Annotated in this window: 57 protein-coding genes and 1 tRNA gene (2 of these 58 running past the window's edge); 24 read left to right on the top strand and 34 right to left on the bottom strand. The window is 41.9% G+C overall.

The annotated features are described in order from the left end of the window. The 13 genes from VS868_RS06185 to VS868_RS06125 all read right to left on the bottom strand — a co-directional run. On the bottom strand, positions 1 to 62 hold the beginning of the coding sequence (locus VS868_RS06185) for a S8 family peptidase (protein ID WP_345599557.1). 2,551 nt of this gene lie to the left of the window's left edge; only the first 62 of its 2,613 coding nucleotides appear in the window; its start codon is at positions 60 to 62; the stop codon falls past the left edge of the window. Beyond that, complete coding sequence (locus VS868_RS06180) at positions 55 to 1,035, bottom strand: ATP-binding protein (protein WP_345599556.1); 981 nt, start codon at positions 1,033 to 1,035, stop codon at positions 55 to 57. Before VS868_RS06180 ends, VS868_RS06185 begins: the two co-directional genes overlap by 8 nt. Before the next feature lie 38 nt (positions 1,036 to 1,073). Continuing rightward, positions 1,074 to 2,654, bottom strand: coding sequence for a type IV secretion system DNA-binding domain-containing protein (locus VS868_RS06175; protein ID WP_345599555.1), 1,581 nt, complete (start codon positions 2,652 to 2,654; stop codon positions 1,074 to 1,076). 13 nt (positions 2,655 to 2,667) lie between these two features. Next, complete coding sequence (mobB, locus tag VS868_RS06170) at positions 2,668 to 3,699, bottom strand: MobB family relaxase (protein ID WP_345599554.1); 1,032 nt, start codon at positions 3,697 to 3,699, stop codon at positions 2,668 to 2,670. Between the two features lie 11 nt (positions 3,700 to 3,710). Continuing rightward, complete coding sequence (locus tag VS868_RS06165) at positions 3,711 to 4,091, bottom strand: BfmA/BtgA family mobilization protein (RefSeq protein ID WP_345599552.1); 381 nt, start codon at positions 4,089 to 4,091, stop codon at positions 3,711 to 3,713. Positions 4,092 to 4,665: 574 nt separating this feature from the next. Beyond that, positions 4,666 to 4,863, bottom strand: a complete 198-nt coding sequence (locus VS868_RS06160) for a hypothetical protein (protein WP_345599551.1) — start codon at positions 4,861 to 4,863, stop codon at positions 4,666 to 4,668. A 10-nt stretch (positions 4,864 to 4,873) separates the two neighbouring features. Then, positions 4,874 to 5,323, bottom strand: a complete 450-nt coding sequence (locus VS868_RS06155) for a JAB domain-containing protein (RefSeq protein ID WP_345599550.1) — start codon at positions 5,321 to 5,323, stop codon at positions 4,874 to 4,876. A 72-nt stretch (positions 5,324 to 5,395) separates the two neighbouring features. After that, positions 5,396 to 5,752, bottom strand: a complete 357-nt coding sequence (gene ssb / locus VS868_RS06150) for a single-stranded DNA-binding protein (protein ID WP_345599549.1) — start codon at positions 5,750 to 5,752, stop codon at positions 5,396 to 5,398. A 10-nt stretch (positions 5,753 to 5,762) separates the two neighbouring features. Beyond that, positions 5,763 to 5,975: a hypothetical protein gene (locus tag VS868_RS06145; RefSeq protein ID WP_345599548.1), complete on the bottom strand. Its 213-nt coding sequence runs from the start codon at positions 5,973 to 5,975 to the stop codon at positions 5,763 to 5,765. 615 nt (positions 5,976 to 6,590) lie between these two features. Further along, positions 6,591 to 7,751, bottom strand: coding sequence for a hypothetical protein (locus VS868_RS06140; protein WP_345599547.1), 1,161 nt, complete (start codon positions 7,749 to 7,751; stop codon positions 6,591 to 6,593). A gap of 60 nt (positions 7,752 to 7,811) precedes the next feature. After that, a complete protein-coding gene (locus VS868_RS06135) occupies positions 7,812 to 9,563 on the bottom strand; it encodes a hypothetical protein (RefSeq protein ID WP_345599546.1) in 1,752 nt (583 codons plus the stop codon). Beyond that, positions 9,560 to 11,452, bottom strand: coding sequence for a hypothetical protein (locus VS868_RS06130; RefSeq protein WP_168025950.1), 1,893 nt, complete (start codon positions 11,450 to 11,452; stop codon positions 9,560 to 9,562). Before VS868_RS06130 ends, VS868_RS06135 begins: the two co-directional genes overlap by 4 nt. Before the next feature lie 195 nt (positions 11,453 to 11,647). Further along, positions 11,648 to 11,730, bottom strand: a tRNA-Leu gene (locus VS868_RS06125). Positions 11,731 to 12,072: 342 nt separating this feature from the next. Between VS868_RS06125 and VS868_RS06120 the strand changes: the two genes are divergently transcribed. The 8 genes from VS868_RS06120 (at position 12,073) to VS868_RS06085 (ending at position 19,273) form a co-directional block, all read left to right on the top strand. Continuing rightward, a complete protein-coding gene (locus VS868_RS06120; protein WP_266070089.1) occupies positions 12,073 to 12,531 on the top strand; it encodes a hypothetical protein in 459 nt (152 codons plus the stop codon). Positions 12,532 to 12,564: 33 nt separating this feature from the next. Continuing rightward, positions 12,565 to 13,107 carry an RNA polymerase sigma factor gene (locus tag VS868_RS06115; RefSeq protein ID WP_345599545.1) on the top strand — a complete coding sequence of 181 codons (543 nt, stop codon included), beginning with the start codon at positions 12,565 to 12,567 and terminating at the stop codon, positions 13,105 to 13,107. Positions 13,108 to 13,109: 2 nt separating this feature from the next. Beyond that, a complete protein-coding gene (locus tag VS868_RS06110; RefSeq protein WP_345599544.1) occupies positions 13,110 to 14,366 on the top strand; it encodes a hypothetical protein in 1,257 nt (418 codons plus the stop codon). Between the two features lie 176 nt (positions 14,367 to 14,542). Continuing rightward, the gene (locus tag VS868_RS06105) at positions 14,543 to 15,484 is read left to right on the top strand and encodes a ribose-phosphate pyrophosphokinase (RefSeq protein ID WP_266070086.1); all 942 of its coding nucleotides are present in this window, start codon (positions 14,543 to 14,545) and stop codon (positions 15,482 to 15,484) included. A gap of 201 nt (positions 15,485 to 15,685) precedes the next feature. Then, positions 15,686 to 16,312 carry a 50S ribosomal protein L25/general stress protein Ctc gene (locus VS868_RS06100; protein ID WP_345599543.1) on the top strand — a complete coding sequence of 209 codons (627 nt, stop codon included), beginning with the start codon at positions 15,686 to 15,688 and terminating at the stop codon, positions 16,310 to 16,312. A gap of 75 nt (positions 16,313 to 16,387) precedes the next feature. Then, on the top strand, positions 16,388 to 17,011 hold the full coding sequence (gene pth / locus VS868_RS06095) for an aminoacyl-tRNA hydrolase (RefSeq protein WP_345599542.1): 624 nt from the start codon (positions 16,388 to 16,390) through the stop codon (positions 17,009 to 17,011). An 8-nt stretch (positions 17,012 to 17,019) separates the two neighbouring features. Next, on the top strand, positions 17,020 to 17,958 hold the full coding sequence (locus tag VS868_RS06090; protein WP_345599541.1) for a bifunctional riboflavin kinase/FAD synthetase: 939 nt from the start codon (positions 17,020 to 17,022) through the stop codon (positions 17,956 to 17,958). Next, positions 17,948 to 19,273, top strand: coding sequence for an HTTM domain-containing protein (locus VS868_RS06085; RefSeq protein WP_345599540.1), 1,326 nt, complete (start codon positions 17,948 to 17,950; stop codon positions 19,271 to 19,273). Before VS868_RS06090 ends, VS868_RS06085 begins: the two co-directional genes overlap by 11 nt. A 114-nt stretch (positions 19,274 to 19,387) precedes the next feature. On the opposite strand, the gene VS868_RS06080 is transcribed toward VS868_RS06085, so the two are convergent. After that, positions 19,388 to 19,960 (bottom strand): thioredoxin family protein, encoded by a 573-nt coding sequence (locus VS868_RS06080; protein ID WP_266070079.1) that lies wholly within the window; start codon positions 19,958 to 19,960, stop codon positions 19,388 to 19,390. 280 nt (positions 19,961 to 20,240) lie between these two features. On the opposite strand from VS868_RS06080, the gene serS reads away from it, so the two are divergent. The 8 genes from serS (at position 20,241) to VS868_RS06040 (ending at position 28,808) form a co-directional block, all read left to right on the top strand. After that, a complete protein-coding gene (gene serS / locus VS868_RS06075; protein ID WP_345599538.1) occupies positions 20,241 to 21,512 on the top strand; it encodes a serine--tRNA ligase in 1,272 nt (423 codons plus the stop codon). Between the two features lie 133 nt (positions 21,513 to 21,645). Further along, positions 21,646 to 23,430, top strand: coding sequence for a tetratricopeptide repeat protein (locus VS868_RS06070; RefSeq protein ID WP_345599537.1), 1,785 nt, complete (start codon positions 21,646 to 21,648; stop codon positions 23,428 to 23,430). A gap of 51 nt (positions 23,431 to 23,481) precedes the next feature. Continuing rightward, positions 23,482 to 23,790 (top strand): DUF4286 family protein, encoded by a 309-nt coding sequence (locus tag VS868_RS06065; protein WP_266070075.1) that lies wholly within the window; start codon positions 23,482 to 23,484, stop codon positions 23,788 to 23,790. Positions 23,791 to 23,804: 14 nt separating this feature from the next. After that, positions 23,805 to 24,647 (top strand): 16S rRNA (adenine(1518)-N(6)/adenine(1519)-N(6))-dimethyltransferase RsmA, encoded by an 843-nt coding sequence (rsmA, locus tag VS868_RS06060; protein WP_266070074.1) that lies wholly within the window; start codon positions 23,805 to 23,807, stop codon positions 24,645 to 24,647. Beyond that, positions 24,637 to 25,989, top strand: a complete 1,353-nt coding sequence (mgtE, locus tag VS868_RS06055) for a magnesium transporter (protein ID WP_345599536.1) — start codon at positions 24,637 to 24,639, stop codon at positions 25,987 to 25,989. Before rsmA ends, mgtE begins: the two co-directional genes overlap by 11 nt. 258 nt (positions 25,990 to 26,247) lie before the next feature. Continuing rightward, positions 26,248 to 26,613 carry a cupin domain-containing protein gene (locus VS868_RS06050; RefSeq protein ID WP_345599820.1) on the top strand — a complete coding sequence of 122 codons (366 nt, stop codon included), beginning with the start codon at positions 26,248 to 26,250 and terminating at the stop codon, positions 26,611 to 26,613. Between the two features lie 6 nt (positions 26,614 to 26,619). Beyond that, complete coding sequence (locus VS868_RS06045; RefSeq protein WP_345599535.1) at positions 26,620 to 27,576, top strand: 2-hydroxyacid dehydrogenase; 957 nt, start codon at positions 26,620 to 26,622, stop codon at positions 27,574 to 27,576. A 32-nt stretch (positions 27,577 to 27,608) separates the two neighbouring features. Further along, positions 27,609 to 28,808: an MFS transporter gene (locus tag VS868_RS06040; RefSeq protein ID WP_345599534.1), complete on the top strand. Its 1,200-nt coding sequence runs from the start codon at positions 27,609 to 27,611 to the stop codon at positions 28,806 to 28,808. Between the two features lie 552 nt (positions 28,809 to 29,360). On the opposite strand, the gene VS868_RS06035 is transcribed toward VS868_RS06040, so the two are convergent. The 7 genes from VS868_RS06035 to VS868_RS06005 all read right to left on the bottom strand — a co-directional run bounded on the left by VS868_RS06035 (position 29,361) and on the right by VS868_RS06005 (position 35,324). Beyond that, the gene (locus VS868_RS06035; RefSeq protein ID WP_345599533.1) at positions 29,361 to 29,561 is read right to left on the bottom strand and encodes a YwbE family protein; all 201 of its coding nucleotides are present in this window, start codon (positions 29,559 to 29,561) and stop codon (positions 29,361 to 29,363) included. A gap of 100 nt (positions 29,562 to 29,661) precedes the next feature. Next, positions 29,662 to 30,492, bottom strand: a complete 831-nt coding sequence (locus VS868_RS06030) for an IS3 family transposase (protein ID WP_345599532.1) — start codon at positions 30,490 to 30,492, stop codon at positions 29,662 to 29,664. Further along, complete coding sequence (locus VS868_RS06025) at positions 30,476 to 30,700, bottom strand: hypothetical protein (RefSeq protein WP_345599531.1); 225 nt, start codon at positions 30,698 to 30,700, stop codon at positions 30,476 to 30,478. Before VS868_RS06025 ends, VS868_RS06030 begins: the two co-directional genes overlap by 17 nt. 309 nt (positions 30,701 to 31,009) lie before the next feature. After that, positions 31,010 to 31,663 carry an SDR family oxidoreductase gene (locus tag VS868_RS06020; RefSeq protein ID WP_345599530.1) on the bottom strand — a complete coding sequence of 218 codons (654 nt, stop codon included), beginning with the start codon at positions 31,661 to 31,663 and terminating at the stop codon, positions 31,010 to 31,012. 76 nt (positions 31,664 to 31,739) lie between these two features. Next, positions 31,740 to 33,569, bottom strand: coding sequence for a lysophospholipid acyltransferase family protein (locus tag VS868_RS06015; RefSeq protein ID WP_345599529.1), 1,830 nt, complete (start codon positions 33,567 to 33,569; stop codon positions 31,740 to 31,742). Between the two features lie 25 nt (positions 33,570 to 33,594). Further along, positions 33,595 to 34,845 carry an aspartate kinase gene (locus VS868_RS06010; protein WP_266070066.1) on the bottom strand — a complete coding sequence of 417 codons (1,251 nt, stop codon included), beginning with the start codon at positions 34,843 to 34,845 and terminating at the stop codon, positions 33,595 to 33,597. After that, positions 34,842 to 35,324 carry a GNAT family N-acetyltransferase gene (locus tag VS868_RS06005; RefSeq protein ID WP_266070065.1) on the bottom strand — a complete coding sequence of 161 codons (483 nt, stop codon included), beginning with the start codon at positions 35,322 to 35,324 and terminating at the stop codon, positions 34,842 to 34,844. The genes VS868_RS06010 and VS868_RS06005 overlap by 4 nt, the downstream gene beginning before the upstream one ends. A 117-nt stretch (positions 35,325 to 35,441) precedes the next feature. Between VS868_RS06005 and fbp the strand changes: the two genes are divergently transcribed. Continuing rightward, the gene (fbp, locus tag VS868_RS06000) at positions 35,442 to 36,452 is read left to right on the top strand and encodes a class 1 fructose-bisphosphatase (protein ID WP_345599528.1); all 1,011 of its coding nucleotides are present in this window, start codon (positions 35,442 to 35,444) and stop codon (positions 36,450 to 36,452) included. 63 nt (positions 36,453 to 36,515) lie between these two features. Here the strand turns inward: fbp and VS868_RS05995 are convergent, their stop codons facing one another. Further along, complete coding sequence (locus tag VS868_RS05995; RefSeq protein ID WP_345599526.1) at positions 36,516 to 36,941, bottom strand: TerB family tellurite resistance protein; 426 nt, start codon at positions 36,939 to 36,941, stop codon at positions 36,516 to 36,518. Between the two features lie 239 nt (positions 36,942 to 37,180). On the opposite strand from VS868_RS05995, the gene VS868_RS05990 reads away from it, so the two are divergent. The 7 genes from VS868_RS05990 to mfd all read left to right on the top strand — a co-directional run bounded on the left by VS868_RS05990 (position 37,181) and on the right by mfd (position 48,123). Beyond that, a complete protein-coding gene (locus tag VS868_RS05990) occupies positions 37,181 to 38,221 on the top strand; it encodes a ligase-associated DNA damage response exonuclease (protein ID WP_345599525.1) in 1,041 nt (346 codons plus the stop codon). A 150-nt stretch (positions 38,222 to 38,371) separates the two neighbouring features. After that, complete coding sequence (locus VS868_RS05985) at positions 38,372 to 39,961, top strand: ATP-dependent DNA ligase (protein ID WP_345599524.1); 1,590 nt, start codon at positions 38,372 to 38,374, stop codon at positions 39,959 to 39,961. Between the two features lie 224 nt (positions 39,962 to 40,185). Then, entirely contained in the window at positions 40,186 to 40,590 is a 405-nt protein-coding gene (locus VS868_RS05980) for an endonuclease domain-containing protein (RefSeq protein ID WP_345599523.1), read from the top strand. Between the two features lie 175 nt (positions 40,591 to 40,765). Continuing rightward, positions 40,766 to 43,294: a ligase-associated DNA damage response DEXH box helicase gene (locus VS868_RS05975; RefSeq protein ID WP_345599522.1), complete on the top strand. Its 2,529-nt coding sequence runs from the start codon at positions 40,766 to 40,768 to the stop codon at positions 43,292 to 43,294. Beyond that, a complete protein-coding gene (gene pdeM / locus VS868_RS05970) occupies positions 43,279 to 43,941 on the top strand; it encodes a ligase-associated DNA damage response endonuclease PdeM (RefSeq protein WP_345599521.1) in 663 nt (220 codons plus the stop codon). The genes VS868_RS05975 and pdeM overlap by 16 nt, the downstream gene beginning before the upstream one ends. Before the next feature lie 289 nt (positions 43,942 to 44,230). Next, positions 44,231 to 44,449, top strand: coding sequence for a hypothetical protein (locus VS868_RS05965; protein ID WP_345599520.1), 219 nt, complete (start codon positions 44,231 to 44,233; stop codon positions 44,447 to 44,449). Between the two features lie 311 nt (positions 44,450 to 44,760). After that, positions 44,761 to 48,123: a transcription-repair coupling factor gene (gene mfd, locus VS868_RS05960; RefSeq protein WP_345599519.1), complete on the top strand. Its 3,363-nt coding sequence runs from the start codon at positions 44,761 to 44,763 to the stop codon at positions 48,121 to 48,123. A gap of 79 nt (positions 48,124 to 48,202) precedes the next feature. On the opposite strand, the gene VS868_RS05955 is transcribed toward mfd, so the two are convergent. The 12 genes from VS868_RS05955 to VS868_RS05900 all read right to left on the bottom strand — a co-directional run. Beyond that, the gene (locus VS868_RS05955; protein ID WP_345599518.1) at positions 48,203 to 48,949 is read right to left on the bottom strand and encodes a hypothetical protein; all 747 of its coding nucleotides are present in this window, start codon (positions 48,947 to 48,949) and stop codon (positions 48,203 to 48,205) included. A gap of 217 nt (positions 48,950 to 49,166) precedes the next feature. Further along, positions 49,167 to 49,895: a hypothetical protein gene (locus VS868_RS05950; RefSeq protein ID WP_345599517.1), complete on the bottom strand. Its 729-nt coding sequence runs from the start codon at positions 49,893 to 49,895 to the stop codon at positions 49,167 to 49,169. 43 nt (positions 49,896 to 49,938) lie between these two features. Continuing rightward, on the bottom strand, positions 49,939 to 51,162 hold the full coding sequence (hflX, locus tag VS868_RS05945; protein WP_266070053.1) for a GTPase HflX: 1,224 nt from the start codon (positions 51,160 to 51,162) through the stop codon (positions 49,939 to 49,941). Between the two features lie 123 nt (positions 51,163 to 51,285). Next, positions 51,286 to 52,188, bottom strand: a complete 903-nt coding sequence (locus tag VS868_RS05940; protein ID WP_345599516.1) for a DUF3078 domain-containing protein — start codon at positions 52,186 to 52,188, stop codon at positions 51,286 to 51,288. Positions 52,189 to 52,191: 3 nt separating this feature from the next. Beyond that, complete coding sequence (locus tag VS868_RS05935) at positions 52,192 to 52,695, bottom strand: DUF2480 family protein (protein ID WP_345599515.1); 504 nt, start codon at positions 52,693 to 52,695, stop codon at positions 52,192 to 52,194. Between the two features lie 23 nt (positions 52,696 to 52,718). Beyond that, positions 52,719 to 53,042, bottom strand: a complete 324-nt coding sequence (locus VS868_RS05930; RefSeq protein WP_266070050.1) for an SUF system Fe-S cluster assembly protein — start codon at positions 53,040 to 53,042, stop codon at positions 52,719 to 52,721. 1 nt (position 53,043) lies between these two features. After that, positions 53,044 to 53,469 carry a SufE family protein gene (locus VS868_RS05925; RefSeq protein ID WP_345599514.1) on the bottom strand — a complete coding sequence of 142 codons (426 nt, stop codon included), beginning with the start codon at positions 53,467 to 53,469 and terminating at the stop codon, positions 53,044 to 53,046. After that, positions 53,469 to 53,876 (bottom strand): META domain-containing protein, encoded by a 408-nt coding sequence (locus tag VS868_RS05920; RefSeq protein ID WP_266070049.1) that lies wholly within the window; start codon positions 53,874 to 53,876, stop codon positions 53,469 to 53,471. Before VS868_RS05920 ends, VS868_RS05925 begins: the two co-directional genes overlap by 1 nt. 10 nt (positions 53,877 to 53,886) lie before the next feature. Further along, positions 53,887 to 55,125 (bottom strand): cysteine desulfurase, encoded by a 1,239-nt coding sequence (locus VS868_RS05915; protein ID WP_266070048.1) that lies wholly within the window; start codon positions 55,123 to 55,125, stop codon positions 53,887 to 53,889. A gap of 21 nt (positions 55,126 to 55,146) precedes the next feature. Beyond that, on the bottom strand, positions 55,147 to 56,460 hold the full coding sequence (sufD, locus tag VS868_RS05910; protein ID WP_266070047.1) for a Fe-S cluster assembly protein SufD: 1,314 nt from the start codon (positions 56,458 to 56,460) through the stop codon (positions 55,147 to 55,149). Positions 56,461 to 56,514: 54 nt separating this feature from the next. After that, positions 56,515 to 57,267 carry a Fe-S cluster assembly ATPase SufC gene (gene sufC, locus VS868_RS05905; protein WP_266070046.1) on the bottom strand — a complete coding sequence of 251 codons (753 nt, stop codon included), beginning with the start codon at positions 57,265 to 57,267 and terminating at the stop codon, positions 56,515 to 56,517. A 22-nt stretch (positions 57,268 to 57,289) separates the two neighbouring features. Next, positions 57,290 to 57,671, bottom strand: partial view of a hypothetical protein gene (locus VS868_RS05900; RefSeq protein ID WP_266070045.1) — the 3' portion only. The gene runs 29 nt beyond the window's last position; only the last 382 of its 411 coding nucleotides appear in the window; its start codon lies beyond the right edge, outside the window — the gene reads right to left on this strand; the stop codon is at positions 57,290 to 57,292.

The raw sequence follows: 57,671 nt of genomic DNA, 5'->3' as shown, positions 1-57,671 counted from the left end.
TGTTTTTTAGATTTTTCCGCACTTATAGGGAATGGGAACAAAAGAAGTGGTTTTTTAACCATTCCCTAAAGAATATTTATGCTCCAATTGAATAAGGCATTTATCCACTAACCTTTTTACGTTTACGTCAGGGAGCGACAATATATATTTACGTTCAACATCGAGGATGAATTCTTCAATCTCAGCAAAATTAAGACCTTCGAGCTTATTTGCTATTTTATCAATAGGATATTGCAAATCGTATTTAACACGCTGTTCAAAGTTTTTCAGCCAAATCTTTATCATTGACTTATCCGGAGCTTTTAATTCCAATCTTACTTGAAATCTTCTCCATACAGCCCTATCCAGAAGTTCGGCGTGATTAGTTGCTGCGACAACTACGACATAGCTCGGCAAACGATCAATCTGAAGAAGTAAAGAACTTACAACTCTTTTAATCTCACCCGTTTCGTGAATGTCCCCACGTTCTTTTCCTATAGTGTCAAATTCATCAAAAAATAAAACACATTCTTGCGTTCTAATAAAATCAAAAGTTGTTTTAAGCCGAGTAGCGGTTTCTCCTAGGTAACTACCAATAATACCATCATATCTCACAACGTAAAATGGAATCATTAAAGATTGAGCTATGACTTCTGCGAGAGAAGTCTTTCCATTTCCAGGAGGACCTGCCAATAGAATACGATTTCTAGGTTCTAAATTATAGGATCTCAATAAGTCACTGCGATGGTGTTCCTGGATAAGGTCTTGAATGACGGCTTGATTTTCGTAATTTAAAATCACATCATCCAAAGTCTTTTGAGGGTAAATGCGATATAAAAAACTGTCTAATCCATCTTCCAGTAAACGATTATGTATAGGTTGGTTGGATTGAGGCTTAGAGGCTTTGGAAAGTGCATCTAATAGTTGTTGAGCTACAATATGATGTTGTTTACTCTTTTCTTCGGCAATAATAGATTCAACAACCTTTCTAAAAAGGGTATTGTCTCCGTTAGTTCCGGCTTTAACTAATTTTAATAATAAATCTGCTCTTGCCATTTGTACAAATATAATATTCTGATTTGTTAAACTATAATTTAATTAAAAATTGATCTCACTTCCTGATAAACTCTTTCAAAATTAGCTTCTAAGTCAGCCTTGGAAAATTGCTTTTCCTCCTGAGGAACCTGTCTTTGAATTTTCTGCAATTTGAACTGCACCTTTTTGTCCTCCCCATCAGCATAAGTAATAAACTCTCCCTGTTTCAAGCGGAAAAATACATCTGCTCGTATTTTTGGAATTTCCCGTTCCCCGGTAGTAATACGTGTATCAAAATCAAGGCTGTAGCCACGATTGATGCTGGTAGTTTCCTTTTTTACGATTTCAAAGAAGCGTTCATAATATTTGGCGGTGTCGGGATCATTGACTTTCCCAAAAAATTGATAGGAAAGGTTGCTCAAAATGGCTTTACTGGCTTTATCTCCATACATCATATCATTCTGGATCTTATCCTGCATTACGTAAACTGTAGCAATGTCATAACTTCTTAAAGTAGCCGGAATGCGGTGCATATTTAATAACCGAATCGTTGGTGCTTCTTCCATTAACAAGAAAGATGGCTTAGAGTTGCGCACACTCATTTGCTTTGTAATTGTATGTATTATGGTGGCAATTACGGGCGAATAAGAGGTCTCAAATTTAGGATTGTTCACTATGGCAACCACGGCAGGATTTTCCGAGCTATTAATATTTAATGGTACTTCATCTGCGGAAAGTGCCATAAAAATATTTTGTGTACTTATGCGTTTCAAAGCATTGGCCAGGGTACTCTTTACCCCTGCTGTCTGCCTTTCGGAATCTTTGCCGCTGATAAAGGCATCTGCCATTGCCCTGGAAGTCGTATTGGTCTCTAAGAATTTTATTAGACTATCAGTGTCCAAATGTTGATAAATGGCGATTAGATGGGGTAAGGTGCAAAAATTAGGATAGGATGTTTTCAGTTTCCAGATCAATCCACCAATCAATCCCTCAGCTGCATCGTTAAAAAATTTAGAGGTTCCTGTAGTTCCCGATTCCCGCTGTTCCAGAAGATTTTCAATAAGTACCCGGGAAATCTCATTCACACTTTCTTCATTTTCGAGATATCGGGGTGCAATAGGGTTTACCCTATGTATGATTTTATCAAAAGAGATAATACGAAAAGGAATATCCGGATTTTTAAAAAGCGGGTATGCCATTTCGGTAAGTTCAAAATCCTTATAGTCGTGAATAACCCCACAGAAATTATGTTCCTGGAAATGTTTTAAAAATCCGTAAACCACGCTTTCAGTTTTTCCACTTCCGGCAGACCCAATAATGGATACACCGCGCTTGATGTTTTCAATTTTAAAATTTTTCTTATCTGTTTTAAAAGTTACCTGATATTTTTCAGAGGTATTTTGCTTTAAATCCGTTTTATGCAAAAAAACATAAAGTACCGTATTGACCAACAATAAAGGACAACCTAAATAAAGTAGTGCTTTTATCATATTATGCGGATAATACAGATAGGCTATCAATCCTAAAAGCAGCACAGTATTTAAGAAAAAGGCATATTTTGAAATCCGATAGAGTCCATAAAATACTGAAGCTGTCAAAACGATAATTAGGAGTATATGTAGTGGATTGGCTAATTGCATATTTGTTTTTCCTTTAGATACCTATTGAACTTGATTTTATAGCGATATCCACACCACGGCGCAGGCGATTGAATACTTTCATTGCCAGTTGTGCTTGTGTAACTGGGATACTTGGTAGCATTGGAATATCACTTTCCTTCATCATTTTAAAGGCGATTGCCCTTTCATTGATGGGCAATTTCATCATCGATGCAAAATAGATTTTAGGGTTTTTGATAAAATCCTTCCGGGCCTTGTAGGTCTCGGCAAAGTTTCTTTGATAGACAAAAGTCCTGTCAAAGGTCTTTTCTGCACGGTCAAAAAACTGATCACGGTCAAAGCCTCGTTTTACATTCTTACCGTGCATCTCGACTTCCGAGGCCTTATGCTTGCTCCCTGGTGAAAGGCTGAAGGTATTTGATGCATCCTTTCTGCTTACGATGATATGGATATGGCTTTGGTTTCCTGCCTTAGGCATATCCTGGACAATTCGCTTCCCGTCTTGTTGGTGCGGAGCCTCCTTTTCCAATCGATCAATTTTTTTCTGCAATAATTTGATATTGCCTTCAGCTCGCCCCTCTTTAATGTTTCTGATTTCTGTTTTGAGCTGAAGGATTTTCGTTGCATAAGGCTGGTTTTCTTTTATCTGCCAATCCGTTCCCTTAAAAGTTCGTTGCTGTTCTATTTTTGCGTAATATTTTATATCATTGATGCTAATCGGTCTGCCGTTGATTTCACGATTGAAGGATGCCACATAGTCCTTCATCAATTCACGGGTGTATCTTTTTAGATCCTCGCTATTGTTCTGTAACCGGTTCAGTTCGTATTTGGAAGGGCTGACCGTAATCGAATAGAATTTCGGCTCGGTCTTTTTGAGTTTGGCACCGTTTCCATCAATTTCCTTTACAACTTCATCCGCTGATATTTCATCATCATATTGATTGAAAAAATGTTCCATAGCTCCCTGTTCCAAACCCTGGTTTTCTTTCTCCAGATAGCCCACAAAATCCGCTGAGCTTTGTGAGTAATTATTCCCTAATTTTTGGGGTGTGATGGTAATGTACATAGCTCAAAAAATTACAGTTCGCTGTTCCCATTTAACTTTTCACGAAAACGTACTTCATTCTTTTCTTCAATGATTTTCTTTTCCAAAATCAACGGTTTCTTTTTGGGCTCTTCGGTTTGAAAAAGGGATTCCAACATTGCCACGGTGGGTTTGGTCTGGCTCTTTTCCATATCCCTCATAATGGCAATAACCGCATTGATACGTTTCTTTAGGCAAGCTTCGATTGTCCTTCCGGTAGGTCCTAGTTTTTCCTTTGGGGAAATCTCGTTGTATAAGAAAAAATCGAGCATTGCTGCCATTGCTTCGGTGTGCGATTTGAAGTGTGTCCTTGAAAATTCCTGAAAACGTTTTGCCGTTTTCTTTTTGAACCTGATGCCGATAAATGAGTCCATAATTCGCCGATTTGTCGCAAATCCTTCCCTAAAAATGGGCGTTCACAGGGCATTTGTCGCAAATGGTAGAAGGTCGGGAATTTTATATTTTTTCAAATTACTGATTATCAGCATTTTGAAAACGAAAAGGAGTGCTTAACATCGCATCGCGTGTTATCCTCTTGCTACTCCTTTTCGTCCCGCCCAGCGGGACAAAAATTCCGTACAATTTGGTCAAAAGCCAATTGCCAGTTCCAGGGAAATAATTTCCTGTTATGTGATTTTTCGATGGGTACAGTTATCGGCGAAAGTCAGAAAATGGGATAACCATACGTAAAATTGAATGCTGAATTTCAGCGAAATGAAGATACAATTTTTTTTATTCAGAAGTCGATTTAGAATTTAATTTGCCCAAAATATTTTGGATAATTATAAAATTTTTTAACTTTAATGCATAGATTCTTTTTATATGATCTGTAGTGAAGGGAAGGTTCAGGTAACAGCGAATTTTCCCTTTTTTATAGCTAATAATTTGATACAAAGTATAAACACCCCCGAAATTTCGGAAGTGCTTATCAACTTAATTTGAGCAAGTTTAGATATTAAATACATAGTTATACCTGTACAAATTCCTTAGTGCTTCCTTTTCAATCATAACATCAAAATTGGTGCAATGTTCTTTGGCATACTTTCGAATATCATCACCAAATTTTTGCTCAACGTCTTTTTTGGAACTTTCCAAAAGGCGTTCCTGGGCTCCCCCGTTCAAGTCTGGAAAATTGAGATAGATCATAACAGGTAATTTAAAGGATTCCCTCATCTGCAAAGCTGTAATAATCACCATCAGGAATAAGTATGAGATGATCTAAAATTTTAATATCCAATAACTCTCCTGCCCTTTTTATCTTCTGGGTCAGTCGTTTATCGGCTTCACTGGGTTGTAAGGTTCCGCTCGGATGGTTGTGAAGTAAAATTACCGCTGTTGTTAAGCTCTTTAACAATACGGCAAATAAGATGCGGACATCCACTAAAGTCCCTGTTATACCTCCGTTGGACACCTCATAAATCCCTTTTACTTTATTGGCATTGTTGAGTAGGATTATTTTAAAGGTTTCGTGCAGTTCAATATTGCTTTTATTCCATTGGCTGTAGGCTATATCTGCCGCGCTTTGGGAGCAGGTTATTTTGGGAAGCGAATATGCTTTTAAACTTCCGCTGTAACTTATCGTTATTTCATTAACTTTGGTTTTCATATTAACTTAATTTAAAGGGTTAATAATTAGAAGAGGGCGCATCTTTCGACGGTTACGCCCTCTTTAATTAAATTAATCGGCTGAATTATTGCCGTTGTTCGTTCCCAACAAAAGGATTTCATTGGCTTCCACTTCAGTAACATAGCGTTTCACACCCTCGTTGTCCTCATAGTTTCGGGATTTCAATTTCCCTGTTACCCCGATTTCCTTGCCCTTTCCGGCATATTTTTCGATGATTTCTGCGGTTTTTCCCCAGGCTACAATCGTGTGCCATTCGGTATTTTCGACTTTTTCGCCTTTACTGTTCTTGTAATACTCATTTGTGGCGAGTGAAAAACGGGCTACTTTTTTACCGCTTTCAAGGTTCGTGATTTGTGGCTCTCCGCCAATGTTTCCGATTAGCTGTACGTGATTTTTGATAGTACTCATAATAAAAGAATTAAAGATTAATTAAAATGCTATCCGAACCCTTCGGATAGTTTGGGTTTATATTTTTTTGAAATGATTTACTTATTATATCCAGAGCGTTTTCCTTTTTTTGTTTTTTTAGTCCCGCTTCCTTTTTGATGTTTTTGTAAGATTTCACAATATTCGATTTAGATTTACTTCCCATAGAGCCGTCCGCTGTTACCTTTTTTTGTTGCTGATACATTTTCAATATTTTGGAATTAATAAGAACTTATAAAAGGGAGGCACGACCGGTTATGCAGTCCGTTTAACTTCCAAATGTTGGTATTTTGCTTACAAAAAAACGGTTGGGACAGCGGCGGTTCGGGAGTAGGTCTAAATGCCTTTTGTGAAGTTCAAAAACATAGGAAGCGGGACTAAATGATAAAATGGAATTCCTATCAGGCGGACTTAGCTTTAAAGATGTAGATTGGGAATGAAGTGTTCCTGCCGTTTTTCAGGCAGGGTTAACGTAATGGAAATCGGAATCTTTAGAGTTGTGTCCAAGACCTTTGCAGGAAAGCTCTTTGTCCGGAATGCAGCTTTTCGCGAAATGGAGCGGCAATGTGCTGACCGGATTATAAAAACGGGTTATCCTCTTGAAGTAGGATTTAAGGCGGACTTGACTTCAAAGCTGTAGATGGGAATGGAGGGTTCCTGCATATTTCAGCAGGATTAGCGCAATGGAGATCGGAAGCTTTGGAGTTGTGTCCAAGACTTTTGTAATGAAGCGCTTTTCCCCAAATGGAGCTTTTTCTGCGTAATGCAGGGGAATGGGCTGAGTGGCTTTGAAAAATGAATTTATCAGGCTAAAAATATGTTAATCGTCCAATGATTCAAGATAATCCTCAATTATTACACGATCTTTCTCATCCAGTAGCAGAGGAGAATCATCATCAACCCGCATTCTCTTTATGGTGAAATCTGGTTCAATGTGCAAAGTTAAAGTACCACTCTCTTTGTAATTTCTTGACACTAACTTCCAATTTAGTTTCAGAGTAATATTTGCTGATATGGGTTTTAGAAATAGTGGGTCAGAAGTAAAACTATCATAACCGACCAGTATTTTTTTTCTAGGTTCTATCTCAACAAAATGTTTTTTCATATCGATATACGAGTCATATTGAATGTTATTAGGCATTGGAATTATAGAATATCCTTTTTTTCGATAATTTTTGCGGTTGACTTCTATAATTTGCTCTGGCAAACTCAGAATAAGTTTCCAATGTTCCAAAGGTTCGGAGCCATTATTGGTCACGAGAATAGTGCCATCGATTAAACTCCTATTGAATTCGGTCTGTTTTACAGGAGTAGAAATATTTGTGTCAAAAATTTCGGGAGTTATCCAATGCTTATTTACCATTTTATCAATCCAATCTGGAATCAAATCTTTGGCTTGCTTTTCTAATTCATCATACTTCGATTGAGCAATCCTTATTTTCTTTATAAATTTTGGTTGAACTCTCATTTCAGTTTTACCACTCTCAAAAGTTACTTCTACCGACTGATTTTTTTTAAAAGTATGGCTGTTTAAATAATAATCATAGGTTGACCTATTCTCAAAGATGAGATCAACAATATCCTCCCAAGAATAAAGATGTGTTTCAAAAAGACCTTGATCAATATGTTCAATATTCTTTTTACGGATTACGGCTTCAATTTCGGCATTCTTAACGGCCGTTGTAGCGAAATACATTTTTTTTAAATTTGGCTCAAAATATTTAGCTCTTTCGATTTCATCAAGAACTTCCTTTTCCCCAAGTTGCTTGTTGGTATATTCGTCCTTGCCCTTACATTGAATTCCATAATATGAATTTTCGTTTTGAGGTATTCCGTAAATGTCGATTCCGTGTTGTTTCTGTCCAGAACGCCCATTCTTTTTAATTTCTGGACAGTTCCATATTTCACCCCAAAGCTTTTTACAAAGACTTTCAAAATCCTGCCAATTTTCAGGTCGTGGTAATGATTGAGCTGCTTTCATAACGAAATATAAATAAATCACTAAAAATAATAATCTGAAATGAAAATGTCTTCTGAAAATTTATCCTTGGGATTTTAACAAACCATCTGTCTTAACATTTCTCCATTTGTCAGGAAAATAAGGTGTATGAAAATAGAAATGTGCCAAATCTTTCAGAAAAGCATATCCTGCTTTATCAGTACGATATTCATAGATAAATTCATCTTTTCTTTTCTTTATCTTTTCCTTAAACTCTTCAAAAGGCAATTCGTCTATTAAATTTTTTGTAAGTCGTGTATCCACTTGATATCCATCTCGCAGAGGTTTCGAAAATAACTGTTCTTCGAGGTCGTTTTCTTTATCCTCAATGAGGTTTTCCGACACTGAATTTTTGCTGTGATGAGGAATAAAAAGTCCCAAAGTGATATCGTGTTTTTTGACGAAAATTCCCAATTGGTTATATTCTTCCTCCAAACCAAAAAGAGCAATATACTCTAATAAAACTGCCAACAAAGGCGAGGTGGAATCCGAATAATAAACTGGCTTAGTTCCTGTAACCGTATATTTAATAACATTTTGAATACTATTGTTGGCATCCGGTAGCATTCCAGATTTTTCCTTTCTATATTGTATTGTAGCAAGTATACTTTTAAGATATGCTTTCGCTGCATCAAAATCATCTGTCTCTATAAAGAGTTCTATGGTATTGACGATGACCAATGAGTGAATATCCAACAAAGGTCGCTTAGAAACCGAGTTGTGCTGAACGACATAGTAAACTCCAGTTCTCGCATCTAGTAAATCGTAGTCTGGGAAACAAGCTTTCTCCATATTTATTAGAATCAACATATAAGCCAAGTAGTCGAAAGTTCTTTGGGTATAAACAATTTGTTCATACATACCACCATTTTCTGTGTAAAGTCCATCTTTTGTTTGTACTACGGAAAGAGTCCTATCAAAATACTGTTGCAATACTTCATAGAAAAACAGCATTACCTGATTAAAGTGCTTGAGCACATTTTTATCATTGTCCAAGTTATTTTTCAATACCCAGTACCAATATCGTATTACCAAATGAGTAAGGTAGCGTTTGGCAATGTCAAGGTTGTTATATTCCTTAGACTCTGTGTAAATTATGAATGAAATCAGTTTTAAGGATTCAAAAAGCAATTGCCATTTTCTAGGAATTTTGTTTTTATAGCCTTTCCATTCCATCTTTTCAAATAATGAATCGATGAGTTTTATAAAGTCTCGTGAAACCCCATCGGATGTATCCAAATTAATTAAAACTCTATTGAAAAGTTTTGTGGTGGAAGAATCAGTAAGCAGGTATGCCCCGAAAAGATTTTCAGAGAACATAGCGGTCAAACGTGCAATATCCCAACGTTCAAAAACCGTGCTATCTACAGATTTACTTATTTGGACCAAAAAGTTTTCGAAGGTTTTTTGCAGGCCGCCTTCAATAACCCCGTTGTGCACAATTACAACTTTTAAGGGTAGGTCTTCGAATTTTGGGTACGCCGATACAAATGGCGTATAAGTTGCTTCGGTAATTGATTCCTGTATTCCATCTTTACCGTAAAAGTTTCTCGTAGTGATATTTCTGTCCGCTCCACCCTTTAGTTCAAAATAGAATCGCTTTTTAACTTTATCTTCGTCAATCCCAACAGCCACAATGTCTTTGCCATATTCTTGCAAACCCAAATATTCAGTCGGTTTAGACAAAATCTCAAATCCCATACTTTCCAATAAAAGAGGGAAAATACGATTTAGCTCGTCTTTCTCTGTTAAAGATTCCAGATAGTCCTTAACCACTAGTTGCTTAATATTCATCTCTTATCGTAGGTATTTAAAATATACTCTTGCAGGTCGGGATTTTTGAACAATCTGGCGTCAAGTATAAAACTGGATTCTACTTTCCCTAATGGCATCACTTTATCTTCAAGTTCTTGCTTCCAACTGTTGCCCCTAACTATTATTGTACTCCTCCCCACAGCCGCAAGAATACCATTGGGATTCTCATTAATATCTTGCATCATTTTGGCTCTATTCTCGTGTTCTAGACTATAATACAAATCCATTAAATCCCGTTCATTTTCATAGGGGTTTAGGTCATTTATAGATTTCTTTTTTGATACAATAGATTCATAATTTTTATAGGCTTCCCTTAACGGTCGTACAAATGCTTTATCTTCTTTAGATTCATCTAATAGGTTTTCTATGTCGTCCAGTAAAGACCTATGGTAGGCATCATATATCAGTTCAGAGAGTTTTATCTGAAGAAACTTTACAACTTCCGGATAAGGCGAACGTCTTAATGGAAGAACTATTGGAAGTAATTTGTCAAAAGTATGTGGAAACAAGGTAATAGCTTCAATCGCCTTTGCCTGCTCCTGTTTTGTGTCCAATTTCAGCAAATCTATTGGAAGTGCCCCAAAACTTCCAGTCATTATAATTTCTACCGGAAGCAAACCAAACTTGTCCTCAGGCTTAAAAAGTTCAAGGATATGTTTTTCTGTTTCTTGTATATTATTACTCCAAAAATGGAAAATGGAACTTTCAAATCGGTTGATGGAACCTCTTTGCCATCCAGCTAGGTAAAACATTTTCATTAGGTGAAATAAATGCTCGGGATGCTCATAGTTATAGAAAAAGCTTTCTATAACGGAAATATCCTGCGTATTTTCAAAATAAATGTGGAGCAATTTGTATTTCTCAGCCTCAAAAGACTTAAGATTATAGATTATTCTGTGAAAGGCAATTTTAACAAGTTCCTTATTTTCTTTTTGAAGATAGGTGGTAATTAAATTAAAACAACCCTTCCGCAGTTCTTCACTTACTTTTGGATTGTCGATTAAACCGCAAATAACTTGAGTTTTACTACCAATAGATTCTGGTAAATAATCATTATGGACTAATTCGAATATCGAATTATTTTGCTCGTCTGAAAGGTTTTGTAACGAATTTAAAACGTGATAGCCCTGTTGCGGATGCTTGTTTTGTAGCTCAAATGCCTTTTCAAATACCCCTTCAAATCCATTATTGTGAAGTCCTATTAAAAGGCTAGCTATGAAAAATGTATCATTGGGTTGTTCTGACCTGATGGCAATAGAATAAATATTTTTTGCTAAATCAAAATTGTTGAACGGTAGCTTACGGGCAAATTCATCCACGTAATATCGGTCGTCAAAAGCAAGTGTTCGCTGACATATCTCCCAAATATCTTTTGCTGAATATTTTGAATATGGAAGGAATCTATAAAGGTGCTGTTCAAATAAGAAGAGTTCCTTCTCTCTTTCTCCTTTAGGCTTCAATTTGTCTAAAAAATATCCTTTGACATCAAATCCATCTGAATGCAGTCTATGTAAAATATAACCTTGTAATCCCTTAATCAAACTGCCGTAACCATTGATTACATTTTTGGCAATTCCATTTTCCTCTTTTAATTTTTCCTGAAAATCTTCTACAAAACCAAAAGCTCCCACAATATTCTTAGGCATTTCTCTTTCAAGTTTAACTTCAGCTTCTTTAAGTAGGGCTTCGTTAAATTCAATAGAATTTGGGTTGAGCTTAATAAATTCAGGATTTGATTCCATTTGTAGGACGATTTCTTTTTTCAACAGTAGGCCACAATTAGCTGTTTCCACTTTAGGAAATTCTATTTTTTTTGTGTTTATACACTTTTGGATTAAAGTGTTAATCTGTCTATCAATCTTGACCATCGGATTAAATGTTTACTTAAAAAAGTTCAATCATCTCAAACTCTGAATATAAGCCCGTAAAAGTTGATTTTCATTTTAGCTTAATGATACCAAATGAAATCATTTTTAATGAGTTCATTAAATATACTTAAATGTTGTACCTATGTTGTACCTGAGCATAAAAAAAGCCGAGATTTTCATCTCAGCTCTTTTTCGTACCGAAGGCGGGAATCGAACCCGCACGCCTTATCAGCAATGGATTTTGAATCCATCGTGTCTACCAATTCCACCACTTCGGCCTAACATTTTACGCTCTTTTAAGTTTGGATTTTGAATCCAGCGCGTCTACCAATTCCGCCACCAAGGCAAACGGGAGGCAAAAGTAATAATTTTTGGTTTAAGCAAATAGATTTCTGGTGAAAAAGTTGCAGGCAAAAAAACTATATCGTTCAAAATTGAACAGTCAGGTACTCTAAAATGCCATTTTGGGAGCAGGTTTTTTGGTTTTTCAGAAAGAATGCGAGGGAACAACCGCGAAAACATGCTCTTAAAATTGTGACCAGGATTTTTTTTTGAAAATAATACGCAACCTTTTAGAAAATGAAGGTCATAAGGGTAAATAACAATTAAAAACACAAAACATGAAAAAATTTCTTTTCTTATTCATTGCAGCTTTATCGTTAACCGCTTGTGAAATTGATGACGACGGTCCCGGAACTGTACAGGTTATTGCTGAAGTAGTTGACACCACGCTTCCCGAGTCTTTTGAAGAAGGCAAACTCTATGATTTCAAGATAACCTATCTACTTCCGGATGCCTGCCATACAGGAATTGGTGTTCAGGCAATGAGAGAAGGGAGCGGAGAAGTTGAAAGAAGAAAAATTTACGTGGCAGGTGTGGCCTCGCGCCCTGCAAATCAAACTACCTGTAACCTCGAAGATGATGATCTTGAAGTAGAAGGTTCCTTTTCTATGAGAATCGAAGGTGATGAACCTTATACTTTTTATCTTTGGACAGGGGTTGATGTAGACGGTAAAAGCGTATATAATGAGGTAGTTGTGCCTGTTGGCGAAGAAGAGCCTACCACTCCCGAGGAATAAATTTGAGCATTAAAGAACCAACATAAATCTCCTGTGGGTCTAAAGGAACTAGTTCGGCTTTGTAAACAACAGGATAGAAAGGCGCAGGAGGAGCTTTACCGTACATACTCGGAACAGCTCTTCGTGCTTTGCCTTAAATATTCCGGGAATTACGAGCAGGCAAAAGACCTGCTGCAGGATTGCTTTGTGAAAATTTTTCAGAAAATTGAACAGTTTAGCGGAAGAGGCAGTTTTGAAGGCTGGATGACGCGGCTGGTCATTAACACCGCCATCAAAAAGAGCAAAAAGAACGGGTTTCACCTTAGTATTACAGGCGAAATTTTTGAAGAAGTTGAAGAAGATCTTGATGACCAAAACCTGTCATTGGATTTCCTGATCAAAATAATCCAGGAACTGCCCGAAGCATACCGGCTCGTCTTTAACCTTTATGTCATGGAAGAACATTCTCACAAGGAGATCGCTAAAATGTTGGGGATTTCTGAAGGGACTTCAAAATCCAACCTCGCGCGTGCCCGCTACAAATTGAGAGAGCGTATTAAGCGCCACAACCGGATGAATTTCCTTAAATCAATATGAAAATGGAAAAGGACATCGACAAAATTTACCGGCGTCGCTTTGAGGGGGCAAAAATGCCTCCGCCCCAAGATTCCTGGGAAAATATTCTATCACAGCTCCCGCCAAAAAAGGCAAAAAGAAGGCTGCTTCCTATTTGGGTGCGGCTTGGCGGAGTGGCAGCCGCGGTAGCACTCCTTCTTACGCTTTATTCGAAAAGTTCCTTTTTTACTGAAAAAGCAAAAGGCGTGCAGGTTGTTTTTGAGTCCGGGGAATTCAATTTTAAGCCTGAAAATGCTTCAGTAAAATTTCAGGAGGTGATGAAGGAATCTCAAATCCTTTTACAGGCCTTGATCTTACAGCATGAGCTTCAGCAGAAACAACAAATTGCTGTTGAAGTAAAACCTGAAGTTAAAGCTGAATCGCACAAAAATACTTCAGGGAACCACGCAATTGTCAGTAGAGGGTTGCAGGTTACAGAAGAGGCCGGTGTAGCTGAAGTTTTAGAAAATAAAGAAGTTCTTGAGGAGAAAACTTCCGAAGAAATCCCGGGTTCGGGCGCTACAAAAGAACTTGCTGCGGCGTTGAGCCTGTCTAAAGAGGAAGAGCCTGAAATACCTTCCCAAAATGGCAATTTTCAGCAGAAATTTAAACTGAGTACAAGGGTGGCGCCTGTGTATTTTAATAACTTCGGAAACGGGAACGTTGTGAACAAAGGCTTTTCAGAAAAAGAAGCTGCGGGGGAAGTGACCTTTTCTTACGGGGTAAGTGTGGCTTATGCGGTTTCTGAAAATATCAACATTAGGGGCGGCATTAACAAGGTGAGCCTTGAATACAATACCCGGCAGGTTTCTTTCAATGAGGTCGCCAAAATTTCATCTTATGGCTTGAAAATGATGAATGCAACTACGCTTGCTTCACCTTCATACGGTACGCTGCATCAAAAAATGGGCTTTTTGGAGGTTCCTCTTGAGCTTGAGTATTTAGTGCTTGATGACCAGTTTTCACTGGGAATTATAGGCGGCGCAAGTGTGCTTTTTCTTGAAGAAAATGACCTTTTACTGGCACTTCCGGGCGAAGAGGCCGATCTTGGAGGGGCAAACCGAATGAATAAACTTAGCTATACCACAAATTTAGGCCTGGGATTGGGGTATAACCTGTCTAAGCAGCTGCAACTTAGCGTAGAGCCTGTAGTTAAATTTCAAATGAACACATTTAAAGATAGTGGCGGGCAAAAACCTTACTTTTTAGGATTGTATTCCGGTTTCAATTATAGATTCTAATCGGTTTAATAGGTGTCTGCTCAAAAACTTCCCTTCAAAAATGCCATTTTTGAAGGGAAGTTTTTTCAACCTTTCCCTGGCTAAAGCCTTCTTCAATATTTCTCAAAAAGTAAATTTGCTGGTTCTCACCCACGAATTAATTTCTAAATTTGCAAGGCAACAACAAACAACACAACATGCCTGAAGTTTCTACCGCAGTAAAAATCTTTTCCTGTAATCAAAGCCGTGATTTGGCTGAAAAAATAGCCGAATCCTATGGCTCTAAATTGGGAAATGTTATCACTTCAACTTACAGTGATGGCGAATTTCAACCTTCTTTTGAAGAATCTGTAAGAGGATCGAGAGTTTTTATTATCGGGTCTACCCACCCGGGGTCTGATCACCTTATGGAGCTGTTACTTATGCTAGATGCTGCCAAAAGAGCATCTGCAAGGCATATTACAGCAGTTATCCCTTATTACGGCTGGGCCAGGCAGGATAGAAAAGACAAGCCGCGGGTGCCTATTGCGGCAAAACTTATTGCCAAAATGCTCGAAACTGCCGGAGCTACCAGAATTATTACCATGGATCTTCATGCCGATCAAATTCAGGGATTCTTTGAAAAACCTGTAGATCATCTGTTTGCATCTACCGTGTTTTTGCCTTACCTGCGTAGCCTTAACCTTGACAACCTTACCATTGCCTCACCAGATATGGGAGGCTCCAAGAGGGCTTATGCCTATTCCAAGACCATGGAGAGCGATGTAGTGATTTGTTACAAACAAAGGGTAAAGGCCAATGTTATTTCCCACATGGAATTGATTGGGAATGTTGAAGGCCGTAATGTGGTACTCGTAGATGATATGGTAGATACCGCAGGCACATTGAGCAAAGCGGCCGATTTAATGATGGAAAGAGGGGCGCTGAGTGTAAGAGCTATTTGTACACATCCTGTACTTTCTGGAGAAGCCTATGAACGCATTGAGAATTCGAAACTGATGGAACTCATTGTTACTGACTCAATCCCGCTAAAGAAAAAAAGCGATAAGATAAGGGTAGTTACCTGTGCCGATTTGTTTGCAGATGTAATGAATCGTGTACACAACAATAGGTCTATTAGTTCAAAATTCATTATGTAAACGGGAGTTAGATTTTAGAAGGTAGAAGTACGAACGCGTTTTCTGAGGTTCAAAAGTCTTGACTCTTAGCTCCCGACTCCCGACTCCTGTCTATTGACATCCAGCTTTTGCTGCCAGGAATCTTTCGCTATAAATAATTAGGGCCTAAGCTTTTATTAGCTGAAAAAAAAGATTTACTTTTGCAGCCTAAAATTTTTAACAATGAAATCAATTACGATCAACGGATCTAAAAGAGAAAGCGTAGGCAAGAAAGCTACAAAAGCCTTACGTAATGCTGGACAGGTTCCTTGCGTATTATACGGGGGAGACGAGCCATTACATTTTTCAGCAGAAGAGATTGCCTTTAAAGACCTGGTTTATACCCCAGATGTTCACACTGTAGAGATTAAGCTACAGGGAGGTGAGGTATTTAATGCTGTATTGCAGGATATCCAGTTTCACCCTGTAACCGATGCAATTTTGCATATCGATTTCTATCAGATCTTTGAAGACAAAGAAATTACTATGGAAATTCCTGTACATACTACAGGTGTTGCCCGTGGTGTGAAAAATGGTGGGGTATTGAGATTTAACCTTCGCCGCATGAGAGTAAAAGGTCTTCCAGGAAATCTTCCAGATTTTATCGAAGCCGATATTACTTCCCTTAAAATTGGTAACAAATTGTATGTTACTGCTTTACAAAGTGATGAGTTCAAAATCATGCACCCAGATAACACAGTGGTTTGCCAGGTTAGAACTTCTCGTAATGTCATCGCAGATACCGATGATGAAGAAGAAGAAACTGCAGCAGATGAAGTGCCTGCAACCGAAGTTAACGAAACTGAATAAGCTTCAGGTTTTCTTATCAAAATATAAAGCATCCCAGTTCGGGATGCTTTTTTTATTTTTACCAAAAAGTCACGCATGCTATCTTTTTTTGGAAGATTGTTAGCTAAAACACCTAAAGAAGAAATTTCTCCTATGAAAAAATTTCTCATTGTGGGTCTGGGAAATATTGGCCCCAAGTACCACAATACCCGCCATAACATTGGGTTTAAAATACTCGATTTTTTGGCCGAAAAAGAAGGACTTACTTTTGAATCCCAGAAACTGGGGGATGTGGCTACCTATAAATTTAAGGGCCGCACCTTTATACTGCTTAAGCCTTCAACCTTTATGAACCTTAGCGGGAAAGCTGTAAATTACTGGTTACAGAAAGAAAAGGTGCCCTTAGAGCACTTAATGGTAATTACAGATGATCTCAACCTTGCTTTTGGCACTATAAGGGTAAAGACCAAGGGCAGCGATGGCGGCCACAATGGTTTGAAAGATATCCAGGCCCAATTGGGAACAACAAATTACAATCGCTTTCGCTTCGGAATAAGCGATGCATTTTCTCATGGCAGGCAGGTAGATTACGTGCTGGGGGAATGGGATGAAGAAGAGAATAAAAAGTTGCCCGAGAGACTTGAAAAATCGGCTGAAGTGATAAGATCCTTCGGTACGGCGGGCATAAATAATACAATGAATACCTTTAACGGGAAATAGCAGTAGTCTTGAAAGAACACAAAGGAGCACATGCTTTCAACAGCAACCATCATACGGTAGTCACTATAGGTACTTTTGACGGGGTGCATATTGGGCATCAAAAAATTATTCAAAGGCTGGTAAATACAGCAAAGGCCGGCAATCTTGAATCGGCTATCCTCACTTTTTTTCCGCATCCCAGGATGGTACTTCAAAAAGATGCCGATATAAAGCTTATCAATACTATTGAAGAGCGTAAGAATATCCTGGAGCAAAGCGGGATCGACCATCTTATTGTCCATCCGTTCACGCAGCAGTTTTCCAGACTTTCGGCCCGGGAATTTGTGAGAGACGTGCTCGTAAATAAACTCAAAGCCAAAAAGGTGATTATTGGGTATGACCACAGGTTTGGACGCAACAGGACAGCAGATATTAATGACCTGAGAGCCTTTGGGGAAGAATATGACTTTGAGGTAGAAGAAATATCAAAGCAGGATGTTGAAGATGTAGCTGTAAGTTCTACTAAAATAAGGAATGCATTACGGGAAGGTAGGGTAGAGAAGGCCAATCGTTACCTAAGTTATCCATTTTCCCTGGCAGGAACTGTGGTGAGAGGGAAAGGCCTTGGAAAAGAATTTTCTTTTCCTACTGCCAATCTTGAAGTTAAAGAAGACTACAAGCTTATCCCTAAAAATGGGGTTTATGTAGTAAGATCTGTGATTGATGGAGAAATGGTGTACGGGATGATGAGCATTGGCACCAATCCTACTGTAGGCGGTACCGAAAAAACCATTGAAACTAACTTTTTCAACTTTGATAAAGACCTGTATGGGCAACAGCTTTCTATAGAAATGCTTATGCGCATTAGGGATGAAAAGAAATTTGAGTCGGTAGAGGCATTAAAACTGGCCATGAAACAGGACGAAGCTATAAGCTATCAATTTATACGTGATAATTATGCTCAGTAAATGGCTTTTTACCCGCATAGATAATTCTGCACTTATTGTTTTTAGGATACTCTTTGGGGTATTGCTTACTATAGAGGCTTTTGGTGCAATCTTTACTGGTTGGGTAAAAAGGGTGTTTATTGAACCCGCTTTCACTTTTAATTTTATAGGTTTCGAATTTCTGCAGCCTTTGCCGGGTAATGGCATGCTCTGGTACTACGCTGTTATGGGCTTGTTTGGCATCTTCGTGATGCTGGGTTTTAAATATCGGTTTAGCATTTTTATGTACACGATAATGTGGGCCGCTGTTTACCTGATGCAGAAATCTTCCTATAACAATCACTACTACCTTTTAATGTTGCTGTGCTTTCTCATGATCCTTCTCCCGGCGCACAGGTACGCCTCGGTTGATGCCTGGAAGAACCCGGGGTTAAAGAAGCTGAGTATGCCACGCTGGGTCTGGGTCTTGCTTGTGGTGCAAATGTTTATCGTTTATACCTATGCCGCCGTGGCCAAAATATACCCCGACTGGTTTGATGCCACGCTTCCGGGAATATTAATGGATGCCCGAAAAGACTACTGGTTGGTAGGAGATTTTCTTCAGCAGCCCTGGGTACACCATACCATCGCCTGGTTCGGATTCTTTTTTGACCTGTTGATCATTCCTTTACTGCTCTGGAAACGCACCCGGATTTTCGCATTTTTGGCTGCCGTATTTTTCCATCTCTTCAACAGCTTTATTTTCCACATTGGGATTTTTCCTTATCTGGCTCTTGCTTTCACGATCTTCTTTTTTTCTACGGAAAATATCAACAGGTATTTTTTGTGGAAAAAGCCACATTATTCCGCAGCTGAAGTAGAAGTTCCCAAAAACCGGAATTTGATCGTAGGTTTTATGGCGATTTGGCTGCTGGTGCAGGCAGTGTTGCCAGTAAGGCACTGGTTCTTCAAAGATGATGTGCTATGGACCGAAGAAGGCCATCGTCTTAGCTGGCGTATGATGTTGAGGTCAAAATCTGGTCAGATCCGTTATAAGGTGGTAGATAAATCAAAGCCTCAGGATACCATCTATATTAAAACTGAAGATTATCTTTCAGCAAAACAACAGCGTGCATTAGGCTCAAAACCCGATATGATTTGGCAATTTGCCCAACGCCTCGAAAAAGAATATGAACTAGAAGGAAAAGAGGTGGAGGTGTATGTAGACAGCAGGGTAAGTGTAAACAGGAGGCGTTACAAGCCCTTTATAGATCCTAAAGTTGATCTCGCAGCCGAAGAATGGAAGCACTTTGAGCATCATGTTTGGATATTGCCATTTGTTGATGATAAAGAATAAGGTGCTTTTCTGCGGTGTTGATCAAAACAAAATTTGATCTGCCATTAAAATAACCGGAGCTCACAAAGCGAATGTAGTGGCCCCGGTAATATTTCAGCTTTAATTCTTTTTGTATTAAGCAGATACAGCCTCTCTGATCAAGGCAGCTAGTTCTTTCTGAATTTCCAGGCCTTTGTTCGAGTTGTACCATTGCTGAATTTCCTCCTTTATTTTATCTGCTTCGGCGTTCTCAGCTTTTAATCTTTCAAACAATTTTACGCATTCCAGGGGCCGTGGGCCCCAAACGTTAAGATCTTCGTCATGCTCATCTTTAATGATAAGCTTTGGGATAGAGAGCGTGCCGTTGGTGCGGTAATTTTCAATCCTGTGAGGCGCGCTGTCCCTTAATTCGTACGAGACGCTTACAAGAGGATTTTCACGGCCCGCAAGTTCAAGAAACGGGGTGATGTGTGCCGCGTCTCCACACCAGGGTTCCGTGATAACAATCCACTGCTGGGGCTCATAGATTTGCTGAAGTGCATTTCTCAACTCTTCTGTTATTTCTCCCGTTTTTAACCACCGGTTCATACGAGACCAGTTCAGTTTAGTGTAATTGAGATAATCGGGATTATCGTAAGGCGCGTTCTGCTGCTCTAAAGGAGTATTTTTTATAGTTTCAAAATAACTCTGGTATTGCTTAAAGTCCATATTTTCAGGCGTATATTAAGATGATTTTAATTTGATCTACAGGGCGATTCCCGTGACTAAAAGATACTAAAATTAATAGGTTGGGCTGTAAAAGAACAGGGGATGATTTAAACAGAATTGCAATTTTTTTCAGTCCTGGCAAGGGGTTCATTAACTTCTGTGGAGACAGCGAACATTTTTGTCATCTCTCTGGCTGGAAGATCAATTGTTTACAGGGCTTTTGTTACTTTTGCTTTTCTGGCGGAAGAAATACGCTTGCGCAAATCCAAATATTAGATCTATGTTACAGGTAGCCAATATCAGGGCCAACAAGGAGGCATATGTAAAAGCCTTGAAAAAGAGAAATTTTGATGCTGAAGAAGTTTTTGCTGAAGTGCTTGAACTGGACGAGACCCGCCGTTCAACCCAGGCAGAGCTGGATGAGAAATTAGCCGAATCGAACAGGCTTTCAAAGGAAATAGGAATGCTTTTCAAGACCGGTGAACATCTGAAGGCAAACCAGCTGAAGCAACAAACTTCAGACTTGAAGGAGACTACTAAAGAGCTTTCTGAAAAGCTGGCGGCTACAACCATGGCCCTCAACAAACAGCTGTATAATATTCCCAATATCCCGAATGAACTCGTGCCGGCTGGTGCTTCCGAAGAAGATAATGTTGAGGTCTTTAAAGAAGGAGAAGTGCCGCAGCTTGGTGCAGATGCTTTGCCACACTGGGAACTGGCAAAAAAATATGACATTATAGATTTTGAACTGGGTAACAAAATTACCGGGGCCGGATTCCCTGTCTATAAAGGAAAAGGTGCGCGCCTGCAACGGGCATTGATCGCATACTTTTTAGACAAAAACGTGGCGGCAGGATATACCGAGTACCAAATGCCGCTTATGGTAAATGAAGCTTCGGGATATGGCACGGGGCAGCTGCCCGATAAAGAAGGGCAAATGTACCATGTCACCGAAGATAATCTATACCTTATTCCAACAGCCGAAGTTCCTATTACGAATATGTTTAGGGATAACATGCTTTCAGAAAACGATCTTCCCATTGCCTGTACCGGTTATACGCCGTGCTTTAGAAGGGAAGCAGGATCTTACGGGGCACACGTGCGCGGTCTTAACCGCCTGCACCAGTTCGATAAAGTGGAGATTGTAAGGATCGAAAAACCTGAGAATTCTTTTGCTGCATTAGATCAAATGGTAGAGCAGATCAAGGATATCCTCAGGGATCTAAAGTTGCCTTACCGCATTCTCAGGTTGTGTGGTGGCGATCTTGGATTTACATCGGTGCTGACTTACGACTTTGAAGTATTTTCAACCGCACAGGATCGCTGGCTGGAGATAAGCTCCTGTTCAAATTTTGAGACTTTCCAGGCCAACCGGTTAAAGTTGAGGTATAAATCGGCCGATGGTTCCAAGCAACTGGCGCACACCCTTAACGGTAGTGCCCTTGCCTTACCTCGTGTACTGGCGGGAATTCTTGAAAACTATCAGACCCCTGCCGGAATAAAAGTGCCCGATGTATTGGTGCCTTATACCGGTTTTGATATGATTGATTAAAAGGAGTGTTCATAATATTTTGAGACCTCACAGGTTTTTGAAACCTGTGAGGTCTTTGCTTTTAATAGAATAAATCCCTCACTTTCAGGTGCTAAAAAAGGCATTTTCTTATCTTTACTCAAAACAGTTGCGGATGCGTTTCTTTTATTTTCTTCTCATCCTTCTTTGCTCCCATTTTTCAGGTTTTGCACAATCTGAGCAGTTGGCGCGCAATTATTTTGACAGGGGCGAATTTGAAAAAGCAGAGAATATCTATGAGAAACTCCTCGATTTGGAGCCGCAAAATGCCTCCTTTTTCTACGGACTCATTGCCACATATCAGCAACTTGAAAAATATTCAGAAGCAGAAAGACTGCTGAAAGAAAAGGTCAACAACACGGCTAATGCGCCTCATTACCTTGTGGAGCTGGGCCACAATCTTGAATTGCAGGGAAAATCATCTCAAGCCCTTAAATTCTATGAAGAAGCTTTAAGAGCTATTGAGTCGAGACCTAACTTTGCTTTTCCTATTGCCCGGGCTTTTGAAAAGTACAGCAAACTCGATAAGGCTGTCACAGCTTATGAGCTGGGCATGAAAATGAATCCCAATGCCGAATACAACATCCAGCTCGCACGGCTTTACGGCGAACAGGGTGAGATTGAGAAGATGTTTAGCAACTATATTGATGTACTGGGCAACAACCCCGATTTGCTGCCGGGAGTGAGCCGTATTTACGGGGAGTTCATTACCGATGATCCCGCTAATGTAGCCAACATCACCTTCAGGAAATTACTGCTGAAAAAACTTCAGGAAGACCAGAATATCCTTTTCAACAACATGTTGAGCTGGTTGTTCATTCAGCAAAAAGAATATCAGAAGGCTTTTCAGCAGGAGAAAGCCATCTATCGCAGGTCAAATGAAGGTTTGGGGGCAATCTTAAGGCTTACGGTGATGGCGAGGGAAGAAGGGCAACTCGAAACAGCTCTTGAAGTACTCGATTTTATTATTGCTGAAGCCCCAAACCAGGACTTGAAACTTCAGGCGTACCAACTGCGGTTAAACATTCTTCAGGAAACACTTCCGAAGAAAAATTACTCCGAAATAGATGAGGCTTATAATGCCCTTTTTGACACCTATGGGAGTGGACCGGCAATGTTATCGCTGTTCATAGATTACGCTAATTTTCTTGCATTTAAACAGGCTGAGGTCGCAAAAGCAGAAAAGGTACTCCGGGATTTTCTAGATAGTGACCTGAAGAAGTTTGAAGAAGCCGCCTTAAAAATGGCCCTGGCCGATATTCTCGTGCTCGATGAGAAGTTCAATCAGGCTTTGATCTATTACTCGCAGGTGCAAAACATGGTAGAAAATGATGTCATTGCACAAATGGCAAGGTTTAAAGTGGCAAAAACCAGCTACTATAAAGGAGATTTTGAATGGGCTACCATTCAGCTGGATGTTCTAAAATCGGCTACCTCGCAATTGATTGCTAATGACGCTATGGAACTTAGCCTTTTAATTAGTGAAAACTCCCTGGAAGATTCCACACAGGCTGCACTCAAAAAATATGCCCGGGCCGATTTACTGGCTTTTCAGCAACGGGAAGAAAAGGCCATACAATTGTTAGACACTGTTTTAACCGGCCATAAAGGCGAGGATATAGAAGATGATGCCCTTTTAAAGCAGGCAAAGCTGTATGAACAAACGGCGCAGTACCAAAAAGCCGAAGAAAATTATCTTAAACTTATATCGCATTACCAGAATGGGGTTTTGGGAGATAACGCCCATTACTACCTGGCCGAACTTTACGCCCAAAAGCTGGACCAGCCCGAAAAGGCGCAGGAGTTTTATGAAAAAATTATCTTTAATTACGCCGATAGTATTTACTTTGTAGATGCCCGAAAAAAATTCAGGCAACTTCGGGGAGATGAGATTGAATAAGCCTTTTATTAAGGCTGCAATCCTCCCTTTTTTCTAAAGAAGCTACAGTATATGTATATCTACAATGTCACAATAAATGTTCAGGAAGATGTTCACCAGCAGTGGGTAAAATGGATGAAAGAGGAACACATCCCCGAAATGCTCAACACCGGTAAATTCACAAAAGCGCTTATGACCAGGGTGTTGGTGAACGAAGAAATGGGAGGCATCACTTATTCAGTTCAGTTTACCGCTCAAACCCGAAAAATGCTACAGCGTTATTATGAAGAAGATGCCGAAAGGTTGAGAAGAAAATCTGCAATTTTTGAAGGGAAATTTGTCGTCTTCAGGACCGAGCTCGAGGTAATAAGCGAGCAGTAGAAACCACAGTATCCATGAAAAAGAATTACAGTAAGAAAGGTGGAAACCGCCACAATACCTCTTTGCCCGGCCATCAGGAAGGCGATGTAAAGGCTAAAAAGCACCTGGGGCAGCATTTTTTGACCGATGAAAGTGTGGCCGAAAGAATTGCAGATACCCTTAGTTATAAAGGTTATCCTCATGTGCTGGAGATAGGCCCGGGGATGGGAGTGCTCACAAAATATCTCCTGAAAAAAGACACAGACCTTCACGTAATAGAGATAGACACCGAGAGTGTTGCGTATTTAAATGAACACTATCCTGCTCTTGAAGGTAAGGTGCATGAAAAGGACTTTTTGAGGTACGATATTGGTGAGATCTTTAAGCAGGAGCAGTTTGCCATAATAGGTAATTTCCCGTACAACATCTCTACCCAAATCGTTTTTAAGATGCTCGAACTACGGGATTTTATTCCCGAATTTTCGGGGATGTTCCAAAAAGAAGTAGCACAGCGTATTTGCGAAAAGGAAGGTAACAAGACCTACGGAATACTGTCTGTGCTGGTCCAGGCTTTTTATGAAGCCGAGTACCTCTTTACCGTGCCACCATCAGTGTTTAATCCGCCGCCAAAAGTAGACAGCGGCGTGCTGAAGTTTATCCGGAAAGAAGATTTTTCCCTGCCCGTAGACGAGAAATTGTTTTTTAGAGTGGTAAAGACAGCTTTTCAGCAGCGAAGAAAGACGCTAAGAAACAGTCTTAAGATCTTTGACCTGCCCGAAAATATTAAAGAAGATGCTATCTTTGGGCTACGTCCCGAACAGCTAAGTACAGCCAGGTTTATAGAACTTACACAAAAGATCCAGCCTTATGCAATTTGAGGTAACCGAAGAATATATTGAGCAAATTCAGCTTCTCATTGAAGAGCATCGGGACACCGAGCTCCTGCAGCTGCTTGAAGAGGTTCACCCTGCCGATATTGCCGAGATTATCCACGAACTGGAACTCGATGAGGCTACCTATATCATAAAGCTGCTTGACAGTACCAAAACTTCCGAAGCTCTTATGGAGCTTGAAGAAGACCTGAGGGAACGCATTCTCGATAATCTTTCGGCCAAAGAAATCGCCGAGGAGCTCGAGAATATGGACACCGATGATGCTGCCGACATTATGTCTGAACTTTCGGAAGAACGAAAGCAGGAAGTAATCCAGGAGATCTCCGATGAAGAACACGCCGAGCATATTGTAGAGCTGTTGCGTTATGACGAGAATTCTGCCGGGGGTCTTATGGCTAAGGAGCTTGTTAAGGTAAATGAGAACTGGAGTGTAACCGGCTCTCTCGCCGAAATGAAGGCCCAGGGCGAGAACGTGACCCGTGTGCATTCCATTTATGTAGTGGATGATAAGGGGAAACTAAAGGGGAGATTGTCTCTAAAAGATCTTCTTACGGCTTCCAGCAGGGCAAATATCAGCGACGTTTATATAGATAAAGTAGATTACGTTACAGTTCATACCAAAGGTGAGGAAGTAGCCCGAATCATGCAGAAGTATGACCTCGAGGCCATACCCGTTGTTGATGAGATGGGCCGGCTCGTGGGGCGGGTAACTATTGATGATATTGTAGATTTTATAAGAGACGAAGCCGAAAGGGATTACCAGCTGGCAGCCGGTATTTCTGAAGATGTTGAGGCCGATGATTCCATCCTGCGCCTCACCCGGGCGAGATTGCCCTGGCTCATCCTCGCACTTTTTGGCGGCTTTGTTTCTGTAACCGTTTTGGGCACTTTCGATGCCGCAATGCAAGAGCATGCTGCCCTGTTCTTTTTTGTGCCGCTAATAGCGGCAATGGCAGGTAATGTGGGCGTACAGTCGTCGGCCATTGTGTTACAGGGTTTGGCAAATCAAAGCCTTAGTGGCTCGCTGTTAAACCGCCTTATCAAAGAAATTCTTTTAAGCCTTTTAAACGGTACCGCCCTTGCACTTCTACTTATCGTTGGGGGCATCTTTCTACTGGGTTTCGATTTCTTGTTTGGGCTTACCGTGGGCATTTCTTTGATCTCGGTAATCGTAATTGCTTCCCTCATAGGGACTTTTGTGCCCATTATTCTGGACAAATTCGGTATAGATCCCGCAATGGCCACAGGGCCTTTCATCACTACCAGTAATGACATTTTTGGGATACTTATCTATTTTACCATCGCAAAACTTATCCTGGGCTTTTAAAGTCAGCTCCAATAGTTCCAGGGTTGAAATTTAAAAATTGATTTTTGGAATTGTTTTTGGTGCTTGGGATTTGAATTTTGGTACTTGTAATTTTAATTATGGGTGCTGCTGCGCACCGGGCCTGCCTGCCGGTAGGCAGGCTTTCCGCTGTATTTTTTTACCCTCCAAAAAGGGTAAAAAAGATGCCGCTTCAATCCCTGCCCCTGCTTAATTTATTAATTTAGATGCTTCAGAAAAAAAGTTGTTCAAATGGCAATTATAAAAGCAATTGATCCCCGGGAAAAGTTGACCCGCTTCAGTAATCACTGGCATCCGCGGCAAATAGGTGTTGTAAATGACATGCAGGTGCTGGTGGCAAAGGTCAAAGACGAGTTTGTGTGGCACCAGCATGATGATGAAGATGAACTCTTCCAGATTATAAAAGGTACTTTATATCTTCAGTTTGAAGATCACACCGAAACCGTAAAAGAAGGGGAGATCATTATAGTTCCCAAAGGAGTGAAACACTGCCCCATGACAAAAAACGGGGAGGAAGTTCATATCATGCTGTTCGAAAAGCTAACTACAAAACACACCGGAAATGTAGAAGACAGCCTCACCCATTCTGACTATCCTAAAATCTGATCTTTAATGACCATTCTTCACGCCGACTCCAATCACCCTGTTCTTTTACAACAACTTGAAGCAGCCGGGCATCACAATATTGAAGCCTATAACCAAAGTGAGCAGGAAATTCTTGAGAATCAACATCGCTATGATGGCATCGTGATTAGAAGCCGATTCAAAATTGACAAAGCCTTTCTCGATGCGGCTCCCAATTTAAAATTCATCGCCCGCGTGGGCGCGGGGCTGGAAAGTATAGATGTAGCATATGCAGAAAAGAAAGGCGTGAAGCTTTTTTCTGCCCCCGAAGGAAATAGAAATGCCGTGGGAGAACATGCACTTGGAATGCTGCTGTCGCTGTTCAATAAATTTAACCAGGCCGACAGGCAGGTACGGGAAGGCTTGTGGTATCGAGAAGCAAACCGCGGAGTAGAATTGGAAGGAAAAACTGTTGGGATCATTGGCTACGGAAATATGGGTAAGTCTTTTGCGAAAAAACTTCAGGGTTTTGATGTAAAGGTGCTCTGTTTTGACATTTTAGAGGGGGTAGGTGATGAATATGCACAGCAGGTTTCTATAGAGAAATTCCGCCGGGAATGTGACGTGGTGAGTCTGCACACACCTTGGACTCCCGAAACTAACAGAATGATCGATACTGCCTTTATTGAAGCTTTTGCAAAGCCATTCTGGCTGCTCAACACCGCCCGCGGAAAAAGTGTCGTGACCGAAGATCTCGTTGCAGCTCTCCATAACAAAAAGATCCTGGGTGCAGGTCTCGATGTACTGGAGTATGAAAAAGGCTCTTTTGAAAGCCTTTTCTCTGAAGCTACAGAAATGCCAAAAGCCCTGCAGGAATTACTGGTGATGCCAAATGTGCTGCTTAGTCCGCATGTTGCCGGATGGACGGTAGAATCTCATAAAAAGCTGGCAGATACTATAGCACATAAGATCATAGATCATTTTAAAGATCAATTGCCAGGATAAGGCCCTACCTTTGCAGGCTCAAAAAAGGCATTTTGAAAGACTATTTTTATTTTCTTAAAGGTAATTTTAGAACCGTAGGTTTCGGCTGGGTGCTCACGCTGTTGTCAGGGTTTGGGCAAACCTTCCTGATTTCCCTCTACGTGCCCGAGATCATCAGGTCTTTCCAGATTTCTGAAGGTGCTTTTGGAGCTATCTATGCAGGCTGCACCATCGCAGCCTCTTTCATCATGCTATCTGTAGGGCATACTGTAGACCATAAACCGGTAAAGAAGGTCACGGCTTATACCGTTGCTGGTCTCGCTCTTTCAAGTATCCTGCTGGGGCTTTCCCAGAATATTCTTTTGCTTATCCTGGCAATAACAGGGCTGCGGCTGGCGGGGCAGGGACTGCTTACCCATATTAGCATGACCATTATGTCAAAACAATTTGTAGCCGATCGTGGTAAAGCCCTTAGCTTTTCATCCCTCGGTTTTTCAGTGGGGGAGGCTTTGTTTCCGTTACTCATAGCCTTTTTAATAAGTTGGTTTGACTGGAGGGTGGCGGCCATTGCAAGTGGTGGCGTACTGCTGCTTTATCTCATTCGACTTAAGTTTACCCGGCTTGGGTACTTTGATGAAAAACTGTCCACCAAGGGTAGTCCGTCGCCATTTTCTTTGCTAAAGGATTATAAAACGGTCGTTTTTGACCGGAAATTCGGGGTAATGATGCCCGCCAGCTTTATTCTGAGTTTTGGCGCTACCGCGATCTTCTTCTATCAATACGTATTTGTGGAGAACAAAGGCTGGTCTGTGCAGCTTTACGCAACCTTTTTCACGGTATATGCTATTACCCGCTTTCTCTTCTCTTTATTTGGAGGGGTTTGGGTAGATAAATTTACAGCCCGAAAGCTCTTTCGGTATTACCTCATTCCGGTTAATATTGGCCTGCTTCCTTTTGCTTTTATGGATGGTATCCTGGGCGCACTAATATTCCTGATCACCGCCGGAATCACCATGGGTGTCTCGGGGACGGTAAAGACCGCCCTAATAGCTGAGCTCTATGGCACCGAAAAAATGGGGGTGATAAGAAGTGTGTTTACAATGTTTTCTGTAATTAGTACCGCCCTGGGGCCACTGGTCGTCGGACTTTTAATGGATGCTGGAGTAAGTTTTGAGTATTTGATGGGTGGGATCTTTGTGCTCATGACGGTAATCATTATCAATTCCCAGCGCATAAGGTCTTACCAGGATTAATTTTGGTTTAGTTCCTATTGCTAAAAAACACTTACCCTACGGACATTTAAAATCCTTTTTCTTCCTCATTTGTTCTTTTTTTGCTGTGCATTCCTCTCCCTACAGTCGTCGGATGCAATAAAAACGAACCAAAAAAAGGAGACTTTTTTGATAGGTGGTTCTAATTTTGCGGGAGCAAAATGAGAACCGTGCTCCCCCGGCTAAATTTTCTCCAAGGCTTCAAAAATTTTTAACGCCGGGCCAGCACTACACTTACAAAAAAGCGTCATTACGAGAAGAATTCTACAGTAGTTGAACGAGATTAATTAAAATGAACCAGCGGCCTATCTAAACTTTTGCGTAAAAATTGAAATGACCCCGATAGCTATCGGGGGTAAAATTTAAGGCTGTTTGAGCCTTAACGGATCATGAAACTCTCCTAAAGAGCTCGTGGCGAGTTCCTAAAATTTAGGCTCCGAATGAAAATATTAGCAACATTTTCGATAGGCCGTTCAATTCTGATTGAAAACGGGATTCTGATAATTGCTAATTGATCATTGTTCATTGAGAAATTCACGCAAGAGTATCCTCGATCTTCTGCACTCTACCCACTTCGCCGGTTTCGAGCCTCACCTTTATGCCATGTGGATGCATGGGGGATTTGGTGAGAATGTCCTGCACTACACCTTCAGTTAGCCTTCCGGTTCTCTGGTCTTGTTTCTGAACAATGCTCACCCTCGTGCCGGGAGAAATATCTTTTCTTGTAGGTTTCATAATGTTTTATTGAAGTCGCCAGGAATCTATTTAATAAAGTTGCCTTTCAACCCTACTTCTACTTGAACTTCCCTGATTAAGTGTTGACCGGTTTTAGATATTAATTTTCATTATCAAAAATAGTAATTATTGGGCGGTCTTTGGTTTTAAGGGTTAACCAATAATTAATGAACTCTTCTGGATTTCTTTTCCCCAGATGATCGTGTGATCTTTTGTTGTTATAGTTGTTCACTGCTTTATTTATCTGGCTCTTGAGCTGATAAAAGGTTTTTGGCTTCCAATGATCCAGATACTCTTCTTTAATTGTTCTGTTAATCCTTTCGGCATAGGCATTGTCCTGGGCGCTTAAAGCCATACTTATAGTTGTTTTATTTGATTTTAAAAGATCTGTGTAAGACTTATAAGTGTACTGGCTTCCACGATCTGAGTGATGGATTTTTGGAGCTTTATTATCTTTTAAAGCCATCTTTAAAGCCTTTAGGTTTGCTGTCCCTCTCATGTGATCGGAGACTTCATAACCCACTATTTTCTTAGTGTAAACATCTATAATAAAGACTGCATAATAAAATCTATCTCCTACCCTGTAGTAAGTAATATCGCTTTGCCATACTACCGAAGGTGCATTGATCTCTATGCCTTTTATTTTATTGGGATAGTAGATGCTACCTGCAATGGTAGTACGCCTGTAGTTCTTTTTCCTTTTGAGACGATAACCTAATTGCATAAAAGTCTCAACAAAGCGATCTCTTCCAATAAAATTAGGCTTTAAGGTATAATACATTTTCTCCACCCCACAACCAGGATGGTCTCTACGAATATCATCGGCTTCAGACATTAACTCCATCAAGCGACGATCAAATAAAGTCTGTCTTCGCGCATATTGATGTACAGCCTGTTTACTGATTCCAACACTTTCATAAAGTTGATTCATAGAAAAACTTATTTGTTTTTTGTTTTCCTTGAACCATGTGATTGTGGGGTGCTGTAGTTTTTTTAATGTCGATATCCAGCTCTGTTTTAGCTAATTCGATCATTTTTTCAAAATACTCTACCTGGATCTGTTTACGTCCTAAAGCAGCTTCAAGTTCCTTGATCCGGGATGCCATTTCCTGCATCTTTTTTTCGCTACTGTCTTTCATTTCTACAACTCTAAAACCTTTCTCGTTAAAGGTAGAAAATTTATAAATCCAGCTATAAATTGAGTTATTACTTACACCGTGTAGCTTCTCAAGCTGAGGAACACTATAGTCTCCACTTTCAAAGTCTGCTACAATTTTGTTTTTTAAACTCTAAGGAATAATGTCTGTGCTTCTTTACCGAGCGAATGTTTGCTTTCATATAAGTTGATTTTAGTAGTCAACCTATATCAGGGACATACAACTTTCCTACTTCTACCTTCGTACTTCTACTTTCGTACTTCTACTTTCGTACTTCTAACGTCGTACTTTCTAATTTCCCTGACTCAATTCTATCATCGCCGACTTGATTGGCTCTTCCCCTTCTATGGCTTCGAAGGTCATGTTCTTCACCAAGGGATCTGCAAGCGACATAATGAGAAGGAAAGCTACATCGTCCCGTGGAATTTCTCCGGTGCTATCAAGTTTCTCTGCTAATTTCACTTTACCTGTTCCCATATCATCTGTAAGTGCTCCCGGTCTAATGATGGTGTAGTCCAGGCCGCTGTCGCGCAGATGTTGGTCGGCTGCTGCCTTTGCTTCCAGGTAGTGCTGCAGTTTTTTGTGTTCGGAAGGTTCATCGGCACCCATGGAACTTAGCATGATGAACTTTTTGACCTTGGCTTTTTTTGCTGCATCAATGATCTTGATCGCTCCCTTTTCATCAACTTCAGTAGTTTTTTCAGGTCCCGTATCGCCGCCAGATCCTGCGCAGAAGATCACTTTTTTTATTCCTTTTAAAGCAGGGCTCAGATCCTTCTGTTCGAGGTCGGCATGTACCCATTTCACCTCCATATCGTCAAAGATCTGCTTCTGCTCTTCCTTTCTTATCATGGCTACCGGGTCAAAACTCTGGCTGTTATTGAGGATCTCAATGATCCTTTTTCCTGTACTTCCGGTAGCTCCAACTATTAAAATCTTTTCCATTTTTGGTTTTTTATTTCTCAAACAGCAAGATAAGCATCAAAAAAGCCAATTCCAACCTTGCTGGTGTTTGGCAGAATTATTCCCTGGAAATATCCTGCTCATTCTTTCGCATTTCGGTGACCTTGCGTTCCAGTTCCTGCTGAAACTCCTCCATCACCGGCCGCACGGTACTTTCCGGCAGGTCGGCTATGCGAATATACATGAGTCCGTCAACTGCGTCATTAAACAGCGGGTCTACATTAAACGCCACAACTTTTGCATTTTGCTTGATGTACTTTTTAATAAGTACCGGAAGTCTAAGGCTTCCCGGTTCTACTTCGTCAATGATCTTGTCAAACTTGTTGAGGTCGGCCTGGGTTTCGTCAAAGACAAAATCTTTGTCCGCATCTTTTAATTTCACCCTAAATTCCTTCTTCGGCCTAATATACTGCGCTACATAAGGATCATAATAATGCGACCTCATGAATTCGATCACCAGCGATTTTGAGAAATTCGAGAACTTATTGCTTATGCTTACGCCGCCAATCAGGTACTTATGCTTCGGAAATCGCAGAGTGCAGTGTACAATACCTTTCCATAAAAGGAATAACGGCATGGGCCGCTGTTGATATTCCGCAGTAATGAACGCCCGACCCATTTCAATAGATTCGCTCATCATTTTATGCAGTTCGGGTTCAAACCTAAAAAGGTCCTGCAGGTAAAACCCCGAAATTCCGTGTTCTTCATAGATCTCGGCCCCCATTCCCATGCGGTAGGCACCCGCAATCTTGTTGGCCTCGTGATCCCATAAGAACATGTGGTAGTAGTAATCGTCAAACTTGTCAAGATCTGTAGACATGTTTGTGCCTTCCCCAATAGCTCTAAAGGTGATTTCCCGCAACCGGCCTATTTCCTTCAGGATATTTGGGATGATCTCCTTTTTTGCCAGAAAAACCTCATAATTCTTGCTTTCCAGCAAACGCTTGTCGAGTTTCCGGCAGGTCTCCACTTCAGCCATCATCAAATCCAGTTGGGTCTCTTCCACAATTTTTTTTGGAGGCTTCTGAATTTTAAAATTCTTCGGAATTCCTTTCAAAAATGGCTTTTTTTCGAAGGCATTCGCCAGCATATAAGTCTTTCGGCGTAAAAAGGCAGTTAGGGATTCAACGCTGGAGATCTCCTGTATATCCTGCGGCTGAATGGCATTACCAATCCTCACCTTAATTTTGCGCTTCTTTTGTGATAGCATCTCGCTAGGCAGCTTGGCGGTTCTAAGAATATCACTAATTGATGCAAGCCTGTAAAAGAAAGTGCTGTTCTTCGCATGAAAGTAAATGGGGATCACCGGGACTTTGGCTTTTTGTATAAGCTTCATGGCAGCAGGATCCCACGGCCGGTCTACAATCATCCTGTGGTCTCGATAGGTAGAAACCTCGCCCGCAGGGAAGATTCCCAGTGGCTTCCCGTCCCGCAGGTGCAAAATAGCTTCTTTAATGCCTTTGGTGCTGCTCTGTGCCTCCTTGTGTTCTTCAAAAGGATTTACGGGCATGATGTAAGGCTGTAAAGGATCAATGCGCTGCAACAGGAAATTAGCGATCACTTTAAAATCCTCCCGCTTTGAAAGCAATAGCTTCAGAAGTATCATTCCGTCTATACCTCCCAGGGGATGATTGGAAATGGTAATAAAAGGGCCTGACTTTGGAATACGCTTCAGGTCTTCTTCGGGAATCTCAAAGTTAATCTCGAATGCCTTCAGAAGGGAATCAATGAATTGCGGTGCGGTCATATCTTTCCGCTTGTCGTATTCTTTATTGATCACCGAGAGCTTGGTGGTTTTAAGAACTATCCATCCCATAGAAGTACCCAAAAATCCGAATTTATCTAAATTCATGACTTTGGCAACTTCTTTTGCACTTACAATTCCCATTTAATTTTTATTAAAAGTTAAAAAACTAGGGTATGGCTACAAGCTGAACCGTTTCCCGGGTAATTTGCTTAAGAAGCACTTTTTTGTCTTTCTCCAGCCCGGCCACTGCTTTCTCATCAAAATGCCGGATGGTATAAAGCGAGACACCCGTGTTATAATTCACCCTAAAAGTGGCCTTTAAATGGCTTAACAACTTTTCTAAGTTATTAAATTTATTGTCAATACAAACCGAAAAGCTGATGGCAGAATTCTGAATAAGATCAACTTTGATTTGATATTTATGGAAAAGGCTGAAGATCTCGCTGATATTTTTTTCCAGGATAAATGAGAAATCGAGAGAAGATAAAGAGATAAGCACCTGATTCTTTTTGACGATAAAACAGGGTATCTTCGGAAGAATTGGCTGTCCTTTCTTTACTGCGGTTCCGGCGTTTAAGGGATTCAGAAATGACTTCACGTAGAGCGGAATTTCCTTGCGCTGCAATGGCTGAAGTGTTTTTGGATGGATCACCGAAGCCCCGTAAAATGCCAGTTCAATAGCTTCTTCATAAGAGATGTGTTCCAGCAGCTGCGCATTCTCAAACACCCGCGGATCGGCATTGAGCACGCCCGGCACATCTTTCCAGATGGTCACACTTTCGGCATTAAGGCAGTAGGCGAAAATTCCGGCTGTGTAATCACTGCCTTCGCGCCCCAGTGTTGTTGAGAAATTATTGGGATCGGCCCCAATAAAACCCTGGGTGATCGAAAGGTTTTCCCGGCGCACCAGCGAAGTGATTTGTGCCTGGGTTTCTTCCCACTGCACCTGTGCATCGCGGTAAGTATTGTCTGTACGTATACAGTTCCTGGCATCGAGCAGGTCGTTCTTTATTCCGCAGGAAGATAGATATGAGCTCACAATGGTGGTAGAAAGCAACTCCCCGTAGATCACCACCTGGTCATACACAAAATCGTAGTTGGTAGAGCGGTTGTGACGGAGAAAGTTCTCGAGCGCCTCAAATAATTGTCGAACTGCAACAAAAGCAGGATGTTCCCTGTTCTCAAACAGTCCCAGCATAATTTCCCGGTGGAATTCCTTTACAGGCTGAAGCGCATCATTAAAATCCCCTTTTTGAAGGTAATCATTTACAACCACTTCAAGCGCATTGGTCATCTTTCCCATGGCCGAAATTACCACGAGTTTTTCCGCGGTTCCTTCGGTTTCTAATACCTGCAGCACATTTTTTACTCCGCCGGCATCCTTTACAGATGCACCCCCAAATTTGAAAACTTTCATGCGTTAGTCTCTATGTATTTTGTGATTCCGTTTTCATCCATCTGCACGGTATACCAGTCCTTAAATATATTGGCGCCGCTGCGGGCATAAAAATCTATCGCATGCTGGTTCCAGTCCAACACCACCCATTCAACCCGCTTTAGGCCCTGGGCTTTTGCATACTCGATCACCTTTTTGTACAAGGCATTTCCCAGGCCTGTACCGCGTTTTTCTTCACGAACAACAAGGTCTTCGAGATGCAGGGTACGGCCTTTCCAGGTAGAGAAACGGTAGTACACCAAAGCCATTCCTTCAATTGTGCCATCTACTTCGGCTACAAAAACATGAAAGAGCGGATGCTCTCCAAAACCTTCGTTTTCAAGAGTTTCTACTGTGGTGATTACCGCATCGGGTTCTTTTTCAAAGGCTGCAAGTTCCTTGATCAACTCCAGCACTGCCGGCATATCTTCTTTTCTTGCGTCTCGAATAATGGTGTTCATAGTTGCAGTTTGATTGCAAAAGTAGAGATTTGATTTTAAGATTAAATTACGAAAACGTTGTAGTGACTTAAAATTATTTACTTTAGTTTTGTTTGATAAAGCACATTTTCTACTTCAATGGTCAAGAAAAATCAGACGTTAGGCGAATTCATAATTGAAAATCAGGCGGAATTTCCCTTTTCTTCGGGAGAACTTTCAAGATTGATTAACTCCATCAGGCTTGCCGCAAAAGTGGTGAATCACGAGGTGAATAAAGCCGGACTGGTAGATATTACCGGGGCAGCAGGAGAGACCAACGTGCAGGGGGAAGATCAGCAGAAACTGGATGTTTACGCCAATGAGAAATTCATCCAAACCCTTACTAACCGGGAAATTGTCTGCGGAATTGCTTCCGAAGAATCTGAAGATTTCATCACCATTTCAGGCCAGAACAACGATCATAAGAACAAATATGTAGTGTTGATGGATCCATTAGATGGCAGTTCGAATATTGATGTGAATGTTTCCGTAGGAACAATATTTTCCATTTACCGGCGCATTAGCTCAATTGGGACGCCCGTGCAGATGGAAGATTTCTTACAGCCGGGCAATAAACAGGTGGCTGCGGGTTATATCGTTTATGGAACTTCTACCATGCTCGTGTATACCACAGGCCACGGAGTGAATGGCTTTACCCTCAACCCGGCCCTTGGCTCGTGGTATCTTTCTCATCCCGATATGAAATTTCCCGAAAAAGCCAGTATCTATTCGGTGAATGAGGGGAATTACGTACATTTTCCAAAAGGGGTGAAGAACTACATCAAATATTGCCAGGAAGAAAAGGAGGACAGGCCTTACACGTCTAGGTATATAGGTTCGCTGGTGTCCGATTTTCATCGCAATATGATCAAAGGCGGAATTTACTTTTATCCCACTACTTCCCAGGCGCCTCAGGGAAAACTGAGGTTGCTTTATGAGTGCAACCCTATGGCTTTTATCGCTGAACAGGCCGGTGGTAAAGCCAGCAACGGCTTTAGCCGGGTTATGGATGTGGAACCTACAGAGTTACACCAAAGGGTTCCTTTCTTCTGCGGAAACAAAGAAATGGTTGAAAAAGTGGAAGAATTCATGGCCAAAAATCCCGAATAACAGCAGCCTCAAAAATGCCATTTTTAAGAGGGCTTTTCCAGAACCAAAAGTCTTGCCTTTAAATTATTTCTCCCTGTTAAGCAGGTAGCGGTAGTCGTCAAAGCTCATCCCGCTAAAGATCTCCATAGAGCGTTTAATGATGTCTTGAGCCGCTTTTTGCGAGAAACCAATACCTATGGCATATTTTTTCAGAAGGCCCACTTCCTGCTCTTCAATATCATGGTCAGAATATATGATTTTAAACAGGTCATAAAGTCGCTCCAGCCGCTCTTCAACCGAGTTGTTGGGGTGAATGGGAAAAGCGTTTGGGTTTTGCAGCACCTTCATGTATTCCTCTTCCGCAATATCCAGTTTGGTCGCAAAACGCTTTAACTGCGCCTCTTCTTTGGCATTAATTGGCCCGTCGGCGGCAGCAAGGTTGACAATAGCGGCAAAATGCCCAAGATTCCTGAGGTGTTCCCCGGTTCCAAAAAGATCTGAAAATGACATAGCACAATATTTTACTCAAATATAGCAATTTACTCTTATTCTTATCATTAGGGGTTTCCCCGCCTAAAAGGGCGGGGGCCACGCCTGCCTGCCGGCAGGCTTTCCGCTCATAGTCCCTCGCCTTTGCAGGCTTCGGGAGCTATCCGCCGCAATTGCTAACCCTTCAAAAATGGCATTTTCAGTTCTAATTTTTTCCTAATGCCACAGCTGCCCTGCACAAAAAATCCTAACTTGAATTCATGCCGCTTAAAAATCAGAAAAAACCGCTGCTTTGTTTTGATAAAAAAGGGATCTACTGCGAACCTGCAGGGGTATATATCGATCCGTGGAAGCCGGTAGACAAGGCGATCATCACCCACGGCCATGCCGATCATTCCCGGTGGGGGCATAAGCAGTATATCACTCACCACACCAATGTTCCCATTATAAAACACCGGCTTGGAGAAATAGAGGTTTCCGGAAAGGAATACGGGGAGACATTCGTCATTAACAACGTGAAATTTTCACTTTTCCCGGCCGGTCATATCATTGGCTCGTCGCAAGTGAGGGTAGAGCACAAGGGGGAAGTGTGGGTGTTTAGTGGCGATTACAAAACCGAAGACGATGGTCTCGCAGTTCCATATGAGCCGGTGAAGTGCGATGCTTTTATCACCGAATGTACCTTTGGTTTACCAGCTTTTAAGTGGTTGCCGCAGGAGCAGGTGATGAATGATATTAATACCTGGTGGCAACAAAATCAAAGTGAAGGCAAAACTTCGGTGCTGTTCGGTTATTCCCTCGGAAAAGCACAGCGATTGCTGAAGTTTTTGGATCCTTCCATCGGCAAGATATTTACCCACGGCGCCATTGAAAATATGACCGACGTAGTGCGACCCTTCGCTGATCTTCCTGAAACCATCAGGATCACCAGGGAAACAAAGAAAGAAGAAATTAAAGGCGGAATGGTACTGGCGCCGCCCAGCGCCCACGGTAGTACCTGGATAAGAAAGATGGTGCCCTTTGAAACCGGAATGGCCAGTGGCTGGATGGCCTTTAGAGGTGCACGCCGTCGCCGGGCCGTCGACCGCGGGTTCGTACTTTCTGACCATTGTGATTGGCAGGGATTATTGGCTTCAATTAAAGCTACAGGTTGCGAGCGGGTGATCTGCACCCACGGCTATTCCGAGATCTTTAGCCGATTTTTAAATGAACAGGGCTACGACGCCCGCACCGCCGAAACCCAGTATGAAGGAGAATTGGCAGAGATGAATTCAAAATCAGAAGAAAATGATGAAAATTAAGCCGGACCTCACAGGTTTCCAAAAACTGTGAGGTCTCTCAATAGAAAGTGATCAGGAATCGGTGGTCAGTAATCAGAAATTAGATGAAATAAAAATAACTTAAGAACACTAAAATTCCCTCCCCTGTTAAGGGAGGGCCAGGGAGGGGTCATGGAAGAATTCGCAGCACTAATAAGGGAACTTGACAGCACCAACAAAACCACGGTGAAGGTGGCGGCCTTAACGCGCTATTTTCAGCGGGTGCCGAATAAAGATAAGGTGTGGGCAATCGCTATTCTCTCGCACCGCCGTCCGCCACGACCAGTCAATACTACTTTGCTGCGAACATTTGCTGCCGAGCTGGCTAATATTCCGCTGTGGCTCTTTGAAGAATCCTACCACATCGTGGGAGATTTAGCTGAAACTATAGCGCTTGTAATTCCGCCGGCAGAAGAATCCAGCGAAAAAAGCCTGACACAATACCTTCAGGAAATAATTGACCTTAAAGCAGCCACTGAATCAGATAAGAAAGCATACCTGCACGAGAACTGGGCGGCATTGAATTATTACGAGCGTTTCGTTTTCACAAAGCTCATTACCGGAAGTTTCCGGATTGGCGTGAGTCAGAAGCTCATGACTCGTGCCCTCTCAAAAGCTACAGAAATAGATGAAGATGTGCTGGCATATAAGCTGATGGGCGATTGGGATCCTCAAAAAATTACTTTTCAAAAGCTCATTTTAGAGGAGAATGAAGAAGATTTTCTTTCCAAGCCATATCCCTTTTATCTCGCTTACGCTATTGAAGGAGCTCCCGAAGATCTTGGTGTTCCCGCCGATTGGTCGGCTGAACATAAATGGGACGGAATAAGATCGCAGGTGGTGATTCGCAATAGAGAGATCTTTGTGTGGAGCAGGGGAGAGGAACTGGTAACCGATAAATACCCTGAGTTTTCTGCATTTTTGGAAGTCATCCCTGACGGAACAGTAATAGACGGGGAGATTCTTCCGTTTCCCGATGGGGATATTGGCACTTTTAATGACCTGCAAACCCGCATTGGCCGAAAAACTGTTTCCAAAGCGCTGCTGAAAAAGACCCCGGTAATCCTGAAGGCGTACGACCTGCTGGAGTGGGAGGGAAAAGACATCCGGGATTTGCCATTTTTGGAACGCAGGAAGATCCTCGAGAAACTTTATTCCACTGTGCAAACTGAAGCACTGCCTTTTCATCTTTCCGAAACCATTTCCTTTAAGAAATGGGAAGAAGCAACTTCCGAACGGGAGCGGGCGCGGGAGGTAAAAAGCGAAGGCTTAATGCTGAAGCGGTGGGATTCTCCTTATCTCGTAGGGCGCAAAAAAGGCGACTGGTGGAAGTGGAAAGTAGCACCTTTAACCGTTGATGCCGTGCTCACCTACGCCATGCGCGGTCACGGCCGCCGTTCTAATCTCTTTACCGATTACACTTTCGCCTTGTGGCAGGGTGATGAGCTGGTGACCTTCGCCAAAGCTTACTCCGGACTCACAGATGCCGAATTCCGGCAGGTGGATGCCTGGATAAAGAGAAACACGCTCGAACGGTTTGGTCCCGTTCGCTCGGTTACACCTCAGCTCGTTTTTGAAATAGCTTTCGAGGGAATCGCAGAATCCAGCCGTCATAAAAGCGGTGTAGCAACAAGATTCCCCCGAATTTTAAGATGGAGACAGGACAAAAAAATAGAAGAAGCAAATACAATAGAAGAACTGAAGCAGTTGATCCCGAAGTGACCACCCCGTCCTGCGGACGCCCCTCCTTAAAAAGGAGGGGAGCTTTGAGGAAACAGCTTTGCTGTTTCCTGGAGGTACAAATGGGTTTAGAAGATTAATAATTGAATAAGAATTTAAAATAGTAGCACAATCAAAAGCACCTTCCCTTATCAAGGGAAGGTGGATCCGGCGGGAGCCGGAGACGGAAGGGTCCCACGGCTGCTTCTCGCTTAAACCAGTCAAAAATGAAAAAGAGAATCCACAACAAAAAATCCATGGAGCCCTACCGCAAGAAGCTCCGCTACCACGGAACTACCGCCGAGGCATATCTGTGGACACATTTGCAACAAAAGAAGCTGGAGGGAAGAAAATTCCGAAGGCAACACAGTATCTTAAACTTTATAGTAGATTTCTACTGCGCCGAAGAAAGACTGGTAATTGAACTCGACGGACTATATCACATGAATCCAACAGCCGAGGAGAAAGATGCGATAAGAACAAAAAAACTCGAGGAGGTGGGCATGAGCGTGATCAGATTTGAGAACAGGAGCGTATTTGATAATTTGGAGTGGGTGCTGGAGGAGATAAAGAGAAATTTCAGGAGCGACGGACCACCCCGTCTCCGCTCCCGCGGATCCACCCCTCCTTGAAAAAAGGAGGGGAGCTTTGGCTGCAGCTTGCTGCAGCAGTGTATAACTTGGGTACAAAAAATACAATTTGAATAAGAATTACAAATAGTAGCACAATCAAAAACTCCTTCCCTTGCCAAGGGAAGGTGGATCCGGCGGGAGCCGGAGACGGAAGGGTCCAACCAGAGCACAAAACATGAACAAAACACAACTCATAAAACTCGCTAATGACTGGTTCAAATCCCAATCCTGGAAATCTTTTGCTTTTCAAAAGGATTCCTGGAAGGCTTTTTTGGATGGCAAGCACGGACTTCTCAACGCTCCCACAGGAAGTGGGAAAACCTATGCGCTGTGGATTCCCATAGTGCTAGATTATATCAGACAAAATCCCGATTATAAAACGAAACACAAACCCGGACTCAAAGCAATCTGGATCACGCCGTTGCGGGCACTGTCGGTAGAGATCGAGCAGGCGGCTAATCGATTTGCGAAGGATATTGGCAGCGGACTTACCGTAGGTATCCGCACCGGGGATACTTCCCAGAAACTACGTGCTGCCCAGAAGAAGCAAATGCCCGACCTTCTTATCACTACACCTGAGAGTCTGCAGCTGCTACTTTCATCCAAGGGCTATGAAAAGACATCCAAAGATCTTAATGCCATTGTCATTGATGAATGGCATGAACTGCTGGGAACTAAACGCGGGGTGCAGATCGAGCTGGCCCTTTCCAGACTCAAAACTGTCTCTCCAAAAATGAAGATTTGGGGGATCTCTGCTACTATTGGAAACCTTCAGGAGGCAAGGGAAGTGCTGCTGGGGCCAAAATCGGAAGCTTTTGAAAATTCCGTGTTGATCAGGGCAGATATTCAGAAGAAGATCAGTGTAAAATCAATCATTCCGGAGAAGATGGAAACTTTTCCCTGGCGGGGGCATTTAGGGCTACACCTGATTGATGAGGTGGTGCCAATTATCCGAAAATCCCGAACAACTTTACTGTTTACAAACACCCGTTCCCAGTGTGAGATTTGGTTTCAGCGGATCCTCCAAAAGTATCCGGAGTTTGCAGGAGAACTCGCAATGCACCACGGAAGTATCAACAAAGAAACCCGCCTTTGGGTAGAGCAGGCGATTCGGGATGAGCAACTAAAGGCCGTGGTGGCGACTTCCAGCCTGGATCTGGGGGTAGATTTCGCGCCGGTGGAGACCATTATCCAGATTGGCGGACCCAAAGGAGTAGCAAGATTTCTGCAACGGGCGGGGCGAAGCGGCCACCAGCCGGGAAAGGAAAGTGTGATCTATTTTTTGCCCACTCACGCCATGGAGCTTATTGAAGCTTCAGCATTGCAAAAAGCTGTGAAAAATACGGTGGTGGAAGATCGGATTCCCTACCTCAATTCTTTTGATGTTTTAGTTCAGTATTTGACCACTTTGGCTGTGTCTGACGGATTCTTTCCGAAGAAAATCTGGCCGGAAGTTAAATCCACTTTTTGCTACCAGGCGCTTTCCGAAGAACAATGGGAGTGGCTGCTGAATTTCATCACGCAGGGGAGTCAGACGTTGCAGGCTTATGACGAGTACAAAAAGGTGGAGATCGAGGAGGACGGATTATTTAAAGTAAATAATCGGGCTATTGCCATGCGACACCGACTGCAAATAGGAACTATTGTAAGTGATGCTGTGCTGGCGGTGAAATATTTGGGCGGAGGCTACATTGGGACTATTGAAGAGTGGTTCATTTCCAAACTAAATCCCGGAGATGTCTTCACTTTCGCCGGAAAGAACCTGGAGCTGTACCAGATCAAGAATATGCAGGTGATCGTAAAGAAATCGAAAGTCAAGAATTCCCGTTTCCCCAGCTGGGCAGGAGGGAGGATGAGCTTTTCAGCCCAGATGAGTGAACTCCTGCGGGAGGAGATGTTCGTAGCTTCAGAACTCGATGTCACCCCGAGCACCTCGACTGCGCTCGGCACAGGCTCCGTCGAGGGGTCTCTTGACGAACGTAATAGTGGTTCTTTAGAACTTAACGCCCTCAGCAACATTTTTCAGAGGCAAAAGAGGGAATCTATTATCCCCAAAAAAGATGAATTCCTTATTGAAACCTTTAAAACAAGGGAAGGATACCACGCTATTTTTTACCCTTTTGAAGGCCGCTTTGTGCACGAAGCTATGGCCAGTCTGCTCGCTTACAGGATTAGCCTGCTGTCGCCCATCACTTTTTCGCTGGCCTTTAATGACTACGGATTTGAGCTGCTTTCCGATCAGGAGATCGATATGCAACAGGTTTTCGACAATGATCTTTTTTCTCCGGAACATCTTATGGATGACCTGCAAACAAGCCTGAATGCTACAGAGATGGCCCGCAGGAAATTCAGAGATATTGCGGTGATCGCCGGAATGGTGTTTACAGGCTTTCCGAATAAAATGATCAAGACAAAGCATCTGCAGTCAAATTCGCAGCTGCTTTTCAGTGTTTTCAGAGATTACGAGCCGGACAATTTATTGTTTCAGCAGGCGTTTAGGGAGACATTCGAGCATCAGTTGGAAGAGGGCAGGTTGAGAATGGCTATGGAGCGCATTTCTGAACAGAAATTGGTTTGGAAACAATGCGAAAAACCCACACCTTTCGCCTTCCCGATCATCACCGACAGGATGCGGGAAAAATTATCTTCAGAAAAACTGGAGGATAGAATTAAAAAAATGATGGCGCAATGGGGCGACCTGTAGCTTCAAAAATGACAAAAACGCTTAGTCTTTATAATCAGAATTTTACTTTACACCCGTCCGGAGCCATGTTCTGGGAGGGGGAAGACCTGCTGGTGATAAGTGATGTGCACCTGGGAAAGGTATCGCATTTCAGGAAGTTTGGGAGTGCAGTACCGCAAAATGCAATTGCAGGGAACTTTCAAAAAATGAATGAGGTCATTGCCTTTTTTGAACCCTCAAAAATAGCATTTTTGGGAGATCTTTTCCACAGCTCCCTGAATAAAGAATGGCTGTTTTTTGAGCATTGGCTCGAAAATATTTCTGCTGAAGTTATTCTGGTGGAAGGAAACCACGATATCATTTCACCGCTTAAGTATGAGGCACTGGGAGTTTTTGTCACCCCTGAAATGGTGCTGAAAAATTTCCTCTTCACCCATCATCCCGAAGAAAGACACGGGTTCTTCAATTTTTCAGGACACATTCACCCCGGAGTTAAAATTAATGGTCGCGGCAGGCAGCAGCTTAAACTGCCCTGCTTCTTTAAATCGAAAGATCAATTGATCCTGCCCGCCTTCGGCGAATTCACCGGAAAACACATCCTCATTCCGCAGGGAGATGATGAGGTGTATGTGGTGACAAAGGAGGAAGTGATTTGTTTGAATGATTAAGGTTTAAGGAATAAGGATTAGTAGAATACAGAATCAAAAGCCGGTTTCTTTTCCCCACCCTAAAGGGAGGAAACCGGCTTTGCAATTAACTAATTGTGGTAGGCTGAGAAGATGCTTTTTTGCCACCCTTTAGTCCCGATAGCTTCGGGAGGGGTAAAGCAAAAAAGAGAAAAGCCAATTTTTTCCCCAACCCTAAAGGGAGAAATTGGCTTTTCAATCCAATTAAAATTTCAAAGGCTTCTTTGGCGCCCAGCCTGATAGCTTCAGGAGAAATAAAGCAAAAAAGAGAATGCAACAGGATATTTCTTATCTTGTAATAAATTACCTGAAAATGCTGAACAAGGAAAAAGTAAAAGCGCAGATTGAGAATCTTCCTAATGAATTTTCTATAGATGATCTTGTGGAGAGGTTGATCTTCATGGAAAAAGTTGAAAAGGGAATTCTCCAGTCGGAGCAGGGTGAGGTGATTCCAGATACCGAGTTGGAAAAGGAGATGGGAACCTGGTGAAAAGCCAATTTTTTACCCCAACTCTAAAGGGAGAAATTGGCTTTTTATTCCGATTAAAATTTCAAAGGCTTTTTTGCCACCCTTTAGTCCCGATAGCTACTTGGAGGGGTAAAGTAAAAAAGATCACAAGAGATTTGCTATCATCAGCGAAATCTGCGGGAAATGAAAAGAGTCATTATTAGTTTCTCTTTTAGTCTAAGCTCTGGAATCTAACAGCACAGCGGTCTTACTTCTATTTTTTAACTTCTGTTTAAACTTCACCTTCTTTAGCCTTTGCGCATTAAGCTTTATCTTTGCAAAAAATAAATTTTTTGAGTAAAAATTCTATTGCCCAAAGCTTTGCACAGTCGGCTCAACAGCTTGAACTGGGGAAAGCGCTTGCCCTGCCGCGAACTCAGGTGCAGTTAAAAGGCCTTGTGGGCTCTGCACTTTCTTTTGTTATTGCCAATGCTTTTGAAGAAGCTGAAAAGCCTTTTTTGCTCATTTTCAATGACAAGGAAGAAGCTGCCTATTACCTGAATGACCTCGAGCAGCTGCTGGGTGACAAAAATGTGCTTTTTTACCCCGGAAGTTACCGCAGGCCTTACCAGCTGGAAGAAACCGATAATGCCAACGTGCTGCTTCGGGCAGAGGTGCTTAACAGGATCAATTCCCGGAAAAAACCTGCGCTGATAATCACCTATCCAGATGCCCTTCTTGAGAAGGTAGTCACCCGAAAGGAGCTGGAAAAGAACACACTCAAGATCAAGGTCGGCGACGAACTTTCCATAGATTTTGTGAACGAGGTAATGTTCGAGTACAAGTTCAAAAGAGTGGATTTTGTTACAGAACCTGGTGAGTTTTCGGTGCGTGGAGGAATCCTCGACGTGTTTTCTTTCAGTAATGACGAGCCTTACAGGATAGAATTCTTTGGCGATGAGGTAGAGAGCATCAGGACCTTTGATGTAGAGACGCAGTTGTCTACAGATCAGGTGAAGAAGATCACGGTGATCCCGAATGTGGAGCACAAAAGGCTTCAGGAGGTGCGGGAGAGTTTTTTGAAGTACATTTCAGATCAAACGGTAATCTTCAGCCAGGAACCGGAATTGTTGTTTTCCCAGATAGATAAGCTCTTCAGCAAAGCCGAAGAAGCTTTTAAAAATCTTTCCGAAGAAATTAAACATAATGAGCCGGAAGAATTGTTCTGTAATTCGGCACTTTTGAAGGAGCAGATGCAGGAGTATTCGCTGGTAGTGACCAATTCCCATCAACCAGAGGATATTGCTAAAACAATTACCTTCAACACCAAACCCCAGCCATCGTTCAACAAGAATTTTGAACTGCTTATTCAGAATTTTAGGGAGAACAGCGAAGACGGTTTTACCAATTATATTTTTTGCGTAAGTGAACAGCAGGCGAAGCGGTTTCATGATATTTTTGATGATGTTGACCAGGAGGTGAAATATAAAACTGTGGTACTTTCAATGTACCAGGGTTTTGTTGCTGAAGATCAAAAAATGGTGTGCTACACAGATCACCAGATCTTTGAGCGCTATCACAAGTTCCACCTGAAAAATGGATACGCCAAGAAACAGGCGATCACTTTAAAGGAGCTTACCAATCTTGAAGTCGGCGATTATGTGACGCATATTGATCACGGAATTGGGAAATTCGGCGGACTCCAAAAAATCGACGTGGAAGGTAAGAAACAGGAGGCGATCAAGCTGATCTACGGCGAACGCGACGTGCTGTACCTAAGTATTCACTCGCTGCACAAGATCTCAAAATACAACGGCAAGGACGGCAAACCTCCGAAGATATATAAACTGGGCAGCAACGCCTGGAAAAATTTGAAGCAAAAGACCAAAGCCCGGGTCAAGAATATTGCTTTTAACTTAATTGAGCTGTATGCCAAGCGCAGGCTGCAAAAAGGCTTCGCCTATGGTCCTGATTCTTATTTGCAGCATGAGTTGGAGGCGTCATTCCTTTACGAAGACACCCCCGATCAAAGTACAGCCACTGCCGATGTCAAAGCCGATATGGAGAACGAACGGCCTATGGATCGCCTGGTGTGCGGGGATGTTGGCTTCGGAAAAACTGAAGTTGCGATAAGAGCCGCATTCAAGGCAGTTGATAACGGGAAACAGGTGGCAGTGCTGGTGCCTACTACCATTCTGGCTTTTCAGCATTACAAAACTTTTACAGAACGCCTGAAGGATTTTCCTGTCACCGTAGATTACCTTAACCGCTTTAGAACAGCCAAAGAGAGAAGAACTACGCTTGAAGAACTGGAGAACGGGAAAGTTGATATCGTAATTGGGACCCATCAACTGGTGAATAAAGCAGTGAAGTTTAAAGATCTCGGGCTGCTTATTGTAGATGAAGAACAGAAGTTTGGGGTGGCGGTAAAAGATAAACTGAAAACCATCAAGGAAAACGTGGATACGCTTACCTTAACTGCGACACCTATTCCGCGTACGTTACAGTTTAGTTTAATGGCTGCGAGAGATCTTTCTACAATTACCACTCCGCCGCCAAACCGGTATCCTATTGAGTCGCATGTGATAAGATTTTCTGAAGAGAATATTCGCGATGCGGTTTCTTATGAAATTCAGCGGGGCGGGCAGGTGTTTTTTATTCATAATCGTTTAGAGAACATCAAGGAAGTCGCCGGAATGATCCAAAGGCTGGTGCCCGATGCGAAGATAGGGATAGGACATGGACAAATGGAAGGGAAGAAGCTGGAGCAGCTTATGCTGAAGTTCATGAATGGCGAATTTGATGTGCTCGTTTCCACGACCATTGTAGAAAGCGGGCTGGATGTACCCAACGCCAACACCATCTTTATCAACAACGCCAATAACTTCGGACTCTCCGATCTGCACCAGATGCGCGGAAGAGTAGGCCGAAGCAACAAAAAAGCATTCTGCTATTTCATCACGCCACCATACTCGGCAATGACCGATGACGCCCGGAAGCGGATCACTGCTTTGGAGCAATTCAGCGAGCTGGGTAGCGGATTCAATATTGCGATGAAGGATCTGGAAATTCGTGGTGCAGGTGACCTTTTAGGAGGGGAACAAAGCGGATTTATCAACGAAATTGGATTTGATACTTATCAGAAGATCCTCAACGAAGCCATAGAGGAGCTGAAGGAAAATGAGTTCAGGGATCTTTACCAGGAGCAGGAGAAAGAGGATAAGGAATACGTGAAAGACACGCAGATCGATACCGATTTTGAATTGCTGTTCCCCGATGATTATATCAACAACATTTCTGAAAGGCTTAATCTTTACACCCAGCTCAACAACCTCAAGACGGAAGAAGAGCTTCAGAAATTTGAAGCCGAGCTGGTAGACCGGTTTGGGGAACTGCCAACTCAGGCCGAAGATCTCCTGAACAGCGTCCGCATCAAATGGATCGCTTCAAAAATAGGAGTCGAGAAAATAATAATGAAGCAGGGCAGGCTGATAGGCTATTTCATTGCCGACCAGCAGTCTCGTTTCTATCAAAGTAAAGCTTTTACAAGAGTGCTGCAATACGTGCAAACCCATCCGCAGAGCTGCACGATGAAAGAAAAGAAAACCCGCAGCGGGTTAAGGTTATTACTGACGTTTGAGAAAGTGACTTCGGTGGATCGAGCTTTAAAGGTACTGCAGCCGCTGGACGTGAAGGCTACCGCGGAAGCCTCCTAATCCCCCAGGAAAAGTAAGGAGAAAAAAGTACCTCTCAAAAATGTCATTTTTGAGAGGTATTTTCTGCTTTGGATCAGATTTATTCTATCTCGGTCAATGGATAAACTCTGATATAAATTGGAGTTTCACCATTATAATCCACCAGATATATTATGAATTTTTGAAGATGAGAAGCAAGTCTGTAATCTTGTAACTTATTTACTTCCTTTTCCTCCTTAAAAAATTCGGAACTTGTAATATACTTGTGAAGCCTTCCAATTTTTTCCGGGGCTGCAATGTCACTTCTTCTTTCCATTATTTTAAACAGAAATGTTTCTGAAGATCCTTCATCATTTAAAGCATCTTTAATATAAAGCAAGTTCTCATCGTATTTTCCTTTTTGAAAGTTACTTTCATTTAAATTAAAAAATAAAGTATCCTTTACTTTTTCAGAGGATTTTAAATTCTGAAGAGAAGGCTCATTTTGGTGTTCCTTACTATATATATCAGTGGTTTCAGATTTTGAAACAATTCTTTCGGATTTCGATTCCCGGCCCAAAGTGGACTTAAAAAATGCCCTTTTTGGCAGGTAATAAATACTACCGGGAGCCTCCCGAATTTCGAAAAGCAGTGTCTTTTTCTTAGGATCGAAAAGTAGCTTTACTTTCTCTTTTTTACCACTATAGCCACTTCTAATTGTTCCTCCAAACTTATTTTCAGCAGTCCTTTTAATTTTAATAGATACAGTATCGTTTTGGTCAACGCAATCAATCTTGTCGCTATTTTCAAATACTGCACAATGATGACCGGTGAATCCAGATCCTTCTGCTTTTAAAATGATTTCCATCCGGGGTCCGTAATTTTCAGTTTGCCAGTACCAGCTTCCCGAAATATCCTGAGCTATTCCGCTAAAAGGGATTAAGAGAATAAGAAGGAGTAGGTATTTCATTGGGAAAAGATAACAGAAAAAATATTACCTCTCAAAAATGCCATTTTTGAGAGGTAATATGGGAGCAGACCTCACAGGTTTTCAAAACCTGTGAGGTCTTATAAATTATAAAAAACTACTCTTTATAAGCTTCGGCATAAGGAGACCAGATCTCATAGATAGGGTCGCCTTTAGAGCTTTTACCGCTGTGATGCCATTCCCCGTCTTTCACTTTGTAATCAAAATCAAGCCTGGCGCCAACACGGCTGTCATCTCTCGAGAAAAATTCAATATTCTCTGTGTACTTACCGTCTTCAGCTGTGTACGTACCGCCTCCTGTGCCGGAGAAATCTCCCGTTTCGGAATTAAATGCCACCCATTGAAAGCGGTCGCCGCCAAGGATCTTTATGGTTCTCCTGGCGCCGGGCGTACTGCGGTTAAGTTCTCCGTCGCGTTGCCGGCCTGTGATCACCCAGTTTCCGGAGAGATCGTTGGTGTCGTCTGATATTTTTCTCCAGGTGTAGGTAGTGCCATCTTCGGCCGTAAGGTTGAGCAGGTTCTTCTGAATTTCAACCGGTTCATACTGTCGGGTTTCTCCTAAAGTCGTGAGATCTTCGGTATTGAAATCGTAGGTTTCGGTGTAGAGTTCGTCTAAGGTATATTCCCCTCCCGCGGCGCTAATGAATTTATCTGTACCGGCTTCTTTGGTGCCCTGTGCAAAATAATTGTCCATATAGATCCTTACCGTCTCCAGGTCATTAACAGGCTGATGATCTACTTCTACAAGAAGCCATGAACCCTCCAGGTTTTGGGCAGTTGCCATACTGAGAAACATCAGCATGGGCAGGAATAGTAAATTTTTCATGTTCAGAGAATTAGCTTCTCTAAAATACTGAATTTTTCAGAAATTATTCCTCTTCGTCTGTATAGGTATCGTATTCAGGATAAAGGAAATTGTTATAAGGAAAACGGGTGATGTGAATCTCTCTAACTGCCTCATAAACCTTTTTCCTGAACTCTTCCATGTTCTCCTTGTTGAGGGCCGAAATGAACAGCACATTATCACCAAGACGGTTCATCCAGGTGTTTTCCCATTCTGCCAAAGTGTAGTGGGAGCTTGTTTTTTCGGTCATTAGGTCATCTTCCTCGATCTTTTCGGCTTCATAAGCATCAATCTTATTAAAGACCATCAAAGTCGGTTTTTCACCACTTTTGATCTCGGCCATAATCTGGTTAACCGAAGCAATATGATCCTCGAACTGCGGATGGGAAATATCTACTACATGCAGCAAAAGATCTGCTTCACGCACCTCATCAAGCGTAGATTTGAACGATTCGACCAACTGTGTCGGTAATTTTCTAATGAACCCAACAGTATCTGTCAGTAAAAAAGGCAGATTACGGATTACTACTTTTCGAACCGTAGTATCGAGGGTGGCAAAAAGCTTGTTTTCAGCAAAGACTTTACTCTTGCTAATCACATTCATTAATGTAGATTTTCCAACGTTGGTGTAACCTACCAAAGCCACTCTCACCAGTTGGCCGCGGTTTCCACGCTGCACTTCCATTTGTTTGTCAATGGTCTCCAGCTTTTTCTTGAGGAGGGCAATCTTGTCACGTACAATTCGGCGGTCAGTTTCAATCTCGGTTTCCCCGGGCCCTCTCATTCCAATACCCCCACGCTGGCGTTCCAGGTGAGTCCACATCCCGGCAAGTCTTGGAAGAAGATATTGGTACTGCGCAAGCTCTACCTGTGTGCGGGCGTAGCTTGTTGTGGCTCTCTGTGCAAAAATGTCAAGAATAAGGTTCGTTCTGTCCAGCACCTTGCAGTTAAGTATCTTTTCGATATTCTTTTGCTGCGCAGGAGAGAGTTCGTCGTCAAAAATGGCAGTTCCTATCTCGTTTTCAGAAACAAAGAGACGCACTTCTTCCATCTTCCCCGTACCTATAAAGGTTTTTGGGTTGGGCATGTCCATTTTCTGCGTAAAACGCTTTTTGACCTCACCTCCCGCAGTGTAAGTGAGGAATGCAAGTTCGTCAAGGTATTCTTCGAGTTTTTCTTCGTTCTGCTCGCGGGTGACGATCCCAATGAGCACAACTTTTTCGTATTCTAAATCGTTTTTTTCTAACATACAAGCTGAGCTATGGAAACAAAGTTACATAAATGATTTTTACAAGCCGAAGCCGCGAACTGCAAGAGCTCTTAAACATTAGCTAAATTTAAGGCTGAAAAGTTTCTTCTGAAAATGCCTTTTTTAGAAGGTATAGGTGAATCCTGCTCCAAAGACTTCCCTTACCTGAAATGCGCCTACAATATTATCATCGTAAATGGCCTGAAAGATCAAATTAGCCGAAAGATATTTGTTGATCCCCATGTCGAGGTTGAGCAGGTAATCTATATCAATATTTTCGGGCTGGTCGAGATAATTGGAGTACAGGCTAAGGTTATGTTCCATGGTAACATTGGTCATCACCTCATATTTGAAGTAGGAACTTACCGAAGCCCCCAGTTCAAAGCGGCTGCTTTTGTTGGTATCCACCCCGTAATAGGAACCGTCAACATATCCAGGCGCCGATGTGAAATCTGGGTCTACAAAGATGAACCTCGCTGTGGCAGGTGCCAGGTTAAACCAGAAATCTTCACTCTTTTTCCACATCATACCCGGCCCAAACTGTAGGTAGGCGGGAGAAATAAAATGCGTGGTTTCACGACGAACGGGCTGCCCGGTTTCCTGATCCTGGGAATACACATAACCTTTGCTAAACTGCGTTCTAAAATTGGTGAAAAAGGAGTAATACCAGTTGAAGTTTTCCATTTGTTTCCCCAAAATACTGTTGATCTCGAGGCGGTCGCTGGTTTTACGGGTAAACTCGTCATCCTTCAGTTTTGTGAGACCGTAATTGGCAAGGAATTTATTGTCCCATGTCAAATTCCCTTTTCTATAATTCAGGCTGTAATCAAGCACCAGGTTTCCGGCCATACTTGAAGTTCCGCCGCCGGTCCATTCCGCATTAAAAGCCGACTGGTTAAAGAGCAGCTGGAATTTTCCTTCGGAAGACCAACCATCAGGCGGAGTGTCATTTTCGTCGCTATTTTCGTCCTGGGCGTTTGCCGCAAATCCGAATAAAATAAAAGTATAAAGTAAAAATTTCTTCATGTACTACTTTTTAAACAGCGGTACAGATGAACAGGCTTCGCCATACATGATGCTCTTTGCTACCGGCTGAAGTTTATTAATAAGTTGCAGATATGCATTTTGAGGGACAGGGCGGCGCGAGCAGCCTTTTATAATTACCGGCAGCCCCTCATATTTAGAAAAATCAAGGTTTTGCAGGATCTCTGTATAAAGTACTGTTTCGAGCATTGACAGGTCTCCCGTAACCACTTTTTTGGCATAGGGGGCAAGGTAGGTGCTGAGCAGCATATAAGCCCAGCCCGGAATAATGGCATCACTGGAGCAGGTAAGGGCCACGTACTTATTGCTGTACTGCGACCAGTTGTGTGCTATTGCAGTAGCTCTAAAATCTTTTTCCCTAAGCACAAAGCCTTCCAGAAGCCAGTCTTTTATGTCGAAGATTACCCGCTCGCCTTCAGGATAAAGCTCCTCCAGGTCAACAGTTACAAGTTTGCTGTTTGCTACGCGGTTTATAATTTCTTCAGCCATAAAAATTTAAATAGTTCTGTTTATTAAAGCATTCCCAGTTCAAGCTTTGCTTCCTCGCTCATGAGATCCTGGTTCCATGGCGGGTCAAAAGTGATCTCTACTTCACAGTCTTTTACCTCGTCCATAGATTTCACTTTTTCTTCTACTTCCATAGGAAGAGATTCGGCTACAGGGCAGTTGGGAGTGGTAAGGGTCATAAGGATCTTGATCTCGTTGTCTTCATTGACCATTACGTCATAGATCAACCCCAGTTCATATATATCTACCGGAATTTCGGGATCGTAAATGGTTTTCAAAACCCTTACGATCTTTTCTCCTAAAACTTCGGAATTTTGTGCGTGTTCCATCTTAATTTAATTGGGTTTGATATGCTACTGCATACATTTTTAACTGCTTTATCATGCTTACAAGACCATTGGCCCGGGTAGGGGACAAATGTTCTTTTAAGCCAATCTCATCGATAAAAGCAGTATCAGCTTCTATAATATCTTTGGGATGCTGATTAGAATAGGCGCGAATAAGAATGGCAATAATGCCTTTGGTAATAATAGCATCACTATCGGCTGTAAAAACAAGCCTATCTCCTTCCAGTTCGGCATGAACCCATACTTTACTCTGGCAGCCCTTAATAAGGTTGTCTTCTGTCTTGTACTTTTCTTCGATGAGCGGCAGAGACTTTCCAAGCTCTATCATGTGTTCGTAGCGTTGCATCCAGTCATCAAACATCTCGAATTCATCTACAATCTCGTCCTGTATTTCTTTTATGTTGCTCACTACTGTTCTATTTTAATTAAAGTCATTAAAGGTACATCATTGTTGGAATAAATAACAAATTCATTGCCAGTATGATCCAGTTTTGAGACCTTCTCGAAGGAAGACAAAATTTGTCTTTCTACCTCCATTTTCCCCTTGCAGTACTTCCTTGTATTCATAGGGGTGGAAAATTCCAGATTGCTTCCCTGCTGATTGTAATGCGCTGAAAAATCATTACAACCCGTATTTCCCGAAAGTTTACTTGCCATAGGATTAAAATTGAAAACAATATCGCGGGGCAGAGATTCGTGTCCCTGAATTGAGATCACCCGGTAATTGCCATCCAGAATTTCTTCTGTAACAGTGTCTATGGTATTAGCACATGAAAGGGAAATTACAGAAAGTATTAAAAGCAGTATTTTCCTCATTTACCTTAATTTAAGACAGCATTTGTTTTGCTTTTTTTACTGCTTCAACAAATGTATCTATTTCTTCTTTAGTGTTATAAAAAGAGAATGAAGCTCTTACTGTACCGGGTATTTTGAAGAAATCCATCACCGGTTGAGCGCAATGATGCCCTGTTCTTACGGCAATTCCCAATTTGTCTATAATGGTGCCAATGTCGTAAGGGTGAATTTCTCCAATGTTAAAAGAGATGACCGCTGTTTTGTCTGAAGAAGTTCCGTAAATCTTCAAATCATCTATTTCCAGCAGCTTTTGGGTGGCATATTCCAGTAGTTCATGTTCATAGGCAGCAATCTTTTCAAAACCTATATTGTTCATATAGTCAAGAGCCGCTCCAAAGGCTATACCGCCGCAAATATCGGGCGTTCCGGCTTCAAATTTGTGTGGCAAATCGGCATAGGTGGTTTTTTCAAAGGTCACCGTAGCAATCATTTCGCCTCCTCCCTGGTAAGGTGGAAGTTTTTTAAGCCATTCCTCTTTTCCGTAGAGCATACCTACTCCCGTGGGGCCGCACATTTTATGAGCAGAAACTGCGTAAAAATCCACATCCAGCTTTTGTACATCTGCTTTGATGTGAGGTGCCGCCTGTGCGCCATCTAAAAGAACTGCTGCACCTACAGCATGAGCCTTCTGGATGATCTCTTCAACCGGGTTCACAGTTCCCAAAGCATTAGAAACATGATTGACAAATACCAGCTTCGTTTTTTCAGAAAGCAGTTTTTCGTATTCCTCCATTTTAAGCATCCCTTCATTATTCATAGGGATTACCTTCAGCTTTGCACCGGTTTTCTCACATAACATTTGCCAGGGTACAATATTGCTGTGATGTTCTAAAGCTGAAACGATGACCTCATCGTTCTTCTTCAGAAGGGAAGCAAAACCACTTGCCACAAGGTTTATGGCGTGGGTAGTACCCGATGTAAGAATTATTTCGTGGGCCTTAGCTGCATTAAAATGCTCCTGAATTTTTATCCGTGCCTGCTCATAAGCATCAGTGGCTTCCTGAGACAGGGTGTGAACTCCGCGGTGAATGTTCGCATTGTATCGCGTGTAATAGTCAACAATAGCATCAATTACCTGCTGCGGGGTTTGGGAAGTTGCCGCATTGTCAAAATAAACCAGCGGTTTTCCATTCACCTCCCGGGAGAGGATGGGAAAATCTTTTCTTATGGTTTCCACATCAAAGTGGGTTTTGGTAGAGGCAACTTTCATGAGTAAGTTTTTTGTTTTGGGTTACAGGCTGTAGCCCACATTCACCCCAAGTTTAAGGGCAATGATATTGGTGATCCTGGCTTTAAGCTCCGGAATTTTTACACTTTCAAGTACATTATTGGCAAAGGCGTACATTAAAAGTGCTCTTGCTTCTTTTAGCGGAATTCCGCGTGAGCGCAGGTAAAATAAAGCTTCATCGTCTAACTGACCAATAGTACAGCCGTGGCTACATTTTACGTCATCGGCAAATATCTCCAGCTGTGGCTTTGAATTAATTGTCGCTTTATCGTCCAGTAATATGTTATTATTCGACTGAAAAGCATTCGTTTTCTGAGCCTCTTTGTTAACCACGATCTTTCCGTTGAAGACTCCTGTAGAAGACCCTGCAAATACGCCTTTGTAATCCTGGTGGCTCTCACAGTTTGGTTCTGTGTGATGTACTAAGGTGTTATGGTCTACGTGTTGCTTGCCGCCAATTACCGTAATCCCTTTTAAAGTAGAGTCTATGCGCTCTCCTTTTTGGTAGTAATTAAGGTTGTTTCGGGTAAGGTTTCCGCCAAAAGAAAAAGTATGTACAGAACATTGGCTTTCCCTGTGCTGTTCAATAAAAGTATTGTCAATTAAAGAAGCATTGTGATTGTCGTTCTGAATTTTGTAATAGTCAACAATCGCTCTTTTATCGGCAAAGATCTCGGTAACCGAGTTGGTTAATACAGGTTGATCTGTAAGGCTTTGATGCCTTTCAATAATTTGCACATGCGAATTCTCCCCAACAACAATAAGGTTTCTTGGCTGCACCAGCAATGCCGATTCATTTCCGGTAGAGAAATTTAGCACCTGTATGGGCTTATCGGCCATGGTATTCTTCGGAATATTGATGAAAGCACCTTCTCTCGAAAAAGCAGTGTTTAAAGAGGTAAGGCTTTCTTTTGGGGCCACCGTATTGAAGTAGTTATCAATAATTGGCTTGTATTTGGAATTGTTCAATGCCGAAGACATCAAACAGGCATCGATCTTTTCGTGTGTTGTAGCCGAAAGGTGTGAAGAATAGATCCCATCGATGAACACGATCTTATAAGTGTCAATGTCATCTATGAAATACTGCTCAACATCGCGGTAATCAATGGTGTCATGTTTTTTTGGAAATACGGTGTAATCGTGCTTCAAAACCTTGTTCAGGGAAGTGTATTTCCAGGCTTCCTGTTTTTTTGTGGGGAAGCCCATCTCTTCAAAATCCTTAATGGCCCGGCTTCTTATGTCGTGAATATCACTATTCATGTTCACGTTCTCTTCAAAAGCCAGAAATGAGGATAATAATTTATCTTTTAGCTCCATTGTTCTTTTTTCTTACTCCCCAAAAAGGGGAAAATTAAAGGGCCTTCTGGCGCCTTACGCTCCTACTTCTTCCTTGATCCAGTCGTATCCTTTTTCTTCCAGCTCGTAAGCGAGTTCTTTTCCTCCAGATTTTACAATCTTTCCGTCGAGCATCACGTGTACATAATCAGGGATGATATAATCGAGCAACCTCTGGTAGTGAGTGATCACAAGTGTAGCATTATCTGGTCTTCTCAGCTTGTTAACACCGTTAGCCACGATACGCAGGGCATCAATATCCAATCCTGAATCTGTTTCATCGAGAATAGCCAGTTTTGGTTCGAGCATAGCCATCTGGAAAATTTCGTTCCGCTTCTTTTCTCCTCCCGAAAAGCCTTCGTTAAGGGAACGGGAAAGGAATTTACGGTCTATTTCTAGCAGCTCAGACTTATCGCGGATCATCTTCAGCATTTCATTAGCTGGCATGTCTTTAAGACCTTTCGCCTGCCTGTTTGCATTGATCACTGTTCGCATAAAATTGGTCACGGTAACCCCGGGAATTTCTACCGGATACTGGAAAGATAGAAATACGCCTTTATGCGCCCTTTCTTCAGCATCAAACTCTGTGAGCTCTTCTCCTTCAAAATTGATCTCTCCGCGGGTTACTTCATACTCTTCTTTTCCGGCAATCACCGAAGAAAGCGTACTTTTTCCTGAACCGTTGGGCCCCATAATAGCATGGATCTCTCCTGCATTTATAGTGAGGTCTATGCCTTTTAATATTTTAAGGCCTTCTACTTTGGCGTGTAAATTCTTTATTTTAAGCATAATTTCAATATTTCCTGAATCCTCAGGGTTTTTCGATGTCTTTTTTAATTCTTGGCGCAGCTGAAGTATCGGTCTCTTTACTCGAGATTTCAAGGATCTCTTTTATCTCTACCAGTTCTTCCCAACCTTCGCGTCGTGGATTTTTAATGATGCGGGCTTTAACTGTAACCGGCACCATGTCAAAATCATCTTGTTTGAAGTTCGCAACACTGTCGGCCAGTTCGCGACTCAATGAATCTATTTGTACTCCATAAATGAAATCTTTACCCTTAAGCACTGCAGCATCTGCAAGAAAGATAAATTCTCCTTTTATGGTGGGTATGCTGTCTTTTGCTACTACAACCTGTGGCTCAACCTCTGTGGGTTCAGAATCTTCCCCGCAGCTATTGAGCATGAACAGCCCT

The organism is Salinimicrobium sp. 3283s (assembly GCF_039602225.1).
Lineage (GTDB): Bacteria > Bacteroidota > Bacteroidia > Flavobacteriales > Flavobacteriaceae > Salinimicrobium > Salinimicrobium profundisediminis.
Note: the sequence above shows the minus strand (reverse complement) of the source record. Positions and strands in the feature narration are given on the sequence as shown.

Bases quoted from the DNA above. Each gene is read 5' to 3' on its own strand.
- VS868_RS06105 (WP_266070086.1), top strand. From the start codon at position 14,543: ATGCCTGAAGTTTCTACCGCAGTAAAAATCTTTTCCTGTAATCAAAGC.
- VS868_RS06165 (WP_345599552.1), bottom strand. From the start codon at position 4,091: ATGGACTCATTTATCGGCATCAGGTTCAAAAAGAAAACGGCAAAACGT.
- VS868_RS06010 (WP_266070066.1), bottom strand. From the start codon at position 34,845: ATGAAAGTTTTCAAATTTGGGGGTGCATCTGTAAAGGATGCCGGCGGA.
- VS868_RS05965 (WP_345599520.1), top strand. From the start codon at position 44,231: ATGCAACAGGATATTTCTTATCTTGTAATAAATTACCTGAAAATGCTG.
- VS868_RS06180 (WP_345599556.1), bottom strand. From the start codon at position 1,035: ATGGCAAGAGCAGATTTATTATTAAAATTAGTTAAAGCCGGAACTAAC.
- VS868_RS06145 (WP_345599548.1), bottom strand. From the start codon at position 5,975: ATGTATCAGCAACAAAAAAAGGTAACAGCGGACGGCTCTATGGGAAGT.
- VS868_RS05985 (WP_345599524.1), top strand. From the start codon at position 38,372: ATGGAAGAATTCGCAGCACTAATAAGGGAACTTGACAGCACCAACAAA.
- rsmA (WP_266070074.1), top strand. From the start codon at position 23,805: ATGAAAAAGAATTACAGTAAGAAAGGTGGAAACCGCCACAATACCTCT.
- VS868_RS06120 (WP_266070089.1), top strand. From the start codon at position 12,073: ATGAAAAAATTTCTTTTCTTATTCATTGCAGCTTTATCGTTAACCGCT.
- VS868_RS06140 (WP_345599547.1), bottom strand. From the start codon at position 7,751: ATGAAAGCAGCTCAATCATTACCACGACCTGAAAATTGGCAGGATTTT.
- VS868_RS05990 (WP_345599525.1), top strand. From the start codon at position 37,181: ATGCCGCTTAAAAATCAGAAAAAACCGCTGCTTTGTTTTGATAAAAAA.
- VS868_RS06065 (WP_266070075.1), top strand. From the start codon at position 23,482: ATGTATATCTACAATGTCACAATAAATGTTCAGGAAGATGTTCACCAG.
- mgtE (WP_345599536.1), top strand. From the start codon at position 24,637: ATGCAATTTGAGGTAACCGAAGAATATATTGAGCAAATTCAGCTTCTC.
- VS868_RS05920 (WP_266070049.1), bottom strand. From the start codon at position 53,876: ATGAGGAAAATACTGCTTTTAATACTTTCTGTAATTTCCCTTTCATGT.
- fbp (WP_345599528.1), top strand. From the start codon at position 35,442: ATGGTCAAGAAAAATCAGACGTTAGGCGAATTCATAATTGAAAATCAG.
- VS868_RS06080 (WP_266070079.1), bottom strand. From the start codon at position 19,960: ATGGACTTTAAGCAATACCAGAGTTATTTTGAAACTATAAAAAATACT.
- hflX (WP_266070053.1), bottom strand. From the start codon at position 51,162: ATGTTAGAAAAAAACGATTTAGAATACGAAAAAGTTGTGCTCATTGGG.
- VS868_RS06030 (WP_345599532.1), bottom strand. From the start codon at position 30,492: ATGAATCAACTTTATGAAAGTGTTGGAATCAGTAAACAGGCTGTACAT.
- VS868_RS06015 (WP_345599529.1), bottom strand. From the start codon at position 33,569: ATGGGAATTGTAAGTGCAAAAGAAGTTGCCAAAGTCATGAATTTAGAT.
- ssb (WP_345599549.1), bottom strand. From the start codon at position 5,752: ATGAGTACTATCAAAAATCACGTACAGCTAATCGGAAACATTGGCGGA.
- VS868_RS06110 (WP_345599544.1), top strand. From the start codon at position 13,110: ATGGAAAAGGACATCGACAAAATTTACCGGCGTCGCTTTGAGGGGGCA.
- VS868_RS06155 (WP_345599550.1), bottom strand. From the start codon at position 5,323: ATGAAAACCAAAGTTAATGAAATAACGATAAGTTACAGCGGAAGTTTA.
- VS868_RS05975 (WP_345599522.1), top strand. From the start codon at position 40,766: ATGAACAAAACACAACTCATAAAACTCGCTAATGACTGGTTCAAATCC.
- VS868_RS06130 (WP_168025950.1), bottom strand. From the start codon at position 11,452: ATGGTCAAGATTGATAGACAGATTAACACTTTAATCCAAAAGTGTATA.
- VS868_RS06020 (WP_345599530.1), bottom strand. From the start codon at position 31,663: ATGGAAAAGATTTTAATAGTTGGAGCTACCGGAAGTACAGGAAAAAGG.
- VS868_RS06135 (WP_345599546.1), bottom strand. From the start codon at position 9,563: ATGAATATTAAGCAACTAGTGGTTAAGGACTATCTGGAATCTTTAACA.
- VS868_RS05930 (WP_266070050.1), bottom strand. From the start codon at position 53,042: ATGGAACACGCACAAAATTCCGAAGTTTTAGGAGAAAAGATCGTAAGG.
- VS868_RS05940 (WP_345599516.1), bottom strand. From the start codon at position 52,188: ATGAAGAAATTTTTACTTTATACTTTTATTTTATTCGGATTTGCGGCA.
- VS868_RS05980 (WP_345599523.1), top strand. From the start codon at position 40,186: ATGAAAAAGAGAATCCACAACAAAAAATCCATGGAGCCCTACCGCAAG.
- sufC (WP_266070046.1), bottom strand. From the start codon at position 57,267: ATGCTTAAAATAAAGAATTTACACGCCAAAGTAGAAGGCCTTAAAATA.
- mobB (WP_345599554.1), bottom strand. From the start codon at position 3,699: ATGTACATTACCATCACACCCCAAAAATTAGGGAATAATTACTCACAA.
- VS868_RS06085 (WP_345599540.1), top strand. From the start codon at position 17,948: ATGCTCAGTAAATGGCTTTTTACCCGCATAGATAATTCTGCACTTATT.
- VS868_RS06005 (WP_266070065.1), bottom strand. From the start codon at position 35,324: ATGAACACCATTATTCGAGACGCAAGAAAAGAAGATATGCCGGCAGTG.
- VS868_RS05955 (WP_345599518.1), bottom strand. From the start codon at position 48,949: ATGGAAATCATTTTAAAAGCAGAAGGATCTGGATTCACCGGTCATCAT.
- VS868_RS06100 (WP_345599543.1), top strand. From the start codon at position 15,686: ATGAAATCAATTACGATCAACGGATCTAAAAGAGAAAGCGTAGGCAAG.
- VS868_RS06035 (WP_345599533.1), bottom strand. From the start codon at position 29,561: ATGAAACCTACAAGAAAAGATATTTCTCCCGGCACGAGGGTGAGCATT.
- VS868_RS06025 (WP_345599531.1), bottom strand. From the start codon at position 30,700: ATGAAAGACAGTAGCGAAAAAAAGATGCAGGAAATGGCATCCCGGATC.
- VS868_RS06175 (WP_345599555.1), bottom strand. From the start codon at position 2,654: ATGCAATTAGCCAATCCACTACATATACTCCTAATTATCGTTTTGACA.
- VS868_RS05995 (WP_345599526.1), bottom strand. From the start codon at position 36,941: ATGTCATTTTCAGATCTTTTTGGAACCGGGGAACACCTCAGGAATCTT.
- serS (WP_345599538.1), top strand. From the start codon at position 20,241: ATGTTACAGGTAGCCAATATCAGGGCCAACAAGGAGGCATATGTAAAA.
- sufD (WP_266070047.1), bottom strand. From the start codon at position 56,460: ATGGAGCTAAAAGATAAATTATTATCCTCATTTCTGGCTTTTGAAGAG.
- VS868_RS06160 (WP_345599551.1), bottom strand. From the start codon at position 4,863: ATGATCTATCTCAATTTTCCAGACTTGAACGGGGGAGCCCAGGAACGC.
- pth (WP_345599542.1), top strand. From the start codon at position 16,388: ATGCTATCTTTTTTTGGAAGATTGTTAGCTAAAACACCTAAAGAAGAA.
- pdeM (WP_345599521.1), top strand. From the start codon at position 43,279: ATGGGGCGACCTGTAGCTTCAAAAATGACAAAAACGCTTAGTCTTTAT.
- VS868_RS06070 (WP_345599537.1), top strand. From the start codon at position 21,646: ATGCGTTTCTTTTATTTTCTTCTCATCCTTCTTTGCTCCCATTTTTCA.
- VS868_RS05935 (WP_345599515.1), bottom strand. From the start codon at position 52,695: ATGGCTGAAGAAATTATAAACCGCGTAGCAAACAGCAAACTTGTAACT.
- VS868_RS05915 (WP_266070048.1), bottom strand. From the start codon at position 55,125: ATGAAAGTTGCCTCTACCAAAACCCACTTTGATGTGGAAACCATAAGA.
- VS868_RS06045 (WP_345599535.1), top strand. From the start codon at position 26,620: ATGACCATTCTTCACGCCGACTCCAATCACCCTGTTCTTTTACAACAA.
- VS868_RS05950 (WP_345599517.1), bottom strand. From the start codon at position 49,895: ATGAAAAATTTACTATTCCTGCCCATGCTGATGTTTCTCAGTATGGCA.